Annotated in this window: 70 protein-coding genes (1 of these 70 only partly in view); 58 read left to right on the forward strand and 12 right to left on the reverse strand. The window is 61.9% G+C overall.

The window, feature by feature from the left end; genetic code table 11:
- Positions 1–646: 646 nt before the first annotated feature.
- From D1641_RS04415 to D1641_RS04425, 3 genes are all read right to left on the reverse strand, one after another.
- Entirely contained in the window at positions 647–1,720 is a 1,074-nt protein-coding gene (locus tag D1641_RS04415; RefSeq protein ID WP_160663193.1) for a hypothetical protein, read from the reverse strand.
- Complete coding sequence (locus D1641_RS04420) at positions 1,717–2,178, reverse strand: RNA polymerase sigma factor (protein ID WP_160663194.1); 462 nt, start codon at positions 2,176–2,178, stop codon at positions 1,717–1,719. Before D1641_RS04420 ends, D1641_RS04415 begins: the two co-directional genes overlap by 4 nt.
- A 90-nt stretch (positions 2,179–2,268) precedes the next feature.
- A complete protein-coding gene (locus tag D1641_RS04425; RefSeq protein ID WP_160663195.1) occupies positions 2,269–3,081 on the reverse strand; it encodes a 4Fe-4S binding protein in 813 nt (270 codons plus the stop codon).
- A gap of 167 nt (positions 3,082–3,248) precedes the next feature.
- On the opposite strand from D1641_RS04425, the gene glf reads away from it, so the two are divergent.
- Positions 3,249–4,448 carry a UDP-galactopyranose mutase gene (gene glf / locus D1641_RS04430; RefSeq protein ID WP_160663277.1) on the forward strand — a complete coding sequence of 400 codons (1,200 nt, stop codon included), beginning with the start codon at positions 3,249–3,251 and terminating at the stop codon, positions 4,446–4,448.
- A gap of 132 nt (positions 4,449–4,580) precedes the next feature.
- Complete coding sequence (locus D1641_RS04435; protein ID WP_160663196.1) at positions 4,581–5,609, forward strand: glycosyltransferase; 1,029 nt, start codon at positions 4,581–4,583, stop codon at positions 5,607–5,609.
- Here the strand turns inward: D1641_RS04435 and D1641_RS04440 are convergent.
- Positions 5,606–5,854: a hypothetical protein gene (locus tag D1641_RS04440; RefSeq protein WP_160663197.1), complete on the reverse strand. Its 249-nt coding sequence runs from the start codon at positions 5,852–5,854 to the stop codon at positions 5,606–5,608. The genes D1641_RS04435 and D1641_RS04440 overlap by 4 nt on opposite strands.
- A gap of 90 nt (positions 5,855–5,944) precedes the next feature.
- Here D1641_RS04440 and D1641_RS04445 point away from each other — a divergent pair, with 90 nt between their 5' ends.
- The 39 genes from D1641_RS04445 to rplQ all read left to right on the forward strand — a co-directional run bounded on the left by D1641_RS04445 (position 5,945) and on the right by rplQ (position 28,720).
- Positions 5,945–6,154 carry a helix-turn-helix transcriptional regulator gene (locus tag D1641_RS04445; protein ID WP_160663198.1) on the forward strand — a complete coding sequence of 70 codons (210 nt, stop codon included), beginning with the start codon at positions 5,945–5,947 and terminating at the stop codon, positions 6,152–6,154.
- Positions 6,155–6,405: 251 nt separating this feature from the next.
- Positions 6,406–7,389 carry a hypothetical protein gene (locus D1641_RS04450; protein ID WP_160663199.1) on the forward strand — a complete coding sequence of 328 codons (984 nt, stop codon included), beginning with the start codon at positions 6,406–6,408 and terminating at the stop codon, positions 7,387–7,389.
- 15 nt (positions 7,390–7,404) lie between these two features.
- Positions 7,405–8,655, forward strand: a complete 1,251-nt coding sequence (locus tag D1641_RS04455) for a tetratricopeptide repeat protein (protein ID WP_160663200.1) — start codon at positions 7,405–7,407, stop codon at positions 8,653–8,655.
- Positions 8,656–8,699: 44 nt separating this feature from the next.
- The gene (locus D1641_RS04460; RefSeq protein WP_160663201.1) at positions 8,700–9,176 is read left to right on the forward strand and encodes a hypothetical protein; all 477 of its coding nucleotides are present in this window, start codon (positions 8,700–8,702) and stop codon (positions 9,174–9,176) included.
- Between the two features lie 225 nt (positions 9,177–9,401).
- Positions 9,402–9,746 carry a PadR family transcriptional regulator gene (locus tag D1641_RS04465; RefSeq protein WP_160663202.1) on the forward strand — a complete coding sequence of 115 codons (345 nt, stop codon included), beginning with the start codon at positions 9,402–9,404 and terminating at the stop codon, positions 9,744–9,746.
- Between the two features lie 26 nt (positions 9,747–9,772).
- Entirely contained in the window at positions 9,773–10,642 is an 870-nt protein-coding gene (locus tag D1641_RS04470; RefSeq protein ID WP_160663203.1) for a permease prefix domain 1-containing protein, read from the forward strand.
- Positions 10,635–11,393: a hypothetical protein gene (locus D1641_RS04475; protein WP_160663204.1), complete on the forward strand. Its 759-nt coding sequence runs from the start codon at positions 10,635–10,637 to the stop codon at positions 11,391–11,393. The genes D1641_RS04470 and D1641_RS04475 overlap by 8 nt, the downstream gene beginning before the upstream one ends.
- Before the next feature lie 522 nt (positions 11,394–11,915).
- Complete coding sequence (gene rpsJ, locus D1641_RS04480; protein ID WP_160663205.1) at positions 11,916–12,227, forward strand: 30S ribosomal protein S10; 312 nt, start codon at positions 11,916–11,918, stop codon at positions 12,225–12,227.
- 209 nt (positions 12,228–12,436) lie between these two features.
- Positions 12,437–13,165: a 50S ribosomal protein L3 gene (gene rplC, locus D1641_RS04485; protein ID WP_160663206.1), complete on the forward strand. Its 729-nt coding sequence runs from the start codon at positions 12,437–12,439 to the stop codon at positions 13,163–13,165.
- A gap of 19 nt (positions 13,166–13,184) precedes the next feature.
- Positions 13,185–13,805: a 50S ribosomal protein L4 gene (gene rplD, locus D1641_RS04490; RefSeq protein ID WP_160663207.1), complete on the forward strand. Its 621-nt coding sequence runs from the start codon at positions 13,185–13,187 to the stop codon at positions 13,803–13,805.
- A complete protein-coding gene (gene rplW, locus D1641_RS04495) occupies positions 13,805–14,101 on the forward strand; it encodes a 50S ribosomal protein L23 (RefSeq protein WP_160663208.1) in 297 nt (98 codons plus the stop codon). The genes rplD and rplW overlap by 1 nt, the downstream gene beginning before the upstream one ends.
- Positions 14,102–14,116: 15 nt before the next feature.
- Positions 14,117–14,950: a 50S ribosomal protein L2 gene (rplB, locus tag D1641_RS04500; RefSeq protein ID WP_160663209.1), complete on the forward strand. Its 834-nt coding sequence runs from the start codon at positions 14,117–14,119 to the stop codon at positions 14,948–14,950.
- A 16-nt stretch (positions 14,951–14,966) separates the two neighbouring features.
- A complete protein-coding gene (rpsS, locus tag D1641_RS04505) occupies positions 14,967–15,239 on the forward strand; it encodes a 30S ribosomal protein S19 (protein WP_160663210.1) in 273 nt (90 codons plus the stop codon).
- A gap of 14 nt (positions 15,240–15,253) precedes the next feature.
- The gene (gene rplV, locus D1641_RS04510) at positions 15,254–15,586 is read left to right on the forward strand and encodes a 50S ribosomal protein L22 (RefSeq protein ID WP_160663211.1); all 333 of its coding nucleotides are present in this window, start codon (positions 15,254–15,256) and stop codon (positions 15,584–15,586) included.
- Between the two features lie 15 nt (positions 15,587–15,601).
- Complete coding sequence (gene rpsC, locus D1641_RS04515; protein ID WP_160663212.1) at positions 15,602–16,465, forward strand: 30S ribosomal protein S3; 864 nt, start codon at positions 15,602–15,604, stop codon at positions 16,463–16,465.
- A complete protein-coding gene (gene rplP / locus D1641_RS04520; protein ID WP_160663213.1) occupies positions 16,465–16,908 on the forward strand; it encodes a 50S ribosomal protein L16 in 444 nt (147 codons plus the stop codon). Before rpsC ends, rplP begins: the two co-directional genes overlap by 1 nt.
- Entirely contained in the window at positions 16,908–17,105 is a 198-nt protein-coding gene (gene rpmC, locus D1641_RS04525; RefSeq protein ID WP_160663214.1) for a 50S ribosomal protein L29, read from the forward strand. Before rplP ends, rpmC begins: the two co-directional genes overlap by 1 nt.
- A gap of 16 nt (positions 17,106–17,121) precedes the next feature.
- The gene (rpsQ, locus tag D1641_RS04530; RefSeq protein WP_160663215.1) at positions 17,122–17,382 is read left to right on the forward strand and encodes a 30S ribosomal protein S17; all 261 of its coding nucleotides are present in this window, start codon (positions 17,122–17,124) and stop codon (positions 17,380–17,382) included.
- A 15-nt stretch (positions 17,383–17,397) separates the two neighbouring features.
- On the forward strand, positions 17,398–17,766 hold the full coding sequence (rplN, locus tag D1641_RS04535) for a 50S ribosomal protein L14 (protein ID WP_160637784.1): 369 nt from the start codon (positions 17,398–17,400) through the stop codon (positions 17,764–17,766).
- Between the two features lie 15 nt (positions 17,767–17,781).
- Positions 17,782–18,099, forward strand: coding sequence for a 50S ribosomal protein L24 (rplX, locus tag D1641_RS04540; protein WP_160663216.1), 318 nt, complete (start codon positions 17,782–17,784; stop codon positions 18,097–18,099).
- A gap of 20 nt (positions 18,100–18,119) precedes the next feature.
- On the forward strand, positions 18,120–18,680 hold the full coding sequence (gene rplE, locus D1641_RS04545; RefSeq protein ID WP_160663217.1) for a 50S ribosomal protein L5: 561 nt from the start codon (positions 18,120–18,122) through the stop codon (positions 18,678–18,680).
- Positions 18,681–18,695: 15 nt separating this feature from the next.
- Entirely contained in the window at positions 18,696–18,881 is a 186-nt protein-coding gene (locus D1641_RS04550; RefSeq protein ID WP_160663218.1) for a type Z 30S ribosomal protein S14, read from the forward strand.
- Between the two features lie 521 nt (positions 18,882–19,402).
- On the forward strand, positions 19,403–19,801 hold the full coding sequence (gene rpsH / locus D1641_RS04555) for a 30S ribosomal protein S8 (RefSeq protein ID WP_023346501.1): 399 nt from the start codon (positions 19,403–19,405) through the stop codon (positions 19,799–19,801).
- A gap of 13 nt (positions 19,802–19,814) precedes the next feature.
- Complete coding sequence (gene rplF / locus D1641_RS04560) at positions 19,815–20,360, forward strand: 50S ribosomal protein L6 (protein WP_160663219.1); 546 nt, start codon at positions 19,815–19,817, stop codon at positions 20,358–20,360.
- An 18-nt stretch (positions 20,361–20,378) separates the two neighbouring features.
- On the forward strand, positions 20,379–20,738 hold the full coding sequence (rplR, locus tag D1641_RS04565; RefSeq protein WP_160663220.1) for a 50S ribosomal protein L18: 360 nt from the start codon (positions 20,379–20,381) through the stop codon (positions 20,736–20,738).
- 18 nt (positions 20,739–20,756) lie between these two features.
- Complete coding sequence (gene rpsE / locus D1641_RS04570; protein WP_160663221.1) at positions 20,757–21,257, forward strand: 30S ribosomal protein S5; 501 nt, start codon at positions 20,757–20,759, stop codon at positions 21,255–21,257.
- Positions 21,258–21,269: 12 nt separating this feature from the next.
- On the forward strand, positions 21,270–21,452 hold the full coding sequence (gene rpmD, locus D1641_RS04575) for a 50S ribosomal protein L30 (protein ID WP_160569802.1): 183 nt from the start codon (positions 21,270–21,272) through the stop codon (positions 21,450–21,452).
- A 16-nt stretch (positions 21,453–21,468) separates the two neighbouring features.
- Positions 21,469–21,909 carry a 50S ribosomal protein L15 gene (gene rplO / locus D1641_RS04580; protein ID WP_160663222.1) on the forward strand — a complete coding sequence of 147 codons (441 nt, stop codon included), beginning with the start codon at positions 21,469–21,471 and terminating at the stop codon, positions 21,907–21,909.
- A 2-nt stretch (positions 21,910–21,911) separates the two neighbouring features.
- Positions 21,912–23,303 carry a preprotein translocase subunit SecY gene (gene secY / locus D1641_RS04585; RefSeq protein WP_160663223.1) on the forward strand — a complete coding sequence of 464 codons (1,392 nt, stop codon included), beginning with the start codon at positions 21,912–21,914 and terminating at the stop codon, positions 23,301–23,303.
- Between the two features lie 12 nt (positions 23,304–23,315).
- On the forward strand, positions 23,316–23,948 hold the full coding sequence (locus D1641_RS04590) for an adenylate kinase (protein ID WP_160663224.1): 633 nt from the start codon (positions 23,316–23,318) through the stop codon (positions 23,946–23,948).
- Between the two features lie 11 nt (positions 23,949–23,959).
- On the forward strand, positions 23,960–24,724 hold the full coding sequence (gene map, locus D1641_RS04595) for a type I methionyl aminopeptidase (RefSeq protein WP_160663278.1): 765 nt from the start codon (positions 23,960–23,962) through the stop codon (positions 24,722–24,724).
- Positions 24,717–25,013: a hypothetical protein gene (locus D1641_RS04600; protein ID WP_160663225.1), complete on the forward strand. Its 297-nt coding sequence runs from the start codon at positions 24,717–24,719 to the stop codon at positions 25,011–25,013. Before map ends, D1641_RS04600 begins: the two co-directional genes overlap by 8 nt.
- Positions 25,006–25,224 carry a translation initiation factor IF-1 gene (gene infA / locus D1641_RS04605; protein WP_023346491.1) on the forward strand — a complete coding sequence of 73 codons (219 nt, stop codon included), beginning with the start codon at positions 25,006–25,008 and terminating at the stop codon, positions 25,222–25,224. The genes D1641_RS04600 and infA overlap by 8 nt, the downstream gene beginning before the upstream one ends.
- Positions 25,225–25,389: 165 nt before the next feature.
- Positions 25,390–25,503 carry a 50S ribosomal protein L36 gene (gene rpmJ / locus D1641_RS04610; protein WP_008982609.1) on the forward strand — a complete coding sequence of 38 codons (114 nt, stop codon included), beginning with the start codon at positions 25,390–25,392 and terminating at the stop codon, positions 25,501–25,503.
- Between the two features lie 18 nt (positions 25,504–25,521).
- On the forward strand, positions 25,522–25,887 hold the full coding sequence (gene rpsM, locus D1641_RS04615; protein ID WP_160637773.1) for a 30S ribosomal protein S13: 366 nt from the start codon (positions 25,522–25,524) through the stop codon (positions 25,885–25,887).
- Positions 25,888–25,899: 12 nt separating this feature from the next.
- Positions 25,900–26,298 carry a 30S ribosomal protein S11 gene (rpsK, locus tag D1641_RS04620; protein ID WP_160663226.1) on the forward strand — a complete coding sequence of 133 codons (399 nt, stop codon included), beginning with the start codon at positions 25,900–25,902 and terminating at the stop codon, positions 26,296–26,298.
- A 19-nt stretch (positions 26,299–26,317) separates the two neighbouring features.
- Entirely contained in the window at positions 26,318–26,920 is a 603-nt protein-coding gene (rpsD, locus tag D1641_RS04625; protein ID WP_160663227.1) for a 30S ribosomal protein S4, read from the forward strand.
- 293 nt (positions 26,921–27,213) lie between these two features.
- Positions 27,214–28,164 (forward strand): DNA-directed RNA polymerase subunit alpha, encoded by a 951-nt coding sequence (locus tag D1641_RS04630; RefSeq protein WP_160663228.1) that lies wholly within the window; start codon positions 27,214–27,216, stop codon positions 28,162–28,164.
- 211 nt (positions 28,165–28,375) lie between these two features.
- Positions 28,376–28,720, forward strand: a complete 345-nt coding sequence (gene rplQ / locus D1641_RS04635; protein WP_160569793.1) for a 50S ribosomal protein L17 — start codon at positions 28,376–28,378, stop codon at positions 28,718–28,720.
- A 214-nt stretch (positions 28,721–28,934) separates the two neighbouring features.
- Here rplQ and D1641_RS04640 read toward each other — a convergent pair whose 3' ends face one another.
- Positions 28,935–29,333, reverse strand: coding sequence for a metal-dependent transcriptional regulator (locus tag D1641_RS04640; protein WP_160663229.1), 399 nt, complete (start codon positions 29,331–29,333; stop codon positions 28,935–28,937).
- Between the two features lie 277 nt (positions 29,334–29,610).
- Between D1641_RS04640 and D1641_RS04645 the strand changes: the two genes are divergently transcribed.
- The 3 genes from D1641_RS04645 to D1641_RS04655 all read left to right on the forward strand — a co-directional run bounded on the left by D1641_RS04645 (position 29,611) and on the right by D1641_RS04655 (position 32,208).
- Complete coding sequence (locus tag D1641_RS04645; RefSeq protein WP_160663230.1) at positions 29,611–29,748, forward strand: FeoB-associated Cys-rich membrane protein; 138 nt, start codon at positions 29,611–29,613, stop codon at positions 29,746–29,748.
- Positions 29,749–29,902: 154 nt separating this feature from the next.
- Positions 29,903–31,549: a Na/Pi cotransporter family protein gene (locus tag D1641_RS04650; RefSeq protein ID WP_160663231.1), complete on the forward strand. Its 1,647-nt coding sequence runs from the start codon at positions 29,903–29,905 to the stop codon at positions 31,547–31,549.
- 86 nt (positions 31,550–31,635) lie between these two features.
- Entirely contained in the window at positions 31,636–32,208 is a 573-nt protein-coding gene (locus D1641_RS04655; protein ID WP_160663232.1) for a Uma2 family endonuclease, read from the forward strand.
- A gap of 43 nt (positions 32,209–32,251) precedes the next feature.
- Here D1641_RS04655 and proS read toward each other — a convergent pair whose 3' ends face one another.
- Entirely contained in the window at positions 32,252–33,694 is a 1,443-nt protein-coding gene (gene proS, locus D1641_RS04660) for a proline--tRNA ligase (RefSeq protein WP_160663233.1), read from the reverse strand.
- 127 nt (positions 33,695–33,821) lie between these two features.
- Positions 33,822–34,523 (reverse strand): hypothetical protein, encoded by a 702-nt coding sequence (locus D1641_RS04665; protein ID WP_160663234.1) that lies wholly within the window; start codon positions 34,521–34,523, stop codon positions 33,822–33,824.
- A 146-nt stretch (positions 34,524–34,669) separates the two neighbouring features.
- On the opposite strand from D1641_RS04665, the gene D1641_RS04670 reads away from it, so the two are divergent.
- The 6 genes from D1641_RS04670 to D1641_RS04695 all read left to right on the forward strand — a co-directional run bounded on the left by D1641_RS04670 (position 34,670) and on the right by D1641_RS04695 (position 39,791).
- On the forward strand, positions 34,670–35,179 hold the full coding sequence (locus D1641_RS04670) for a transcription repressor NadR (RefSeq protein WP_201757243.1): 510 nt from the start codon (positions 34,670–34,672) through the stop codon (positions 35,177–35,179).
- Between the two features lie 72 nt (positions 35,180–35,251).
- Positions 35,252–36,265 carry an alpha-hydroxy-acid oxidizing protein gene (locus tag D1641_RS04675; protein WP_160663235.1) on the forward strand — a complete coding sequence of 338 codons (1,014 nt, stop codon included), beginning with the start codon at positions 35,252–35,254 and terminating at the stop codon, positions 36,263–36,265.
- Between the two features lie 194 nt (positions 36,266–36,459).
- Positions 36,460–36,924, forward strand: a complete 465-nt coding sequence (locus tag D1641_RS04680) for an RNA polymerase sigma factor (RefSeq protein ID WP_160663236.1) — start codon at positions 36,460–36,462, stop codon at positions 36,922–36,924.
- A gap of 167 nt (positions 36,925–37,091) precedes the next feature.
- Complete coding sequence (locus D1641_RS04685) at positions 37,092–37,982, forward strand: hypothetical protein (protein WP_160663237.1); 891 nt, start codon at positions 37,092–37,094, stop codon at positions 37,980–37,982.
- A gap of 14 nt (positions 37,983–37,996) precedes the next feature.
- Positions 37,997–38,500: a hypothetical protein gene (locus D1641_RS04690; RefSeq protein ID WP_160663238.1), complete on the forward strand. Its 504-nt coding sequence runs from the start codon at positions 37,997–37,999 to the stop codon at positions 38,498–38,500.
- Positions 38,501–38,597: 97 nt separating this feature from the next.
- Positions 38,598–39,791 (forward strand): LCP family protein, encoded by a 1,194-nt coding sequence (locus D1641_RS04695; RefSeq protein WP_160663239.1) that lies wholly within the window; start codon positions 38,598–38,600, stop codon positions 39,789–39,791.
- A 38-nt stretch (positions 39,792–39,829) separates the two neighbouring features.
- Here the strand turns inward: D1641_RS04695 and D1641_RS04700 are convergent, their stop codons facing one another.
- From D1641_RS04700 to D1641_RS04720, 5 genes are all read right to left on the reverse strand, one after another.
- The gene (locus tag D1641_RS04700) at positions 39,830–40,300 is read right to left on the reverse strand and encodes an 8-oxo-dGTP diphosphatase (protein ID WP_160663240.1); all 471 of its coding nucleotides are present in this window, start codon (positions 40,298–40,300) and stop codon (positions 39,830–39,832) included.
- 101 nt (positions 40,301–40,401) lie between these two features.
- Positions 40,402–41,631 (reverse strand): trypsin-like peptidase domain-containing protein, encoded by a 1,230-nt coding sequence (locus tag D1641_RS04705; protein WP_160663241.1) that lies wholly within the window; start codon positions 41,629–41,631, stop codon positions 40,402–40,404.
- Between the two features lie 99 nt (positions 41,632–41,730).
- The gene (locus D1641_RS04710; RefSeq protein ID WP_160663242.1) at positions 41,731–43,179 is read right to left on the reverse strand and encodes a HAMP domain-containing sensor histidine kinase; all 1,449 of its coding nucleotides are present in this window, start codon (positions 43,177–43,179) and stop codon (positions 41,731–41,733) included.
- A 122-nt stretch (positions 43,180–43,301) separates the two neighbouring features.
- The gene (locus D1641_RS04715; protein ID WP_160663243.1) at positions 43,302–43,994 is read right to left on the reverse strand and encodes a response regulator transcription factor; all 693 of its coding nucleotides are present in this window, start codon (positions 43,992–43,994) and stop codon (positions 43,302–43,304) included.
- Positions 43,995–44,111: 117 nt separating this feature from the next.
- Positions 44,112–45,287: a cation diffusion facilitator family transporter gene (locus D1641_RS04720; protein WP_160663244.1), complete on the reverse strand. Its 1,176-nt coding sequence runs from the start codon at positions 45,285–45,287 to the stop codon at positions 44,112–44,114.
- Positions 45,288–45,359: 72 nt separating this feature from the next.
- Between D1641_RS04720 and D1641_RS04725 the strand changes: the two genes are divergently transcribed.
- The 8 genes from D1641_RS04725 to D1641_RS04760 form a co-directional block, all read left to right on the forward strand.
- A complete protein-coding gene (locus tag D1641_RS04725) occupies positions 45,360–45,701 on the forward strand; it encodes a hypothetical protein (protein WP_160663245.1) in 342 nt (113 codons plus the stop codon).
- Positions 45,702–45,870: 169 nt separating this feature from the next.
- Complete coding sequence (locus D1641_RS04730) at positions 45,871–46,536, forward strand: response regulator transcription factor (RefSeq protein WP_160663246.1); 666 nt, start codon at positions 45,871–45,873, stop codon at positions 46,534–46,536.
- Complete coding sequence (locus D1641_RS04735; RefSeq protein WP_160663247.1) at positions 46,533–47,534, forward strand: sensor histidine kinase; 1,002 nt, start codon at positions 46,533–46,535, stop codon at positions 47,532–47,534. The genes D1641_RS04730 and D1641_RS04735 overlap by 4 nt, the downstream gene beginning before the upstream one ends.
- 186 nt (positions 47,535–47,720) lie before the next feature.
- Positions 47,721–48,479, forward strand: coding sequence for an ABC transporter ATP-binding protein (locus D1641_RS04740; protein WP_160663248.1), 759 nt, complete (start codon positions 47,721–47,723; stop codon positions 48,477–48,479).
- Positions 48,460–50,403, forward strand: coding sequence for an ABC transporter permease (locus D1641_RS04745; RefSeq protein ID WP_243149257.1), 1,944 nt, complete (start codon positions 48,460–48,462; stop codon positions 50,401–50,403). Before D1641_RS04740 ends, D1641_RS04745 begins: the two co-directional genes overlap by 20 nt.
- A gap of 91 nt (positions 50,404–50,494) precedes the next feature.
- The gene (locus D1641_RS04750) at positions 50,495–51,295 is read left to right on the forward strand and encodes a YlmH/Sll1252 family protein (protein ID WP_160663250.1); all 801 of its coding nucleotides are present in this window, start codon (positions 50,495–50,497) and stop codon (positions 51,293–51,295) included.
- 96 nt (positions 51,296–51,391) lie between these two features.
- The gene (locus D1641_RS04755) at positions 51,392–51,601 is read left to right on the forward strand and encodes a DUF896 domain-containing protein (protein ID WP_160663251.1); all 210 of its coding nucleotides are present in this window, start codon (positions 51,392–51,394) and stop codon (positions 51,599–51,601) included.
- 101 nt (positions 51,602–51,702) lie between these two features.
- Positions 51,703–52,443, forward strand: the 5' portion of a protein-coding gene (locus D1641_RS04760; RefSeq protein ID WP_160663252.1) for a DegV family protein. 123 nt of this gene lie beyond the right edge of the window; only the first 741 of its 864 coding nucleotides appear in the window; its start codon is at positions 51,703–51,705; its stop codon lies off the right edge, out of view.

Genomic DNA, 52,443 nt, shown 5'->3' on the forward strand with positions numbered 1-52,443 from the left:
CTTCCACACTCTTTTTTCTCTGAATTTTTCCTTATTTCCCTCTTGACTTCATACCACTGGACTCTTATTTGCTATTTTTTCTTTGAACGCCTGATATCGAGTATCTGTCCAATGACGAGAACTATAACGGACAAATGCAGTATGACGCGAGAAAACTCAGTTCCGTTTGGAGGTATAATCCCAAAATCGGAAAGAATCACACATACCAGCAAAAACAGTGTTCCGACCCGTCCAGTCATTTGAAGAAACTTCATTACCATTACATATCATCCTATCCTATTACTTCCAAAGTATCCTGTCCAAGCTAAATAATTTCAACTTTGGCTAGGGCTTGTTTGAAAAATGTCAATACGCCCAAGGGGTGGGTCTTTTTCCGCCATACTGCCCCAATTTTTCTTGAAATACATCCAGTATTCCTGCGAAAAATTGTGCTTGTCTGACAGAAAAATCCCTCGCCACTGTGCATATTTCCATTTTCAAACAGCGCCTAACTGAACAGCCAGGTTCGTGTTGCTTATTTTAACAAATAATTTTGAGATAAGCAAGAAAAAATGTATAATTTTTCGCTTCTGCTTTTAAAATTTTCATTTATCTCATATATTGCATTTGGGCCGCCCCAGCCGGGGCGGCCCTTGCGCTTACAAATTCAGCTGAGGGGAATCTCATAATCCCCCATGCGGATGGCGGTAAACTTGCTGATATCGGTGATCCCGATGAAGTGGACGGTAGTGCTGACTTCCGTTGCCTCTCTGGAATCAGCAGCAAGAATGCCGCTCCCGCCGCTGGTAAAGCCCATGAGGCTGACGGCCTTCTCCTGGCCGTCCTTCGTGACCAGCCGGGTGTCCTTCACCATATCATCATACCAAGGGTAGTCCATACCCTGGGCCTCCAGAGACAGGGAGAAGGTGGACAGGGTGGCGGTAATCTTCACGTCCCCCTCCTCCAGCACGGCGCTGCGGGCCTGGGGCCCGTCGTAGGCGGGCTGGAAGGTGACGATAGCCGGGTGGTCAGTGACGGCGGTCCGGGTTCCGTCCTCGGTCTGGGTGTAGGGGGGCGTCACCAGGATGGTGAGGGGCTGCTGTGTCAAATCTACCCCCTGGCCGGCGTCCAGACTGAAGCAGAAGGACAGCACGCCGTCCTCCGCCTTGCCGCTGAAGGAGCCGGAGCCCCCCTCCCGCTTCAGCCGGAAGGGCTGGAGCGGGTTGTCCTCGCTCTGGATATACTCCGCATAGGAGGTGAGGGTGGTCCAGTCCAGCCCGCTCCAATCGTCCTGGCACTTGTCCCGCAGCTCCTCCCAGGTGTAGTTCCCGGTGCCGTAGTAGTAGAGGTCGGGGAAGCGGTAGCCCTCCTGGGGGGCGCCCTCGGGCAGGCGGTACTCCAGGATATAGTGGATGGTCTTGTCACTGCACAGGGCCTGGGTCACCGTCAGGGACACGTCGTCGCAGTCGGAGGTGAGATCCACCTCCTGAAACACCGCCCCGCCCAGGGCGGACAGAGCCGCCTGGGGCCCGAAGCGCCGGACAAACAGGGGGTCCCAGATGGTGGTGGCGCTGGTGGCCAGCAGGAGGACCGCCGCCAGCAGGGCCACCGCCGTCTTTTTCCGCCGGGGCCGGAAGGTTCTGGCCCGCTCCGGCCGGGCCGACAGGACTCCTTGCTCCAAGCGCCCCCGCAGGCCCTCGTCCGGGGCGCAGTGGTCCATGGCGTCGTGATACAGATTCATGTCCACTCCTTTCTCAGGGCCTCCCGGCCCCGTTTCAGCCGCATTTTTACTGTGGGGACTGTCACGTCCAGAAGCCGCGCGACCTCCCGGACGGTGTATCCCTCGTAGTAGTAGAGGTGCAGGGCGGTGCGCTGCTTCTCAGGCAGGTTGGCTGCCTGGTCCAGCAGGGACAGCTCCTCCGGGGGCAGAGACACCCCGGCCGCCGCCTCCAGGGGCAGCTCGGACCGGCGGCCCCTCCGCCACTCGTCCCGGCACAGGTTCAGCGCCACCCGGTAGAGCCAGTTGCGCTCGTGCTCCGGGGACTTGAATCTGGGGGCCTGATACAGCCGCTTTATAAAGACGTCCTGCAGTACGTCCTCCGCGTCCGCCGGGTTTTTCATCTGGATCAGACAGAAGCGGTACAGCGCTGGACCGTAGGTCTCATAGACCTGGGCGAACAGCTCCTCGGCCTGGGACATGGGGCTCACCTCCTTGTTCCTCTGTCTTTATTACGTCTGAGCGGGGCAAAAGGTAACAAAAAATCTCCGGCCCGGGCCGGAGATTTGAAATCAGAGCAAAATATGGTTTTCCGCCCGCCGGGTGTAGTTCTGCTCCAGCATAGCCACGTGGGAGAGGAAGTCACCGTCCTCAAAGTACTTGGCGCGGCGGGTGCACTTGCGCACGCAGGCCTGGCACTTGACGCACAGCCCCACCGCCTCCATGGTGCTGGGGTCGATGCTGCCCATGGGACAGGCCCGGGCGCAGGCCCCGCAGCGGGAGCACTTCCCCCAGTCGGTGAGGGGCTTGGCCTTCAGGAATTTGGCGGGGGTTCCATCCTGCTTCAGGGGGGTATAGTAGGGGCCGATCCCGCTGCGGTCCATGTCCAGGAGAGGGAGGTCCTCCCCGGCCAGCTTCTCCGCGATGTTGGCGGCGAAGTCGGCCATTTCGGCCAGGTCCTCCCCGTCGGGCCGGCCCTCCCCCACCTTGTCAGAGAAGGCGTGCCGCCCGGCGAAGGCGGCCCCCCCGGCAATCCGGAAGCCGTTGCCCTCCAGCAGCAGGATCAGCTCCCGCAGGGCCTCGTCAGGGCTGCGGTTGCCAAAGACGCAGAGGGGAACGGCGACAGCCCCCTCCCCGAAAATCTTGGCCTTGTACTCGGGCATCAGCTTGTTGGGCAGCCGGCCGGCGTACACCGGCGAGGCCATCACCAGCAGGTCGCCAGGGCCGAAACGGTGCTCCTGTTCCCGCTCTGCCGGTTTGGTGAAGGATATGTACTCCGGCTCCAGGCCCAGCCTTTTGCCCAGCTCTCCGGCTGTCTGCCGGGCGATTCTCTCGGTGCCCCCGGTGGGGCTGAAATACAGGGCGCAGACACGTTTGATGTTCATAGGCGCTCCTCCTTCCATATTGTTGCCCCTATTGTACCGGAGGCGGCAGGGAAATGCAAGGGGGATTGACTTAATAGAACTTTAATTTGTTTTCCCGGGAAATTGTGTTATACTATACGGGATGAAAAAATTTCCGCCTGTGAGGGCGTCTGGAAAGGATGAATTTGATTTTGGAGCGGTATGACATATGGATCGCGGGAGCGGGCTATGCCGGGGCGGTGTCCGCCCGGGCTCTGGCGGAGAGGGGGAAGAAGGTGCTGGTGCTGGAGCGCCGGGACCACATCGGGGGCAACGCCTACGACTGCCTGGACGACCACGGGGTGCTGATTCACAAATACGGCCCCCACATTTTCCACACCAACAACAGGGCGGTCTTCGACTTTTTGTCCCGATTTACGGAGTGGCGGCGCTACCAGCATCGGGTGATTGCCAACGTCCCCAGGGACAATCCGGAGGTTGTTCCCGCCCATAAGAAGACGGACGGGCGGTTTTTCTTCCCCGTGCCCTTTAACCTGGATTCCCTGAAAAACGCCTTTGGGGAGCGGGAGGGCGGGCGCCTTGGGGAGAAGCTCCTGGCCGCCTACCCCGCCCAGAGCCAGGTGACCATTTTAGAACTGCGGCAGAACCCGGACCCGGAGGTGGCCGCCATTGCGGACTATGTCTACGAGCATGTCTTTGTCCACTACACCATGAAGCAGTGGGGCCAAAAACCGGAGGACATCGACCCCAACACCACCGCCCGGGTGCCGGTGCGCCTGTCCCGGGACGACCGCTACTTCCAGGACGCCTACCAGGGGATGCCGGCAGAGGGCTACACCAAAATGTTTGAGAAGATGCTGGACCACCCCAACATCGAGGTCCTTCTCAATACCGACGTGCGGCAGTATCTCTCCCTGGAGGAGTACGACATCTTTCTCCGGGGGGCGGGAGCGCCTCTGCCCTGCCCCCTGATCTACACCGGACCCCTGGACGAGTTTTTCGGCCTGTGTTATGGCCGCCTGCCCTACCGGACCCTGGACTTCCAGTTCGAGACCCTGCCTCAGGATGCCTTCCAGACCCACGGCACCGTCAACTATACCGTGGACCAGGATTTTACCCGGATCACCGAGTTCAAGCACCTCACCGGCCAGGAGCTGCCCGGGGTGACCACCATCGTGAAGGAGTTCTCCCGCCCCTATACCGGCGACCCCCGGGAGACCCCCTACTACGCCATCATCAACCCGGAGAACAACGCCCTCTACGCCAAATACAAGGCCGAGGCGGACAAAAAGCAACAGCTCCACCTGCTGGGCCGGCTGGCAGAGTATAAATACTACAACATGGACGCCATCGCCGCCCGGGCGCTGGAGCTGGCGGAGCGGCTGTAACGGACGTGCGTAGGGCGCGACGACCCCGGCGCGCCTCCTCACCGAACCGCGTAGTATTTGAAAGAGCGGCGGGCCGGGTCGTCCCGCCCTGCGGGCCACATCAAGAAAAATCGACAAGGAGAAATCAGACCAATGGACAAGCTGATCACCTTCGCCGTCCCCTGCTACAACTCGGCGGCGTATATGGAGCACTGCATCGAGACCATCCTCAAGGGCGGGGACGACATTGAAATCATCCTGGTGGACGACGGCTCCACCAAGGACGACACCCCGGCCATCTGCGACCGCTACGCGGAGGCGTACCCGGACATCATCCGGGTCATCCACCAGCCTAACGGCGGCCACGGCGAGGGGGTGAACCAGGGCATCCGGAATGCCCGGGGCATCTATTATAAGGTAGTGGATTCAGACGACTGGCTGGATGAGGACGCCCTCGGCCAGGTGCTGGACAAGCTGCGCCAGTTCACCCGGGACGAAAAGCCCATCGACCTGATGATCGCCAACTATGTCTATGAGCACGTAGAGGACAACACGCGCCGCACAGTGAACTACCGCAACGTGTTCCCGGTGGGCCGGGTCTTTGGCTGGAAGCACATTGGGCGGTTCAAGCCGGGGCAGTATCTGCTGATGCACTCGGTGATTTACCGCACCCGGATTCTGCGGGACAGCGGAATGGAGCTGCCCAAGCATACCTTTTATGTGGACAACATCTTTGTATATGAGCCCCTGCCCCTGGTGCGCAACATCTACTATATGGATGTGGATTTGTACCGCTACTTCATCGGCCGGGCGGATCAGAGTGTGAACGAGAGCGTGATGATGGGCCGGGTGGACCAGCAGCTGCGGGTGAACTACCATATGATCGACTGCTGGAACCTGCGCTTCGTGGCCAAGCAGAACAAGAAGCTGGCCCGCTATATGTACAACTATCTGGCCATTATGATGACCATCTCCTCCATCTTCCTCACTATGGAGGGCAGTCCGGAGTCTCTGGGCAAGCGGACCCGGCTGTGGGAATACCTGCGTACTGTGGACAGCGGACTCTATGCCCGGATGCGCTATTTCGCCATCCCCGCCGCCACCAACCTGCCCACCGCTCCGGGGCGGAAGCTGTCGGTGGCCCTGTACCGCCTGGCCCGGAAGATTTACAAGTTTAACTAAAGCTGCCCCAGCTTCAGGCCGATAGAGATGCCGGAGAGGAGAAAGGCCTGCTCCCGGCAGGAAGAGACGCGGTCCAGCTCGTTCCTCAGCTGGTCCACCCCCTCCGGGCTGAGGGCTTTCAGCTGTTGGGCCAGCTGCTCGGCTCTGGAGTTTGCCGCCCTGATCTGCGGGGCGTGCTGTTGCAGGATGCGGCTGACAAGATTTTCTTCCGCGTATTGGGCGAGAATTTCTACTAAGGATTCCATTGTGATTCCCCCAGAAATATGCTGTATGACCATTTGAGCATGTATTTATTATATATGCTCGTTTGGTCGTTGTCAAGAGGAGATTTTTAAATGTCCGTATTTTCCGAGCGATTGATTCAACTGAGAGACGGCCGCAATTTATCCCAGAAAGAGGTCGCTAAGGAATTTGGCGTTGTGGTCCGCGCCTATCAGCGGTATGAATATGGGGAGAGAGAGCCCCAGTTGTCCGTTTTAATCCGCATGGCGGATTACTATGGTGTCTCCCTGGACTACCTGGCCGGGCGGTCCGACACGCCCTGACCCCCGTCCCCGCAAGGGGCGGCAATGCGTGTAGGGCGCGACGACCCCGGCGCGCCTCCTCACCGAACCGCGTGGTATTTGAAAGAGCGGCGGGCCGAGTCGTCCCGCCCTACGGGGGGCGGAGGAGGCTTTAGGGTGCGGATCTGAGAGCTGGACCGTCTGAACGAAATTGGAGTTGATTTCGGGAAAAGCTGGTGCTACACTAGGACTGAAAACCGGCCCCGCGCGGGGCTGAAGGGAGCGTGTAAGGGATGGACCAGGGGAACAAGGGCGGGTTCCGTCTGAAATGGCCTTGGAACTGGGTGGCTTGCGGCGTGTTTGTGGTGGGAGCCGGATATTTAATCGGCTATCTGTGGAGCGCGCTGCTGGCCGCCCTGTTTTTGTGGTGGCAGAAGAAGCGCCACCCGGACGAGGCGCCTGAGGGGGGCTACTGCCTGGACCGGACCCGAAAGCGGCTGGCCCGGCTTTTGTGGTCGCTGCTGTATCTGCTGTTGGCCGCCGGCTGCGGGGTGGTGTTCTTCATGGGCTTCGGGGAGGAGAAGGAGGAGCTCATGGACTGGGCCGTCTGGCTGGTCAGCGGCGGCGGCTTCGCGGTCTTTATGGTCTGCTTTGTGATTGAGACCTGGATGGACCTGCGGGACGCCTTTTTCCCGGCGAGAAGCCGGCTGGCAAAGTCTATCCGCTCTCAGCTGCCCTACCCTGACGAGGCCCCTCCTGTGGAGGAGCTGTTCGCCATGGTGGACAGGGACATCCAGGAAAACGGCCAGTGGTTCGACCGGGTAGCCATCGGCAGGGAGTGGGTCCTGGGGGACGACGTGAGTTCCATTGCCCGTGTCCGGGGGGTCTTTGCCCGGGATGAGATCAAATCCCGCTATATCAACGGCCGTTATCAGTCCGCCCGGATCATTGAGCTGTATATTGTGGACGACCGCAGGCAGATCCAGTCCACCGGCCTGCGCAAGCCGGCGGAGCTTCAGGCGGCGGTGAGCTGCCTGCGTCTCCGGGCTCCGGAGGCCCATTTCGACGGCTACGCCCGCATAGCGAGGTTTGTGGACCGTACCGAGGAGGACTGGCAGGCCATGGAGCGGGACTTCCAGCGCCGCCGGAATGAGCGGCTGGCCCGGGAGGAGGAGCGGGAGCACCCCCGGGGCAGCTATACCCCCGCCCCGCCCAAGCCGGGCGTCCCCCGGCAGGATATCGGGAAAATATGGGAAGAAGCCAAGAAAAAAGAGTAAAAGGAGCGGATTATCATGGGCAAATATTTCAGCGACGTGGTGGACAGCGCCATTGAGGCCATCTATTACAGCTATGACCAGGAGCGGGCCGCCGCTGTCCTCCAGCCCCTGGCGGAGGCCGCCAACAACGGCGACGGCGACGCGGCCTACATCCTGTCCCGGTGCACCTCCGGGCCCCAGTACAGCTGGGACTACCACCCCTTCCAGGCGGACAACGACGTCACCGAGCAGCTCATCCGGAAGAGCATCACGCTGGGCAGCGCCATGGGAGTGCTGGGGGCCATGCGGTGCGGGATGCTCACCCCCGAGATGGAGGAGGCCATGAAGGCCCACTACCCCAGCCTTCGGGAGGTCTGGAACGCGGTGTATGAGAAGGCCCAGGCGGGGTGCCTGTTCGCCATGAACATGATCGGCAACACCTATTTCTGGCTGGACATCGTGCGCATTGAGAACAAGAGCCTGGAGGACTTCCCCAGCAAGGCGGCCTTCGGCCAGTGGCTGCGGGAGAATGAGCTGAAGTGCCTGCCCTGGTTTGAACGGGCCTTTGAGGGGGGCATGGGCTTTGCCGGCCGGAACATGTATAACCTCTATTACGACGGGGAGGAGGGGGTTATGGAGCCTGACAAGTCCAAGGCGGAGGCCATCGCCCGCCTGGGCGCCGAGAAGGGCTACCCGGACTGGCAGGAGCGGTATGCCGGCTTCCTGCTGGAACGGGAGGGCCGGGCCCAGGAGGCTCTGGAGCTGTACTTCGCCGCCGCCAAGCAGGGCCAGCTGTCCAGCTGGTACTACATCGGCAAGACCTTCCACGAGGGGAAGCTGGTGCCCAAGGACTGCGCCCAGGCCATGAAATGCTATGAGCTGGGCCTCCAGGACCCCGGGCAGATCGGCTGCGCCAACCGGGCGGGAGAGCTGCTGTTCAACGGCAAGGACGGCATCCCCCAGGACTATGCCAGGGCGGTCCAGCTCTTTGAGCAGGCCCACAGCCAGAAGAATACCTGGGGCAACGATATGCTGGGCACCTGCTATCTCTTTGGCTATGGCTGCGCTAAGGACCCGGCCCGGGCTCTGATGCTCTTCCAGGAGGTGGATTACAGCACGAATTTGCTCAATTACGGACTGGGAACCATCTATACCGAGGGCCTGGGCGTCCCCCAGGACATCAAAAAGGGCGTGGAGTACTTCCAGAAGTGCAAGAACTACACCCCCGCACAGGAGGCTTTGCTGAAGTTTAAAAAGACCCTCTTCGGCAAGTGGGTGAGACGGTAACTGGCTCCGCTTGCGGAGGGGAAAGCATGATAAAGGGGAAGCGTATGATAAAACGGATCTCTAAATATGCCCTGGTGATTTTGGCAGTCCTGCTGGCCGCCCTCTATTTTCGGCCGAGGAGCATCTGGGATGTGCTGGACCCGGACCTGGACCCAAATGGGACCGCATACTGCACCTGCGCCGATATCTCTCAGGGACACAACAGCAGCTGGTCCGGCCCGGAGGAGGAGATGCTGTCCCCCTCCGCTCCGCTTCTCGGCCCCCTGCTCCACCAGGTGTCCGTATCCGGCCCGGTATTCTATAAAAACGGCGCGTTGAACGCGGACCTGGCGAACCTGTATCTTGCTCTGCCCCAAAAGGACGGCTCATACCAGCGGGCTTCCATCGAGCTGATTCTGTCATACGGATCATACGAAAGCGACTCCTATTCCGCTTTTATCAACATCGACAACAAGGGATACTTTGTCACCTCAGGCAAGACGGCTATCTCCGCCTTCCTCCAGAGAGCCAGAGGCGGCTGACTGCACTCCTCCCCGTTTCGGGGAGGAGTTTTTTTGCCCTTGACATACTTAGAGCTTCGAGGTATACTATACCTAGAGAATCTAGGTAATCTGCATACGGAGGGCGTAGGGCATGACGGCCCGGCACGCCGCACGATGGCGCGGGGGATTCAGGAGAACGGCGCGCCTGGTCGTCGTGTCCTGGGAAACACCCCCGGAAGATGTCTGAAAGAAAGGATGGTAAACATGAAATTTGACAAGGGCCTGATGGCGGGCAGCGGCACCATGCTGGTGCTGTCTCTGCTGGAGGGGGGCGACATGTACGGCTATCAGATCATTGAGGAGCTCTCCCGCCGGTCCAGCGACCTGTTCCAGATGAAGGAGGGGACGCTGTACCCCATCCTCCACGGCCTGGAGAAGGACAGATGCCTGTCCTCCTACCAACAGGAGGCCCCTACGGGGCGGGTGCGGAAGTATTACAAGCTCACCCGGAAGGGGAAGAAGCTGCTGGACGACAAGCGGGCGGAGTGGGAGGCCTTCCGGCAGGGGGTGGACGGCGTGCTGTCCGGCGGGGCCAGCGCCCTGGCTTGAGGGACGGACGACAGGAGGCGGAAAGCATGAAAAACAACCTGAGTGTGTTGAAATGGCTGGACATCGCCGTGTCCGGCATCCGGTTCGGCCCGGACCGGGCGGAGGTCCGGCAGGAGCTGCTGGAGCACCTGGAGGACAAGGCCGCCGACCTGGCGCGGGTCTTTCCCGATATCCCGGAGAAGGAGGCTCAGGAGCGGGCCCTGTCCGCCATGGGGGACCCGGAGGAGCTGAAGACCTCCCTGGCGAAGGTCCACAAGCCATGGCTGGGATATCTGTGGACGGCCAGCCAGGTGCTGGCGATTGCGGCGGTCCTTCTGGCTGTGGTCCTGTGCGGGGTGGGGGCGCTGGTGGACCGCTATGGGATCATATCGCCGGAGGGGGCGGTGGTGATCCCCGGCGGCTACATGGAGGACTGCTACCAGTCGGGGGTGGACCCCTGGCGGGCGGACGGCCCCTACCCCAGAGAGGGAGGAGCTCTGCGGAGCTGTGTGGCCGTCCTCCACCCAAGGGACAGCGCCCGGGCGGCGGGCTACCGCTTCCGGGTGGCCCGGGCGGGGCTGTTCCACTTTCAGGACAGCCTGCAAGACCCGGGCAGCTGGACGCTGTTCTGCGACCTGCGGGCGGCTGGCCTGCCCTGGGAGCCGGCGGCTGACGAGGCCCTGCGGTGGGTCCGGGGAGTGGACAGCGCCGGCCGGGAGTACCCCGGCTATTACCCGGAGGAGCAGGACTACCTCGTGACGGTGAACACGGGGCACGGCTGCCTGCTGGAGCGGGATTACGACCTGACTGTGATTCGCATCCCGCCCGGGACGGAGTGGATCAGGCTGGAATATGACCACGAGGGGGTCCAATGGTCGCTGACCATACCTCTGGAGGAGGGGGATCAGGATGGGTAAAAAGAAGAGGAGCCTGCCCCGGGGCTGGCGGATTGTCCGGAACCTGGCGGTGGCGCTGATCTGCCTGTACGCTCTGTGGGCCCGGGCGGACTACCCCCTGCCCACGGCGGAGCTGGAGTTCCGGCGGCTGGAGCGGCAGTACATGCTCCCCCGCGCTGAAATCCAGGGGGTGTTTCAGGATACTGGGATGAAGGGGATCGTCATCGGAACCCGGGGGGACCAGGTGATCCTGCGGGATACCATCGGCCCCGTGCTGGTCTTTTGGCCCAGACAGGAGGCGGGACCCACCCTGGTGCCCCGGCGCTTTACCCACGATGAGAGCTGGGTGGTGGCAGTGGACGTGCCCGAGGGCACAGAGTCCGCCCGGCTGGCCCTGAGGGTGAGCTGCTGGTATACCTATACACAGAGGAGCGGTGGCGATCGCCTTACCTTCCAGGCGGACAGAGGCGGCCCGGAGGACTGGGAGGACGGCATGCCCCAGTACTGGGAGAAGGAGCGCCTCTTCCAGGGGGAGCGGCTGAAAGGAGGCGCCTTCCTGTTCCGGATCTGGTCCCTGGATGAGCTTTGGTCCGGCCCGGATGAGCCGGAGAGGAGCCTGGAGCAGGAGGTTTTGAGGTGTGTGGGGAGCTGGAGCACCTACAGGAAAGACGGGGCCCGCTACGGCGCGAAGGTAGAGATGGAGGCGGTATTTTATGACGCCGCCGGTATGGAGCTGGGCCGTGCGGCGCTGAGGTCGCCGGAGGAGGAATAAGGCCCCCTTCGCAAAGGGGGCTCCCGGCGAAGCCGGGTGGGGGTTTTCTCTTAAAAGAGGCTGGTGTGTTTCAGCAGGTGAAAACCCTCCGTCATTTGCTTCGCAAATGCCACCTCCCTTCGCAAAGGGAGGCTTTGTCCGCCCCTACAGTCCGCGATTCGCAAAACGCACAAAGAAACCGCCCCCTTCCTTTAAAAATCTGCCAAATATTTTTGAAAAACCCCTTGACACACACGGGCCTGTTGTTGTATGATAACGGGGCGTCTGAAAGGGCGCTGTCTGCGATGATGCGGGAGATTGCGGCGAACGCCGGTAACTTCCGCGGAGTATGTCCGACGATCGGGCGGCTGAGCGAGTGCTGTACACGGCGTATATCGCCGGGCATGGCAAAAACCGGCCTGTCACTGTGCCGGTTTTTTCGTGGCCTGGAGTGATACGCACGAAAGCGTGGAACACAGTGCTCCCACCGACGAAGCGAGGGACAAAAGAAACTCAATTCGTATTAAGGAGGAAACACCCACTATGGCTCAGAAAGAAATGATCCGCATCCGCCTCAAGGCCTATGACCACCAGCTGATCGACCAGAGCGCCGAGAAGATCGTGGAGACCGCCAAGCGCACCGGCTCCAACGTCTCCGGCCCCATCCCCCTGCCCACCAAGAAGGAGGTCGTCACCATCCTGCGGGCCGTCCACAAGTATAAGGACAGCCGTGAGCAGTTCGAGCGCCGCATCCACAAGCGCCTCATCGACGTGGTGAAGCCCTCTCCCAAGACGGTGGAGGCCCTGATGGCTCTGGAGCTGCCCGCCGGCGTGGAGATCGAGATCAAGCTGTAAGACCCGTGTAGGGCGCGACCACCGGGCGCGCCGCAATTTACCACCGCATTCCGGAACGGCGCGCCGAGGTCGTCGCGCCCTACGGAGTATAACCCCGTTGTACCCGCAGCCTGTCGCCAATCGAGACAGGCGGGTCAAGTTGGTCGAGCAATGACAGTCCAATGGTCACCTCGCCCAACCAATAACCTTTATTAGGAGGAAGCATCCCAATGGAGAAAGCGATCATCGGCAAAAAGATCGGCATGACCCAGATCTTCGATGAAGTCGGCCGGGTGATACCCGTCACCCTGATCCAGGCCGGCCCCTGCACCGTGGTGCAGAAGAAGACCGCCGAGAAGGATGGCTATGAGGCCATTCAGCTGGGCTACCAGGACGTTCCCGAGCGCAAGCTCACCAAGCCCGAGCTGGGCCACCAGAAGAAGGCCGGCCTCACCGAGTACAAGAAGGTTCTCAAGGAGTTCGCCTTGAAGGACTGCTCCAAGTATGAGGTGGGCGACGTGCTCACCGCCAATGTCTTTGCCGCCGGCGACCACGTGGACGTGACCGGCACCAGCAAGGGCCACGGCTTCCAGGGCGTTGTCAAGCGCCACGGCGCGGCCGTCAAGCGCAACACCCACGGCGGCGGCCCCGTCCACCGCCACCAGGGCTCTCTGGGCCCCGGCACCACCCCCGGCCACATCGCCAAGGGCCGCGACGGCGCCGGCCAGATGGGCAACGTGCAGGTCACCGTCGTCAAGCTGGACGTGGTCCAGGTGGACGAGGAGCTGGGCCTCATCGCCGTTCGGGGCGCCATCCCCGGCCCCAAGGGCGGCATCGTCTATGTGAAGAACACCGTCAAGACCATCGTTGAGAAGCACGCTGCCGAGGGCGGCCGCGTCAACCCGCAGAAGGCTTCCGCCCGTGTCAACCCGCAGAAGGCTTCCGCCCGCAACAAGTAAGGAAAGGAGAGATTGAGTCATGCCTAAAGCGAACCTTTATGATATGGCCGGTAAGCAGATCGGCGAGATCGAGCTCTCCGAGGCCATCTTCGGCATCGAGCCCAACCAGGCTGTGGTCCACGAGGCGGTCAAGAACCACCTGGCCAACTGCCGTCAGGGCACTCAGAGCGCCCTGACCCGTGCCGAGGTCTCCGGCGGCGGCAAGAAGCCCTGGCGCCAGAAGGGCACCGGCCACGCCCGTCAGGGCTCCACCCGGGCCCCCCAGTGGACCCACGGCGGCATCGTCTTTGCCCCCAAGCCCCGCAGCTACCGCGCCAGCCTGAACAAGAAAGCCCGCCGGCTGGCCCTCAAGTCCGCTCTGTCCGCCAAGGCCGCCTCCGGCGCCATCCTGGTGGTGGACGGCGTAAAGCTGGACGAGGTCAAGACCAAGACCATGAAGACCTTCCTGGACGCCATCGGCGCCACCAAGTCCGTGGTGGTCACCCCCGAGACGGACAAGAACGTGGTCCTGTCCGCCCGGAACATCCCCGGCGTGGTCACCACCGCCGCCAGTGTCCTCAATGTCTATGACATCGTCAACGCCAAGCAGCTGGTCATCGACAAGGCCGCGCTGGCTATCATCGAGGAGGTGTATGCGTAATGGCTACTGCTTATGACATCATCAAGCGCCCCATCATCACCGAGCAGTCTATGGAGCAGACCGAGATGAAGCGCTACACCTTTGAGGTCGCCAAGACCGCCAACAAGATCGAGATCGCCAAGGCAGTGGAGGAGATCTTCGGCGTGAAGGTGGCCAAGGTGAACACCCTGAACATGCAGGGCAAGGAGAAGCGCATGGGCAACCGCCCCGCCGGCCGCCGGCCCAGCTGGAAAAAGGCCATGGTCACCCTGACCGCTGACTCCAAATCCATCGAGTTCTTCGAGGGTATGGTGTAAGGAGGAGAATGAAAAATGGCTATTAAAACTTATAAGCCCACAACCCCCTCCCGCCGTCACATGACTGTGTCCGCCTTCGAGGGGATCGACAAGAAGGCCAAGCCCGAGCGCGCCCTCACCGAGGTGCTCAAGAAGCACGCGGGCCGCAACAGCTACGGCCGCATCACCGTCCGCCACCACGGCGGCGGCAACAAGCAGAAGTACCGCGTTATCGACTTCAAGCGGGACAAGGAGGGCAAGGCCACCGTGCTGAACCTCCAGTACGACCCCAACCGCTCGGCCAACATCGCCCTGATCCAGTATGAGGACGGGGAGAAGCGCTATATCCTGGCACCCAACGGCCTGAAGGCCGGCCACGTCATCATGACCGGCGCCGACGCCGACATTCTGCCCGGCAACTGCCTGCCCATCGCCAACATCCCCGTGGGCGAGACCATCCACTGCATTGAGCTCTACCCCGGCAAGGGCGCCCAGCTGGTGCGCGCCGCCGGCGTGGCCGCCCAGCTGATGGCCAAGGAGAACGGCATGGCCCAGATCCGCCTGCCCTCCGGCGAGGTGCGTCTGGTCCGGGAGAACTGCAAGGCCACCATCGGCCAGGTGGGCAACACCGACTGGGCCAACATCCAGATCGGCAAGGCCGGCCGCAAGCGCCACATGGGCTGGCGGCCCACTGTCCGCGGCTCGGTCATGAACCCCAACGACCACCCCCACGGCGGCGGCGAGGGCAAGAGCCCGGTTGGCCGTCCCGGCCCTGTCACCCCCTGGGGCAAGCCGGCCCTGGGCTACAAGACCCGCAAGACCAAGAACCGCACTGACAAGTTTATTGTCAAGCGCCGCGACAGCAAATAAGGAGGGAGTGTAAAAGATGAGCAGAAGCGTTAAGAAAGGCCCCTTTTGCGCCCCCGAGCTGCTGAAGCGGGTTGATGAGCTGAACAAAAAGAACGAGAAGAAGGTTCTGAAGACCTGGAGCCGTGCCTCCACTATCTTCCCCTCCTTCGTGGGACACACCTTTGCTGTGCACGATGGCCGCAAGCACGTGCCCGTCTATGTCACCGAGGACATGGTGGGCCACAAGCTGGGCGAGTTCGTGCCCACCCGCACCTTCCGGGGTCACGCGGGCAGCAAGACCGGTAAGTAAGGAGGAGAGACGAGATGGAAGCAAAAGCTAACCTGAAATATCTGCGGATCTCTCCCCGTAAGGTGAAGATCGTCCTGGACCTGATCCGGGGCAAGGACGTGGCCGTGGCCACCGCGATCCTGATGCAGACCCCCAAGGCCGCCTCTGAGCCTGTGCTCAAGCTGCTGAAGAGCGCCGCCGCTAATGCGGAGAACAACCACCAGATGGACCCTGAGAAGCTGTATGTGTCCGCCTGCGCCGCCAACCCCGGCCCCATCATCAAGCGCATCATGCCCCGGGCCCAGGGCCGCGCCTATCGGATCAACAAGCGCACTTCTCACGTCACCATCACGCTGAGCGAGCGCTAAGGGAGGAGGAACAATATGGGACAGAAAGTTAACCCCCACGGCCTGCGTGTGGGCGTCATCAAGGATTGGGACTCCCGCTGGTATGCCCGCAACGAGAAGGTGGGCGACCTGCTGGTGGAGGACAAGAAGATCCGTGACTACCTGAAGAAGACCCTCTACGGCGCCGGCATCCCCAAGATTGAGATCGAGCGGGACAACGCCAAGGTCCGCATCTACCTGCACTGCGCCCGCCCCGGCGTGGTCATCGGCAAGGGCGGCGAGGATATCAAGAAGATTGAGGCCCAGCTGGTCAAGCTGACCAGCAAGCCCGTGGACCTGAAGATCGTTGAGGTCCGTGACGTGGACACCAACGCTCAGCTGGTGGCCGAGAACATCGCCCAGCAGCTGGAGAAGCGCATCGGCTTCCGCCGGGCCATGAAGAACGCCATGGGCCGGGCAATGCGCTCCGGCGCCAAGGGCATCAAGACCTCCTGCTCCGGCCGTCTGGGCGGGGCTGAGATCGCCCGCACCGAGCACTATCACGACGGCACCATCCCCCTGCAGACCCTCCGGGCCGACATCGACTACGGCTTCGCCGAGGCTGCCACCACCTACGGCCGCATCGGCGTGAAGGTGTGGATCTACAAGGGCGAGGTGCTCACTCAGGCCCTGCGCACCACCCCCCGCACGCTGGACACCAGCAAGCCCTATCAGGAGCGCCGGGACCGGCCCCGCCGGGACCGCAGAGACGGCGACCGCCGGGGCGGCTTTAACCGGGACCGCCAGGGCGGCGGCTTCAACCGCGACCGCGGCCCCCGCCCCGCCGGACAGGGCCAGGGCTTTAACCGGGGCCCCCGTCCCGCCGGGGACAACACGCCGAAGGAAGGAGGCGCTCAGTAATGCTGCTCCCTAAGAGAGTCAAATACCGCCGCGTCCACCGCGGACGCATGAAGGGCAAAGCCAGCCGGGGCAATTTTGTCAGCTATGGTGAGTACGGCCTCCAGGCCACTGAGCCCGCGTGGATCACCAGCAACCAGATCGAGGCGGCCCGTATCGCCATGACCCGCCACACCAAGCGCGGCGGCCAGGTCTGGATCAAGATTTTCCCCGACAAGCCCGTGACCGAGAAGCCCGCCGAGACTCGTATGGGTTCCGGTAAGGGCTCCCCCGAGTACTGGGTGGCCGTGGTGAAGCCCGGACGTGTCATGTTCGAGATCGCCGGCGTCTCCGAGGAGATCGCCAGGGAGGCTCTGCGCCTGGCCAGCCACAAGCTGCCTGTCAAGTGCAAGATCATCAAGCGCGAGGACAGCGCTGTGGAGACTGAGAAGGGTGGTGAGGCGTAATGAAGGCCAACGACGTTCGCAAAATGTCCGCCGCGGAGCTGGAGACCAAGCTGGTCGATCTGAAGAAGGACCTGTTTAACCTGCGCCTCCAGCACGCCACCAATCAGCTGGACAATCCCATCCGGATCGCCCAGGTCAAGAAGGATATCGCCCGGGTTAAGACCATCATCCGCGAGCAGCAGCTCGCAGGCCGCTAAGAGGAGGAGATAGAAGATGGAAAACAGAACTTCTTCCCGCAAGACCAGAGTCGGCCTGGTGGTTTCGGACAAGATGGACAAGACCGTTGTGGTCGCCATCGCCGACCGCGTGGCCCATCCTCTGTATAAGAAGATCGTAAAGAGAACCTATAAGCTGAAGGCTCATGATGAGCTCAACCAGTGCGGCGTGGGTGACCGCGTCCGGGTCATGGAGACCCGCCCCCTGTCCAAGGACAAGCGGTGGCGCGTGGTTGAGATCATCGAGAAGGCGAAATAAGGAGGTGTCGGCAGCATGATTCAGCAGGAAACTTATTTGAAGGTGGCCGACAACACCGGCGCCAAGGAGATCAAGACCATTCTGGTGCTGGGCGGATCCAAGCGGAAGTTCGGCAACATCGGCGATGTGGTCGTGGCTTCCGTCCGCAAGGCCCAGCCCGGCGGCACCGTGAAGAAGGGCGAGGTCGTGAAAGCCGTCATCGTCCGCTCCTCCAAGGGCGTGCGCCGTCCCGACGGCTCCTACGTCCGGTTTGACGACAATGCCGCCGTTCTGATCCGCGACGACAAGAACCCCCGCGGCACCCGTATCTTTGGCCCAGTGGCCCGTGAGCTGCGCGACAAGGACTATATGAAGATCCTGTCCCTGGCTCCCGAAGTGCTGTAAGGGAGGGCGTTTGAGATGAACAAACTGAGTATCAAGAGCGGCGACACCGTCGTCGTCCTGTCCGGCAAGGACAAGGGCAAGCAGGGCAAGGTCCTGAGCGTGATGCCTGAGCAGAGCAAGGTGATTGTGGAGAAGGTCAACATGGTCTCCCGCCACACCAAGCCCCGCAAGCAGGGCGACCAGGGCGGCATCCTCCAGAAGGAGGCCCCCATCTACGCCTGCAAGGTGCAGCGCGTGTGCCCCAAGTGCAGCAAGCCCACCCGGCCCGCCCACAAGCTGCTGGCCGACGGCAAGAAGGTCCGCGTCTGCAAGAAGTGCGGCGCCGAGATTTAAGAGAGGAGGAGTGAATCGAAATGGCAGAGGAAAAGAAAGTGCCTAACCTGAAGAAGCTGTATCAGGACGAGGTCGCTCCTGCTCTGATGCAGAAGTTCGGCTATAAGTCCACCATGCAGATCCCCCGCCTGGAGAAGATCGTGGTCAACGTGGGCTGCAGCGAAGCCCGTGAGAACGCCAAGGTGCTGGACGCCGTGGTCAACGACCTGACCACCATCACCGGTCAGAAGGCCGTTATCACCAAGGCCAAGAAGTCCGTGGCTAACTTTAAGCTGCGCGAGGGTATGCCCATCGGCGCCAAGGTTACCCTCCGGGGCAGCAAGATGTGGGAGTTCCTGGACCGCCTGTTCAACGTGGCCCTGCCCCGCGTCCGCGACTTCCGGGGCATCTCCGCCGACGCCTTCGACGGCCGGGGCAACTACGCCCTGGGCGTGAAGGAGCAGCTGATCTTCCCCGAGATCGAGTACGACAAGATCGACAAGATCCGCGGCATGGATATCGTGGTGGTCACCACCGCCCAGACCGACGAGGAGGCCCGTGAGCTGCTGAAGCTGGTGGGCGCCCCCTTCGCGGGCCGCTAAGGAGGAGGAAGAATTATGGCGAAAAAGTCTATGATCCTGAAGCAGCAGCGCGAGCCCAAGTTCTCCAGCCGCCGCTACAACCGCTGCAAGATCTGCGGCCGTCCCCACGCCTATCTCCGGGACTACGGCATCTGCCGTATCTGCTTCCGGGAGCTGGCCTATAAGGGACAGATCCCCGGAGTCAAGAAAGCCTCTTGGTAAGAAGAGTAACATGTCCGGAACGGAGCAGAATAGCTCCGTTCCGGCATATCTCTGTCCACACGCTCGTGTGTTCCGGCGAAATTTTCCTTGCAAAACTCTTTTTTTAAGAGTATAATCAATCGTTGTGTCCCTGTGGGACAACTTAAATTGCTCCACACGCAGCCGTGCGTTTACACCTGTGTACCATATGAACTCCAGAAACCTCTGGAAAGTGGTATGGCCGCGGGAATTGGCACGGTAGGGGGCGGCCTCTGCGCCGCCCCGAATTTCCAAACCCCGGCGGTGGGGCGGCACAGAGACCGCCCCGCTACAAGAACGGTCAAACCCGCGTATGCGGTTTTGACGGAAGGCCCTGGCCCTACGTGTACAGGCCGGGACGTTCCCATATTAAAAAGCGCCTGCCCCAACCAGGTGCGAGGCGGTCAACAGGTCGCGGGAAGGACCTAACCCGCGATACCTTGCCGCTTGTACCGAGAAGCGCCGAGCCGTTTCCGGTAATCTTTATAGGAGGTAAACACGCAATGCAAATCACCGATCCTATTGCGGATATGCTGACCCGTATCCGCAACGCGAACAATGCCAAGCACGACACTGTGGACGTGCCCGCGTCCAACATGAAGAAGTCCATCGCTCAGATCCTGCTGGATGAGGGCTATATCAAGAACTTCCAGCTGATCGACGACGGCACCCAGGGCGTTATCCGCATCGCGCTGAAGTACAACGCCGGCAAGGAGAAGGTCATCTCCGGTCTGAAGCGGGTGTCCAAGCCCGGCCTGCGGGTGTACGCCGGCGCCGACGAGCTGCCCAAGGTCCTGCGGGGCCTGGGTATCGCCATTGTCTCTACGTCCAAGGGCGTCATGACCGACAAGAAGGCCCGCGAGGCCCATGTCGGCGGCGAAGTCCTGGCATTTATCTGGTAAGGAGGGTATAGGAATGTCTAGAATTGGTAGAGCTCCTATCGCCATTCCCGCCGGAGTGGAGATCAAGGTAGAGGACAACAACGTTGTCACCGTCAAGGGCCCCAAGGGCACCCTGACTCAGCAGTTTAACCCCAATATGGCCATCAGCATGGACGCCGGCGTGCTCCACGTCACCCGTCCCAACGACGCCAAGGAGAACCGGGCCCTTCACGGCCTGACCCGCACCCTGCTCCACAACATGGTGGTGGGCGTGACCGACGGCTTCAAGAAGGAGCTGGACGTGAACGGCGTGGGCTACCGCGTGGCCAAGGAGGGGAACAAGCTGGTGATGAACCTGGGCTTCTCCCACCAGGTAACCATGGAGGAGAAGGACGGCATCACCATCGAGGTCCCCGGCCCCAACAAGATCATCATCCACGGCTGCGACAAGCAGAAGGTGGGCCAGTTTGCCGCCGAAGTGAGAGAGAAGCGTCCCCCCGAGCCTTACAAGGGCAAGGGTATCAAGTATACTGACGAGGTCATCCGCCGCAAGGCTGGTAAGACCGGCGCCAAGAAGTAATAAGGAGGTGTGCCATTTATGATTAACAGACCCGATACCCGCTCCCAGCGCATTAAGCGCCATAAGCGTGTCCGCGCTAAGATTTCCGGCACGCCCGAGCGTCCCCGTCTCAGCGTCTTCCGCAGCGAGACAAATATCTATGCCCAGATCATCGACGATGTAAACGGCGTGACTCTGGCCTCCGCGTCCTCCCTGGAGAAGGACTTCAAGGTGGACGGCACCAAGTCCGACGCCGCCAAGCAGGTGGGCGCCAACGTGGCTGAGCGTGCCAAGGCCAAGGGCATCGAGACCGTGGTGTTTGACCGCGGCGGCTATGTCTACCACGGCCGCGTGAAGGCTCTGGCCGAGGGCGCCCGCGAGGGCGGCCTGCAGTTCTAAGGGAGGAGGAAGTAACAAATGGCTAGATTTGAGAGAGAGCCCAGCGAGTTTGTTGAAAAGCTGGTCTATCTGAACCGCGTATCCAAGACCGTCAAGGGCGGCCGTGTGGCCAAGTTCTCCGCCCTGATGGTAGTAGGCGACGAGAAGGGCCGCGTGGGCTTCGGCCTGGGCAAGGCCGCCGAGGTGCCCGAGGCCATCCGCAAGGGCATCGAGGACGCCAAGAAGAATATGATTACCGTGTCCCTGTCCGGCACCACCATCCCCCACGAGGTGATCGGTGAGTTCGGCGCCGGCCGTGTGCTGATGAAGCCCGCCGCTCCCGGTACCGGCGTTATCGCCGGCGGCCCCGTCCGTGCCGTGATGGAAGCCATCGGCATCAAGGACATCCGCACCAAGTGCCTGCGCTCCAACAATCCGCAGAACGTGGTCTCCGCCGCCTTTGAGGGGCTCAAGTCCCTGCGCACCCCCGAGGAAGTGGCCCGTGTCCGCGGCAAGAGCGTGGAAGAGATCTTGGGTTAAGGAGGGTCAAAAATGGCTAATCTGAACATTAAGCTGGTCAAGAGCCTCAACGGCCGCATCGCCAAGCACAAGGCGACCGCCGAGGCCCTGGGCCTCCGCAAGATCGGCGACACCACCGTGCAGCCCGACAACGAGGCTACCCGCGGCAAGCTCGCCCACATCGGCTACCTGCTCCAGGTGTCCGAGGAAAACTAACGAGGAGGCGCACGACATGAATCTGCATGAACTTTCCCCCGCCCCCGGCTCCAACACCAAGGCCTACCGCAAGGGCCGGGGCGCCGGCTCCGGCAACGGCAAGACCGCCGGCCGGGGTCACAAGGGCCAGTGGGCCCGTTCCGGCGGCGGCGTCCGCGTGGGATTTGAGGGCGGCCAGATGCCTCTGGCCCGCCGCCTGCCCAAGCGGGGCTTCCACAACATCTTTGCCAAGCCCCTGGAGGCCGTCAATGTCTCTGCCCTGGAGAAGTTTGAGGACGGCGAAACCGTTACCGTCCAGGCGCTGCTGGACAAGGGCATCCTGTCCAAATGCCAGTATGGCGTAAAGATCCTGGGCAACGGTGAAATCACCAAAAAGCTGACGGTGGAGGCCTCCGCCTTCTCCGCCTCCGCAAAGGAAAAAATCGTAGCTGCCGGTGGTAAGTGGAAGGTGGTCTGAAGATGATCCAGACAATCCGCAATGCTTGGCGGGTGCCCGAGCTGAAAAAGAAGATGCTGTTCACCATCATGGCGCTGCTCATCTTCCGCCTCGGCTCCGCCATCCCGGTGCCCTATATTGACGGCAACGCCCTCCAGCAGTATCTGGACAGCCAGAGCGGCACCATCCTGGGCCTGATGAACGCCATGAGCGGCTCCGCCTTCTCCATGGCTACCGTCTTTGCCCTGTCTATTCAGCCCTATATCAACAGCTCCATCATCATCCAGCTGCTCACCGTGGCCATCCCCGCTCTGGAGCGGCTGGCCAAGGAGGGCGGCGAGGAGGGCCGGAAGAAGATCGCCTCCATCACCCGGTACACCACCGTTGCCATCGCCCTGCTCCAGGGCTTCGGCTACTACACCCTGGTGAAGAGCTACGGCCTGGTCAACGGCGGCGCGCTGCCCGGCTTTTGGGTGGGCCTGGTGATTGTGATCTCCTTCACCGCCGGCTCCGCCTTCCTCATGTGGCTGGGTGAGCAGATTACCGAGTTTGGCATCGGAAACGGCATCTCCATCATCCTCTTCGCCGGCATCGTGTCCCGGTTCCCCCAGATGGTTATGGATACCATCAGCGGCTTCCAGCGCTGGATGGCCGTGCAGGGCGGCGCCGAGAAGCTGATGGCCGACAACGAGGGCATGACCGAGGAGATTGCCCAGCAGTATATCGAGCTCATGAAGCAGGGCGCCCTGGCCCCTTGGGTTATCGCCCTCATCGTCATCGGTATGCTGGCCCTGGTGGTCTTTATCGTCTATATCAACAACGCCGAGCGCCGCATCCCCGTGCAGTATGCTAAGCGCGTCGTGGGCCGGAAGATGTACGGCGGCCAGTCCACCCACATCCCCATGAAGGTGAGCATGTCCGGCGTTATGCCGATCATCTTCGCCCAGTCCATCGCCTCCCTGCCTGCCACCATCGCGGCCTTTACCGGCCACAGCCAGGACACTACAGGCTTCTGGGGCGGAATGATGAAGGTGTTTGACACCACCATGCCCTTCTACAGCGTGCTGTATTTCCTGCTCATCGTGGGCTTCAGCTATTTCTATTCCACCATGGCCTTCAACCCCGTCGAGGTGGCTAACAACCTGAAGAAGAACGGCGGCTTTATCCCCGGCCTGCGGCCCGGCAAGCCCACCTGTGACTTCCTCATGAAGGTGCTCAGCAAGATTACCATGTTCGGGGCCCTGTACCTGTCCGTGATTGCCATCGCCCCCATCATTACCGGCAATCTGGTGGGCTATCAGTCCCTGGCCATCGGCGGCACCTCGGTCATCATCGTGGTGGGCGTCGCCCTGGAGACCGTGAAGCAGATGGAGGCCCAGATGCTCATGCGGCATTACAAGGGCTTCCTGGAGTAAGGAGAGACGGCTATGAAATTGATCCTTTTGGGCGCCCCCGGCGCCGGGAAAGGCACCCAGGCCGAGATCCTCAGTGCCAAGCTGAACATTCCCACCATTTCCACCGGAAACATCCTTCGCGCGGCTATCAAAGAGGGCACTCCCACCGGCCTGGAGGCCAAGCGCTATATGGACGAGGGCAAGCTGGTGCCCGATTCCGTCATCATCGGGATCGTGGCCGAGCGCCTGGAGCAGCCTGACTGCGCCGGGGGCTTCATCCTGGACGGTGTGCCCCGTACTATCGGCCAGGCTGAGGCCATCGACAAGGCCGGCATCACCTTCGACCATGTGCTGTCCATCGAGATCTCCGACGCTGAGATCGAGGAGCGCATGTCCGGCCGGCGGGTGTGCCAGAGCTGCGGCGCCCCCTTCCATGTGAAGGCCAGGCCCCCCAAGGCGGAGGGCGTGTGCGACGTCTGCGGCGGACAGCTGGTCCAGCGGGCTGACGACCAGGCCGAGACCGTCCGGAAGCGCCTGGAGGTCTATCACGCCGAGACCGAACCTCTGAAGGGCTTCTACGAGGCCAAGGGCATCCTGGCCCCCGTAGCCAATCAAAACACCATCGAGGGAACCAGCAGGGTGATTATGGAGGCGCTGGGGCTCTGATGGCGCTGGAAATGATTTCGCTCAAATCTCCCCGGGAGATCGAGGCCATGCGCCGGGCCGGGCGGCTGACCGCCCAGGCCCGGGCCCTGGCCGGCTCCATGGTTCGCCCGGGCGTTACCACCCACGAGATTGACCGGGCGGTCCGCCGCTTTATCGAGAGTCACGGGGCAAAGCCCTCCTTCCTGGGCTACGGAGGCTATCCCGCCTCCGCCTGTATCTCGGTCAACGAGGTGGTGATCCACGGCATCCCCGGTCCCCGGAAGCTGAAGGAGGGCGACATCGTCAGCGTCGATGTGGGCGCCTTTATCGGCGGCTTTCACGGCGACTGCGCCGCCACCTATCTGTGCGGAGAGGTCAGTCCGGAGGCGAAGCACTTAGTCGAAGTCACCCAGCAGAGCTTCTGGGAGGGCATCCGGTATGCCCGCGGAGGTGGTCGGGTGTCGGACATCGGCCACGCAGTGCAGGAGTATGTGGAGTCCTTCGGCTACTCTGTGGTGCGGGACTTTGTGGGCCACGGCGTGGGCACCAGAATGCACGAGCCCCCCGAGGTGCGCAACTTCGGCCCCGCAGGCCACGGCCCCCGGCTCCAGCCGGGGATGACCATCGCCGTAGAGCCTATGGTGTGCGCCGGAGACTGGCATGTGCAGGTGCTGCCCGACAAGTGGACCACAGTGTCCCAGGACGGCTCCCTTACCGCCCACTATGAGAATACCATCCTCATCACGGAGGACGGCCCTGAGATTCTCACCGTCACGGAGGACGGAACCTATGTTTGATTACACAGGCTGGATCGTCCGGGCCGACGCCGGACGGGATAAGGACGGTATCTTCTGCGTGGTGGGCGTGGATCAGGAGGGGCACAGACTGCTGCTGGCTGATGGGAAGCGCCGGAGGGTGTCCCATCCCAAGCGGAAAAAGCTGGGCCATGTCTCGTGTTTGACTGACGACCAGTCGCGCATGTATGACCATCCCGTGATCCACAGCCTGCAACAGGGAGAGCCGGTCTCCGACCGGGCATTGAGACGGGCGCTGGCCGCCTTCAAGGAGGGATATTCGCTTGGCTAAAGACGATATGATCGAATTGGAGGGCGTCGTCACCGAGGCCCTGCCCAATACCACGTTCCATGTGGACATCGGAAATGGCCATATCATCCTGGCACATATTTCCGGAAAGCTGCGGATGAATTTTATCCGCATTCTGCCCGGTGACAAGGTGACCATCCAGATGTCACCCTACGACCTCACCCGGGGCCGTATCACCTGGCGGTCGAAGTAAACACCCTGGCGTGTAGAGGCGCACATTGTGCGTCCGCGCGTAAAGGGGAGCCCTATCAAAACGGGCGCACAATGTGCGCCCCTACAGAACGTATCAACGACCGGATGGGCCGGGAGCCTTGCCTCCAGTCCACCGGGGCCGTTAGGCATTCAGGAGGTTTTAACAATGAAAGTCAGACCGTCCGTGAAGCCCATGTGCGAGAAGTGCAAAGTCATCAAGCGCAAGGGCAAAGTCATGGTAATTTGCGAAAACCCCAAGCATAAGCAGAGACAAGGTTAATTGGAGGTGCTGTAAAAAATGGCTCGTATTGCCGGTATTGACCTGCCGAGAGAGAAGAGAATCGAGATCGGCCTCACTTATATCTACGGCATTGGGCGCACCAGCGCCAACAAGATCCTGGCCAAGGCCGGGGTAAACCCCGACACCCGCGTGAAGGACCTCACCGAGGAGGACGAGGCCAAGCTGCGGGAGGTCATCCACGACTACACCGTGGAGGGCGACCTGCGCCGCAACGTGGCGATGGACATCAAGCGGCTCACCGAGATTGGCTGCTATCGGGGCATCCGCCACCGCAAGGGGCTGCCCGTCCGGGGCCAGCGGTCCAAGACCAACGCCCGCACCCGCAAGGGTCCCAAGCGTACCGTCGCCAATAAGAAGAAGTAAGGAGGGATACACATGGCTGCGAACAAAGGTAAAAAAGTGGTGCGCAAGCGCCGCGAACGCAAAAACGTAGAGAGGGGCCAGGTGCATATCCGCTCCTCCTTTAACAACACAATGGTCACCGTGACCGACGCGCAGGGCAACGCCCTGTCCTGGGCCTCCTCCGGCGGCCTGGGCTTCCGCGGCTCCCGTAAGTCCACTCCCTACGCCGCCCAGAGCGCCGCTGAGACGGCTGCCAAGGCCGCGATGGAGTATGGCCTGAAGACCGTGGAGGTCTACGTGAAGGGCCCCGGCCAGGGCCGTGAGGCCGCCATCCGGGCGCTGCAGGCCGTGGGCCTGGAGGTCACCCTCATCAAGGACGTGACCCCCGTTCCCCACAACGGCTGCCGGCCCCCGAAGCGCCGCCGTGTCTGATTGAAGGAGGTTTTGACAGATGGCTAGAAATATGCAGCCCATCGCCAAGCGGTGCAAGACGCTGAACCTGTCCCCCGCCGCCATGGGCTATGCCAAGAAGACGACCAACCGCAACCCCAAGGGCCAGATGCGCAAGAAGCAGTCTGAGTACGCCATGCAGCTGACCGAGAAGCAGAAGGTCAAGTTTGTCTATGGCATCATGGAGAAGCAGTTCCATATGTACTATGAGAAGGCCTCCCGGATGCAGGGCAAGACAGGCGAGAACCTGCTCACCCTCATCGAGCGCCGGCTGGACAACGTGGTGTATCGCCTGGGCTTCGCCATGACCCGCCGTGAGGCCCGTCAGCTCACCACCCACGGTCACTTCACGGTCAACGGCCAGCGGGTGGATATCCCCTCCTTCCTGGTCAAGGTGGGCGACGTGATCGAGGTCCGGGAGAAGAGCCGCTCCTCCGTCAAGTTTAAGCGCCTGACCGGCGAGGACGCCCCTGTGGTCAACGTGCCCAAGTGGCTGGACCGCAACAAGAATACCCTCCAGGGCACCGTCACTGCCATGCCTACCCGGGATGACATTGACTTCCCCGTGGAAGAGCACCTCATCGTCGAGCTGTATTCTAAGTAATTTCTGGTTTTGGGTATTGCCTGTAGGGGCGCACACCGCGCAGCCGTTGGCGGTCTTGCCGCCATACGGATATGGGCGGGCATGTCCGCCCCTACAGAGTGCGTAGGGCGCGACGACCCCGGCGCGCCGCTTTAGGGGTCCTATGAATCCGAGGAGGACGGCGGGCCGAGTCGTCCCGCCCTACAGACAGATATCCAAAAGATTCCAACACAGACTTAGACAACCCTCAGATATTGGTGAGCTGAATGAAGCGGCGCGAGCGCGCCGCCGAGAAAAGGAGGGTATCCCAGCATATGATAGAAATTGAAAAGCCCCGCATCGAATGTGTGGAAAATCCCAGCGACGCCTCCTACGGCAAGTACGTGGTGGAACCGCTGGAGCGGGGTTATGGCACCACCTTGGGCAACTCCCTGCGGCGGATTCTGCTGTCCTCCCTGCCCGGCACTGCGGTGACCTCCATCAAGATCTCCGGAGTCCAGCACGAGTTCACTACCATCCCCGGCGTCAAGGAGGACGTCACCGAGATCGTCCTCAACGTGAAGAGCATCATCGCCAAGCTGTACAGCGAGGGCACCAAGACCGTCCATATTGAGGCCGCCGGGGAGTGCGAGGTTACCGCCGGCGACATCAAGGCGGACGCCGATGTGGAGGTCCTCAACCCCGAGCTGCACATCGCGACCCTGGGGCCCGAGGCCAGCCTGTCCATGGAGCTGACTATGTCCCACGGCCGGGGCTACGTCCCCGCGGACAAGAACAAGCCCGCCCAGTCCATCATCGGGGTCATTCCTGTGGACTCCATCTATACCCCTGTGCGCAAGGTCAACTACACAGTGGAGAACACCCGCGTGGGCGACGCCACCGACTATGACAAGCTGACCCTGGAGGTGTGGACCAACGGCACCATCGACGCCCGGGACGCCGTCTCCCTGGGAGCCCGCATCCTGTGTGACCACTTCACCCTGTTCACCGACCTGTCGGAGACCATGGGCAGCCGCTCCACCGTGGTGGAGAAGGCCGAGACCCAGCGGGACAAGGTCATGGAGATGACCATCGACGACATGGACCTGTCCGTCCGCTCCTATAACTGCCTGAAGCGGGCCAACATCAACACGGTGGAGGACCTGATCTCCAAGACAGAGGAGGAGATGATGAAGGTCCGGAACCTGGGCCGCAAGTCCCTGGAGGAGGTCATCAACAAGCTGTCCATGATGGGCCTGTCCCTGGCCAGCGAGGAGAATAACTGATAGTAGGGGGCGGTCTCCGTGCCGCCCCTCCGGTAAAATAGAACGGGGCGGCGCAGAGGCCGCCCCCTACCTGGGGCAATCCGGCAGTAAGTAACGTTCCTTGCCGGATACAGATAAAAATCTGTCCTGTTTTGGTGTCCTGGACCGTCTCCCGGTCCGAATGAACGAATTTAAACGGATCTCGCCACGCGAGGTCGAAGGAGTGTTTACCATGTCTCAGAAGAACCGCAAGCTGGGCCGTACCAGTGACCAGCGCCGGGCTATGCTCCGCGCCATGGTCACCTATCTGCTGGAGAACGGCCAGATCAAGACCACCGTCACCCGCGCCAAGGAAGTGGCTCCCGTGGCCGAGAAGATGATTACCTTGGCCAAGACCAACACCCTGGCCTCCTACCGTCAGGCCCTGTCCTACATCACCAAGGAGGATGTGGCCAACAAGCTGTTCAAGGAGATCGGGCCCAAGTACGCCGACCGCAACGGCGGCTACACCCGTGTGGTCCGCATCGGCCCCCGCCGGGGCGACGCCGCTGAGATGGCGATCATCCAGCTGGTGTGATAAATCGCAAAAAACCCGCCGAGAGGCGGGTTTTTCTTTGTTATAGGGCGTAAGGCGGGCCGGGCGGGATTTTATAGTCGACGCACTTGAGAAGAGGTAAAAAGGAGGGGAGGAAAAATGGCGCGGGGCAAGGCGGAGGATGCAGGCTGGCTGACGCCCGCCAAAGACGACAACGCCGCCCTGTGCCATTTTGGCCGCCGAACTTTACCGATTTTCAAGTGTGTTGACTATATGCCATGGCCTGACCTTCATGCCTCTGAGCGTGGGCCTTGATCTTCTCAAAGGTCTCGTCGCTCAGGTCGTGCTCCATTTTGCAGGCGTCGGCGGCAGCGGTCTCCTCGCTGACCCCCAGCGCCACCAGAAATTTGGTCAGCAGCTTGTGGCGGTTGTAGATGCGCTGGGCGATCTCCTCCCCAGGGGGCAGGAGGGTGATAAAGCCGTCGGCGTCCATCTCAATGTAGCCGTTCTCCCGAAAGCGCTTCATGGCTACGCTGACGCTGGGCTTGGTCAGCTCCAACTGACGCACCACGTCGATGGAGCGTACCGCCCCCTGGCGCTCCCGCAAAATCAGAATCGCCTCCAGGTAATCTTCCGCTGATTCGTAAATGTTCATCAAATACACTTCCCTTAATTCCATAGAGTATCACAGCCTGAACAAAAAATCAAGATAGTTAAAATAGGGGTTGACAAAAATGGTTAGCTATATTAAACTGAGCAATAGAAGATGGTTAGTAAAAACTAACTAACAAAGCGGAAGGGGGAGGTAACATGCCACGAGGGTATTGTCTCCGGTGTGGGCGCGGTGTTGGGCTTTGTGCCCAATCTGTAGGCCGGAGATCAGGGAGAGAGGCAGACCCGCGGCCTGACCGCTGTGAGACGAGGAGGAGCATATGACGTTTGGAGAAATTGTAGTTGTGCTGGTCCTGATTGCTATCTCGGGGCTGGCGGTCCGCTCGATGTGGAGAAGCCACAAGACGGGCGGACACTGTAACGGTGATTGCGGCCATTGCGGCGGCTGTCATAAATAGGCCATGGAGAGACCGGCCCCATCCAGGGGCCGGTCTCCCTTCTATTTGGAAAGCGCAAAAAAAGCCAAGTGCCGATTGACACAGGCGGATAGATATGGTAAAAGTAAAATGGGAAGATTTCGGGAAAAGTATAAAAAAGGAGAAATAGACGAGTATGAAAATTTTAGAAATGCTGGGCGTCTTTGGCGGCCTGGCGCTGTTCCTGCACGGGATGCAGATGATGAGCTCCGGCCTGGAGGCCGCCGCCGGCGGCCAGATGAAGAGCATTATGGAGCGGCTCACTGCCAACCGCTTTCTGGGGGTGCTCACCGGCGCCTTGATTACCGCCGCTGTCCAGTCCTCCTCGGCCACCACGGTGATGGTGGTAGGCTTTGTCAACGCCGGCATGATGACACTGAATCAGGCGGTGTGGATTATCATGGGGGCCAACGTGGGCACCACGGTAACCGGCCTTCTCATTGCCCTGGACGTGGGGGCGCTGGCTCCGGTCATCGCCTTTGCCGGCGTGTTCTTGATGGTCTTTGTAAAAAAGATCAAATTACAGCACATCGGCCAGATTTTGGCCGGACTGGGCATCCTGTTCATCGGAATGGACACCATGAGCGCCGCCATGGCCCCCCTGCGGGAGCTGCCTGCCTTCCTGCACCTGATGTCCACCCTGTCCAACCCCCTGCTGGGCATCCTCTTCGGCGCGATGTTCACCGCACTGATTCAGTCCTCCTCCGCCTCGGTGGGCATTCTCCAGAGCCTGGCCGCCGCGGGAGCCATCCCCTTCTCCGGGGCGGTCTTTGTCCTGTTTGGTCAGAACATCGGCACCTGCATCACCGCCGTTATCGCGGCCCTGGGCACCAGCCGGAGCGCCAAGCGGGCCACCTGCATCCACCTGCTGTTTAACGTCATCGGCACGGCCATCTTTACCGCCGCTGTGCTGGTGCTCCCCATCACCTCGATGATTGAGGGGGCGGTAGCCAGCCCCAAGGGGGAGATTGCCGTGATGCATGTGGTCTTTAACCTGGTGACCACCCTGCTGCTTCTCCCCTTCGGCAATCAGCTGGCCCGGCTGGCAAACCTCCTTCTGCCCGACCGGGATACCGCCCAGGAGGGCGGCGAGACCATGCGCCTGGCCTATCTCACCCCCCTGGTGGGCGGCGGCAAGGACGGCGGCCTGGGCGTGTCCGCCATTGTGGAGGACCAGCTGCGCAGCGAGCTGCGCCGGATGCTGGAGATGGCCCGGCAGAATGTGGATACCAGCTTTCAGGCCGTGCTGGCCCGGGACACCGCCCCTCTGGACCGGGTGGAGAAGCGGGAGGAGTATATCGACTTTTTGAACCGGGAGATCTCCCGGTATGTCTCCCGCCTGATCGCCATCGAGACCAACGAGCGGGGGTCCAAGGTGGTGAGCAGCTTCTTCACCATCTCGGGCAACATCGAGCGTATCGGCGACCACGCTGACAACCTGGCCGGATATACCCGGATGTTGGCGGAGCATGAGATTGTCTTTTCCGACAGGGCCCGGGAGGAGATCGGGGAGATGCGGGATATCTCCCTGCGGGCGGTGTCCGCTCTGTTTTCCGGGGAGGCGGGCACCCCTCCGTGGCTGGCCCAGGTGGCCAAGCTGGAGCAGAGGATTGACGACATGACCGACGGCTTCCGCCGGGAGCAGCTGGCCCGGATGCGGGGCGGAAGCTGCTCTGAGGAGGCCTGCATCCTCTTTTCCGAGCTGCTCACCGACTTCGAGCGTCTTGGTGACCACGTCCTCAACATCGCCCAGGAGCTGACCAAGGCCCAGACCACCCTGTAAGCGCCAAAATCTCCTTGCGGTTTTCTGCCCCGTCCTGTATAATAAGAGCAGAAGCAGCGGAAAATCAGAGGAAAGGGAGTGTCACCATGAACAGCAATCTGGCATATCAGGAGGACCTTTGGGACGAGATGATCGGCGGGAAATTTGTTGCCATGTCCCCGAGGCCGTCGGTCAATCACAGCCATGTAGCATTTAATATTGCCCGCATTTTTGCTGACTACCTGAAAGGAAAGCGCTGCACCCCCTTCGCGGACGGGGTGGACCTTTATTTGACAGAGAAGGACCGCTTTGTCCCGGATGTGATGGTAGTCTGTGATCCGGATAAGATTAAGGCGGACGGAGTCCACGGCGCGCCCGACCTGGTGGTGGAGGTGCTGTCCCCCAGTACAGTGAAGTATGACCGGGGGCACAAAAAGGAGGTCTACGCCCGGTGCGGGGTCCGGGAATACTGGATCGTCAGCCCCGGTGACCGGACGGTTGAGCGGTATGTTCAGGAGAATGGGCAGCTGGTCCTCTGCGACGGCTATGGCCTGGAGCTGGAGGCCATTCTGAACAAGATGACCCAGGAGGAGCGGGACGCTATCCCTACCGAGTTCAAATGCAGCCTGTTTGACGATCTGACCATCCAGGTGGCAGATATTTTCGAGCGCGTGATATAACAGAAAACCGGCTCCCTGATGGGAGCCGGTTTGTCATTGCCTTTTAGTAGGCCACACCCCAGAGGATGGAGTGCTTGGCGGGCTTTCCGCAGCACACGCAGGTATCGGCCACGTGCTCCTGCTCCAGGGGCATGCAGCGGGAGGTGACCCCGGCCTGCTCCTTCATTTTCAGCTCGCAGTCCAGCTCGCCGCACCACATGGTTTTGGCGAAGCCGCCCTCGGCCTGGATAAACTCCCTGACCTCCTCCAGGGTGAGGCAGACCTTGGTGTGATCCTCCAGATTCCTCCTGGCCCGGGCGTAGAGGCTCTTGTGGATCTCGTCCAGCAGCCACTTCACGTCCTCCTCCAGCTGGTCCAGAGGGACGAAGGTCTTCTCCCCGGTGTCCCGGCGGCAGATGCAGCACTGGTTCCTCTCCATGTCCTTGGGCCCGATCTCTACCCGCAGGGGCACCCCCTTCATCTCATACTGGGCGGCCTTCCAGCCCATGGACTGGTCGGAGTCGTCCATCCGCGCCCGGATGCCCGCCTTCTTCAGCCGCTCCAGCAGGGCGGAGGCGGCCTCCAGGACGCCCTCCTTGTGCTGTGCCACAGGGATGACCATGGCCTGGATGGGGGCGATGCGGGGGGGCAGGACCAGGCCGTTGTTGTCGCCATGGGTCATGATGATGCCGCCGATCACCCGGGTGGACAGTCCCCAGGAGGTCTGGTGGGGGTGGTGGAGCTGGTTGTCCTTGCCGGTGTAGGTGATGTCAAAGGCTTTGGCAAAGCCGTCGCCGAAATAGTGACTGGTGCCCGACTGGAGGGCCTTCCGGTCATGCATCATGCACTCCACCGTGTAGGTCTCCTCAGCGCCGTTGAACTTCTCCTTGTCTGTCTTCCGGCCCTTGACCACCGGCATAGCCAGCACGTTCTCCAGGAAGTCGGCGTAGATGTTCAGCATCTGCTCGGTTTCCCGGCGGGCGTCCTCCTCGTCCAGGTGCATGGTGTGGCCCTCCTGCCACAGAAACTCTCGATGGCGCAGGAAGGGACGGGAGGTCTTTTCCCAGCGCAGCACGGCGTTCCACTGGTTATACAGCTTGGGCAGGTCCCGGTGGGAGTGGATGATGTTTTTATAGTGCTCGCAGAACAGGGTCTCGGAGGTAGGGCGGATGCAGTACCGCTCCTCCAGCTTCTCGCTGCCTCCCATGGTCACCCAGGCGCACTCGGGGGCGAAGCCCTCCACATGGTCCTTCTCCTTCTGGAGCAGGCTCTCGGGGATGAGAACGGGCAGATACACGTTCTCGTGTCCCGTCTCCTTGAACCTCCGGTCCAGCTCCTTCTGGATGTTTTCCCAGATGGCGTAGCCGTAGGGGCGGTAGATAAACATGCCTTTGATGGAGGAGTAGTCAATAAGCTCAGCCTTGGTGCACACGTCGGTATACCACTGGGCGAAATCTACCTCCATATCGGTGATCTGTTCCACCTGCTTTTTGTTTTCAATGGCCATATCGTCTCAGTCCTTTGTTATAAAATGGATTGGAAGCATCTTAAATAACTATTCTATAGACATGGAGGGAGAAAGTCAAGAGAAAGAGGCAAAAAACCGCCTCCCCGGGAGGGGAGGCGGCCGGGTTTTATTTGGCGTAGGTGCCGGAGTAGTCGATCATGACCTCATCCAGCTTCTGCCAGCCAGTTTCCACCAGGGAGTAGTAGCCGTCGCTGTCCTTCTTCAGCTGGAGCATGATGACCTGGTCCTCGCCATAGGTCAGGTCGTCGATGAGGTCCTCCAGCTCATCCAGCAGGGCCAGGGCGTACTTCTCGTCCAGGGCCTGATACTCCTCGTCGGAGAGGGCGTCCAGCTGCTCCTGGGTTGTGACGCCGTTGGCCTCCAGAAGGTCATACCAGCTCTGTTCCATAAAGTCCTCGGTGAGCAAGGGGATGACCTCGATAGGGGAGACGGTGACCTCCACGGCCAGATCGCCGCTTTTCAGCTTCTCCGCGTCGGCCACGGTGTATTTGGCGTGGGAGTAAATCTTGGCGACGACCTCCTCCGCCCGGTCGTAGACCGCGTCGGTGGGCATATCGACGGGCAGCCAGCTTTCCACCAGGATCTCGGCCTCCCACTCTACGTTGTTCTCATACTGCTTCTTGGCGTCGGCCTCGGTCATGTCGTGGACCACGTCGATGTAGGCCTGGTCGAAGGTGCCCAGGTAGGTGGCGTCCAGCTCGCCCTTTACATAGACGGTGGCGTCCTTTGTCGTGCTCTGGCAGCCGGCCAGAGCCGCCAGAAGGGCGGCGGCAGCTGCCGCCGCAAGCATGCGTTTCCATTTACCCATAGATGAAAGTCTCCTTTTCTGTTCTTGATCTGGAGGGATTGCTCCAGCCGATACTCCTTATTTTAAGACGGTCTTGGGGGAAAGTCAATCTTGCCGGGGAAATTTTATTGTGATATACTGAGCGGAGACAGAAGGGAGGAATCGCTATGGATGCCCAGCAGCGCAGACAGGCCATCGCCCGCCGGCTGGCGGACAGCAGCGGCCCGCTGAGCGCAGCCGCCCTGGCCAGGGAGCTGTCGGTGAGCCGGCAGATCATTGTGGGCGATGTGGCCCTTCTCCGGGCGGGAGGGCTGGACATCACCGCCACCCCCCGGGGTTACCTTCTGCCCCATCCGCCCGCCGGGATGATATGCACCTTCGCCTGCCGCCACCGGGCGGACCAGATGAGCGAGGAGCTCAACGCGATGGTGGACCAGGGGTGTACTGTGCTGGACGTCATTGTGGAGCACCCGATCTATGGCCAGCTCACCGGCCCGCTGCGGCTGTCCAGCCGATATGAGGTGGAGCAGTTCGTGGCCCGCTGCCGCCAGGAGGCCGCCGCCCCCCTGTCTCAGCTCACCGAGGGGGTCCACCTGCACACGGTGCTCTGCCCCGACCAGGGTGCTGCCGGCCGGGTGCGGGAGGCGCTGGAGAAGCTGGATTTTCTTTATCGGTGAAATACCCCTTTTTCTTGACGGAGGGGCGGGAAGACGGTATGATTGGAAAAGAGAAATAAGGAGGAGTCATCTATGACATATCAGGAAGTTTTGGAAGCTGCCCGGACGTGCAGCGGGCCGTTCTGCAAGGCCTGCCCGGTGTGCAACGGGCGGGCCTGTAAAAATACCATGCCCGGCCCGGGGGCCAAGGGCTCAGGTACGGTGGCCGCGCGCAACTACGACGCCTGGCAGGATATTTGTCTGAACATGGACACCATCTGTGCCAACGGCCCGGTGGACACCCGGTTTACAATATTCGGCCAGACCTATGAGCTGCCCGTCTTTGCCGGCCCGGTGGGGGCGGTGAAGCTGCACTACGGCGACAAGTTTACCGACCTGGAGTACAACGACATTCTGGTGCCCGCCTGCGTCCAGGCCGGCATCGCCGCCTTCACCGGCGACGGCACCAACCCCGACGTCTTTGCCGCCGCCGCCAGGGCCATCGGCGCCAACGGGGGCAAGGGCATCCCCACGGTGAAGCCCTGGGACCGGGATACCCTCTTCGCCAAGCTGGACGCCGCCAAGGAGTCCGGAGCCCAGATGTTCGCCATGGACATCGACGCCGCCGGCCTGCCCTTCCTGAAGGGCCTCCAGCCCCCCGCCGGGTCCAAGACGGTGGATGAGCTGCGGGAAATCATCGAGTACGCCAGGGTGCCCTTTATCATCAAGGGGATCATGACCGTCAAAGGAGCCCGGAAGGCTTTGGAGGCCGGGGCCGCCGGAATTGTTGTCTCCAACCACGGCGGCCGGGTCCAGGACGGCGTCCCCGCCACCGCCGAGGTCCTCCCCGCCATCGCCGAGGCTGTCAAGGGGCAGATGACCATCCTGGTGGACGGAGGTATCCGCTCCGGCGTGGACGTGTGCAAGGCCCTGGCCCTGGGGGCAGACGCCTGCATCCTGGCCCGGCCCTATGTCACCGCCGTCTACGGCGGCGGAGCCGAGGGCGTGAAGGTCCTGACCGATAAAATCAGAACCGAGCTGGCCGATACCATGGCCATGTGCGGTGTCCACTCTCTGGGGGAGATTTCCAGGGAAATGATTTTCTAACACCGGCGGCCCCCTTCGCAAAGGGGGCTCCCGGCGAAACCGGGTGGGGGTTTTCTTCAACGACGCTAAAGGAGAAAACCCTCCACCACCGCCTTCGGCGGCGGTTCCCCTCCCTTGTAAAAGGGAGGCTTTTTCTTTTTCCTGCAACATTTTGTTCTCCTCAAACGTCTATATCATTGAAAGGAGGTGGCCTCATGTCCCAGAGATCCAACCGGCCGGTGGATTGGGAAAGCCTTGTCACTGAAAACGAAAACCGCCTGTACCGGGCGGCCCTGGCCATTTTGGGCCACCCCCAGGAGGCGGAGGACGCCGTCCAGGACGCATTTGTCCGGTATCTGGAAAGGGCTCCGGAAAATCTGGAGCACCCCTCCGCCTGGCTGATGCGGGTGCTGGTCAACGGCTGCAAGAGCCGGCTGCGGCTGGCCTGGCGGCGGGTGGGCCCCCTCCCGGACACTCTGCCCGCTCCCGGCCCGGAGGAACAGGAGGAGCTGGAGGAGCTGTTTTCCCTCCCGCCGGAGGACCGGGCGGTCATTCACCTGCACTACTACGAGGGCTACTCCACAGCGGAGATCGCCAAAATGCTGGGCTGTCAGCCGGGGACAGTGCGCTCTCGGCTGTTCCGGGCCCGGGAGCGGCTGAAGAAATTGATGGATCTGTAGGGCGCGACGACCCGGCGCGCCGTTTTAGGCCGATCATGTAGGGCGGCGAGCCGGGGTCATCCCGTCCTGTAGATGGAGGATGACGCGGGCGGATGATATCCGCCCCTACAGGCGGCGGGCCGAGGTCGTCCCGCCCTACAGAATTTGCGACAATAAGGAGAATGCTGATGAATAATTACAGTTCGTATATGAAACGGCAGGAAATTTCTACTGAGACTCACGAGAGACTGCTGAATCTTGGGCCTACCGGGCGGCGGCGGAGCCCTGTCTGGGCCAGGTACGGCGCTCTGGCCGCCTGCGCCGCCCTCATCATCGGGGTGGGGGTGTGGCGGCTGGCCCCCGGGCGGGCCCCGGCGAACGACCTGAAAAGCGCCGCCCAGTTTGCCCCCGGCTATGAGCCCAAACCGGGGGAGAAGGATGTGGTGGGGCCGGAGGACCTGGCCCCAGGTTCCTCCGCTGCGCTTGATGGCCTGCCCGCGCTGGACTCTGACTACAAATCCGATGGGCTCCCCAGAATTAACTACGGCCTCAGCGCGGAAGAGAGCAGAGAGTCAGCAAAGATCTCCATGGACTATGCCGCTCCGGAGGACTCCACCAGCCGGGAACTGACCCGGGATGATGTGATTGCCCTGGCGGGTGGAGCGGAAGCCTTGGAACAGTTGGGCTGGGGCGGATTTGAGTTTACCGGGAGGATCATTTTCGACGGAGACGGCAAGGTGTGGCAGATGTTTCTTGCTGGAAAGCAGGATGATTTCTTTTTCGAGCTGGAGCTGGCCCCGGACGCCATCCCCCTCACCTGTGTGATCACTGAGCCCCACGCTGTGACCGAGGTCTGGGGGGTGGAGGTGACTGCCCGCCGCTCCGGTATCCACGGCGAGGGCCCCGACCGGGAGGTGTGGATGCCTGAGAGCCGCGAGGTGGAGTTCATCGCCAACGGTGTGGGATGCCGGTTTACCCTCTATGGCCTTGAAGGCCAGGGCGGTGAGGTGGAGGAGATGGTGTCCCGGTTTGTCCAGCAGTCTGTTTTGGAGGGACTCTATCTACAAAATGTAATATGAGGAGGAATTATCACATGAAACGGTATCTTGCGGCTGTATTGGCCCTGATTTTGGCTCTGGCTCTGGTGTCCTGCGGGGCTCAGGCCGTCGGCGGCGCTTCGGAGCCGGGGAGCGTCCCGGAGCCCCTTCCCAAGGCGGACGTCTCCCAGCCTGAGGAGCCCGACCACAGCCACCAGCCGGCGGAGGGTGACAACATCCTTCCCCACGAGCCGATGATCTACTGCGGCAACACCATCACCGAGGTGACCGAGAACGGCCGGCTGGTGGACGACCCTAAGGCGGCCTCCTTCTGGGGCGGCGACTCCGTTGCCCTCACCGACCTGCTGATCCATCTGGACTACAGCGAGGGGATCTGCCGGTGCCTGCCCGAGTATTTGGTGGAGACGGAGTTCAGCGAGGAGCCCTACGGCGTCAACCTGTCCGAGAGCTACGCCCGCTGTGGGGACAGCCAGGCGGAGCTGACCCAGGAGCAGGTGGAGCAGATTCAGGGCATCCTGGACCGGAACCTTCCCGATTGACATAATTCTTAACTTTTTATGAATTGCGGATTTTTCTCTTGCCGAAGGGGGTCGAAGTGAGTATACTTGAGAGGAATAAAATCGGGGAGGGACCCCTTTGGAAGAGAAATATCTGAATATGTCCCGCCGTTCCCCGGGCCGGCGGGAGGCCCCCGCTCAGCGGCGCTCCGGACATCGGGAGGAGCCTCCCAGACGGAGCGCGTCCGTCCGGGAGCGGGACAGCGATTGGGACGACTGGGGCGGCGAGCCGCCCAGACGGAAGAAGAGCGGCGGGGACTGGGCAGTGTCGGCCCTGATGAGCTTTTACAAGGTGCTGGTGGTGCTGTCCATCATCATTGTGGCGATATATGTGGGCAGCAAGGTGCTGATCCGGGCCCCCGGACAGGAGGACCTGACGCCTCCTCCGCAGACCAATACCCCCTCCAAGGGGCAGGACGTGAGCGGCGGCAGCGCCAGCGCGGCGCCTCCTGCCGCCCCCAGCCTGGAGCAGCGGGAGCTGGTGTATAACATCTTCCTGGCCGCCACAGACAAGGGCGGGAGCCTGAGCGACACCATGATGGTCATGAGCTATGACATCAAAAACCAGACCGTGGGGGTGATCTCCATCCCCCGGGATACTCTGGTGGCCCGGAAGAGCGGCAACCCCCGGCTGGTCTATGGCAAGGGGGGGCTGGAGCAGCGGATGGCCGACGTGTCTGACATGCTGGGCATCCCCATCCACTACTACATCAAGGTGAATCTCAAGGGCTTTATCTCGCTGGTAGATTATCTGGAGGGGGTTGACATCAATATCCCCTGTAATATGGACTACGACGACCCCTATCAGGACCTGCATATCCACTATAAAAAGGGACCGGCCCACCTGAACGGCAAGCAGGCCATGGAGGTGGTCCGGTTCCGGAAAAACAACGACGGCAGCGGCTACTCCGACGTGGGCCGCACCGAGACCCAGCAGCTGGTGCTGGTGGCCCTGGCCAAGAAGGTGCTGTCCTGGAACAGCATTACCCGGGTCAACGGCTTTGTGGAAATCTTTAATGAGAGCGTGGATACCAATCTCACCCTGAACGACATGCTCTACTTCGCCAAGGAGGGCATCAATCTGGACCCCTCTACCGCTGTGGAGACGGCCACCCTGCCTGGACGGGGAGACGGCGTCTACCGGGGCTATAACTACTGCTATGAGCTGGACCCGGAGGGGACGCTGGACCTGGTCAACCGCTTGGTCAACCCCTACACCAGGCCCCTCACCCTGGAGGACCTGAACCTGGCCAAGGCAGAGAAATACCATTGAGCACAAAAAATCCCGCGGTCGAAGGACCGCGGGATTTTTTAACCCTTCATGGCCGTTCCGTTGAGGACGGCCTCGGCCAGCCGGTCCCCCTCGTACCGCACCTTCAGGGAGAAGAAGGGCGCGTCCTGCCGGATCAGGTCCAAAAAGATGGCGTCCCCCTCCCAGTGGGGAAGCTCCAGCAGACGCTCCTGGGGCAGCCACTCCAGCACCCCCTCGTCGCACTCCCGCAGCTCGCCGGTGAAGCCGTCTGCGGTGAACAGGTGCATATACTCGGTGGGCCAGCGGTCGGAGACGAAGGTGACAATCCCCCGATAGCGCCAGCTGGTGAGCTTTAGCCCGGTCTCCTCGAAAACCTCCCGGAGCAGGCAGTCCTCAGGGCTCTCCTTGTCCAAAAATTTCCCGCCGACGCCAATCCACTTGTCCTTGTTCAGATCGTTCTCCTTCTTCACCCGGTGGAGCATCAGGTAGTCGTTCCCCCGCTGAATATAACAGAGCGTCGTGTTAATCATACCACTTCTTCTTTCCCAGGGAGCAAAACGCAGTTTTGCACCAAAGTTTTCTTTCTTTTGCTTCTTTTCTTTCTTTTTTAAAAGAAAGAAAAGAAAAACGCTCACGCCTCAATCAGCTCCACATCCACCGTAAACTCCTCCCCGTCCCGCAGACAGGTGAGGGTGACGGCGTCCCCGGCGCCCAGGCCCAGCTTCAGCCGGGTCAGGTCCTGGAGGCCGGTGACGGGCTGGCCGTTGGCGGCGATGATGATATCTCCCGCACGCAGGCCCTTGGTCCAGGCGTCGCTGGATTTCTCCACGCTTTGAAGCTGCACGCCGCCCTCAGGCACGGGCTTGGTGTAGACCATGAAGCCGAATACGCCAGCCTTGATCTCCTCACCGGCGATCAGGTGGTCGGCCACGTACTTCACCCGCCGGGAGGGGATGGCGAAGCCTAAGCCCTCAGCGGAGCCGTCGTCTGAGACGATCTTCACCGTGTTGATGCCCACCACCTGGCCGTACTGGTTCATCAGCGGGCCGCCGGAGTTGCCAAAGTTGATGGCGGCGCTGGTCTGGATCAGAATCATGGTGGTGTCGTCCACCTGTACCTCCCGGTCAAGGGCGGAGACGATGCCGTCGGTAAAGGTGCTCCGGTAGCCCAGAGAATCCCCCAGGGCGGCTACCGGCTCGCCGATGCGCAGGAGATTGGAGTCGCCGAATTGGGCGGGGATCAGGCCATCGGCCTCCACCTTGAGAACGGCCAAGTCCTCCACCGGGTCGAAGCCTACCAGGCTGGCCTTCAAAATCCGGTTATCGTAGAGGGTCACCTGCACGGACCGGGCTCCGGCCACCACGTGGGCGTTGGTGATGAGATAGCCGTCTTGGGTGAGGACCACGCCGGTGCCCGAGCTGTAGCCCCGGTCGAGGGCGGACTCAATGGATACGGTGGAGGGGGCCGCCTGCTGGTAGATCTGAATATAGTCCAGCTTCTCACCCTGGCTGGGCAGGAGGGAGAGGGTCACGCCCGTGCCGGTGTCGGCCTGGGCGATGGAGGGCGGAGTGCGGTCGTACTCCTCGTCCTGGCGGACCTCCTCCCCGATGGAGGGGAAGCGGTCCTGGACGAACAGCTTCTGGTTAAAATACCGATCCAGCAGGACGACGGAAAGGCAGACCACCAGAACCAGCGACGCGACGCCCACAAAGGCGGGCCATCGGCGCCGTTTCCGCCGGGCCCGCAGCACAGGGCGGCGGGAGACACTGGCCACCGGAATGCGGACGGCGGGCGGGTCAGGGAAGTCGGGGGAGGGCTGCTCCCAGGGTCCGCCCTGCCACAGGCCGTTTTGGTTGTCCATTATGACACCCCCATTGGAATAGGCGTAGGGGCGGACATTGTCCGCCCGCAAGAAACAGGCGCGGTACAAGCGGGCGGACAATGTCCGCCCCTGCAAATGTCACGCCAGGGTCAGCGTGAAGTGGAACTGGGTCACCCCATCCTCGCTGGTGACGGTGATATTCTCCTTCAGACCGCCCAGAATGGTCTTGACGATATACAGCCCCAGACCAACCCCCTCCCGGTCCATAGAGCGGGAGTAGTCCGCCTTGTGGAACCGTTCGAAGAGCAGGGGCAGCTCCTCCGGAGGGATGGTGGCACCCAGGTTGCGGATGGTGGTGTGAGCCTTGCCGTCCTTCTTCGCAATCTGGATGGAGATAGTGGTGCCAGGGGCGGCGAACTTGGCCGCGTTGTCCAGCAAATTGTAGCACACCTGGGTGATGGAGTCCGGGTCTCCCCAGACCATCAGCTTGCCCTCGGGCATCTGAACGTCCACATCCAGCTGACGGCTGGTGATTTTTGCCTCCAGACTGATGAGCACCCGGGACATGACCTCGGTGAGGTCAAAGGTCTCCTGGGCGGTGACGGTGCTCTCGGCCAGGGCGTTGAGCCGGCTGAGGTCCAGCATCCGCCGCACCAGGCGGCTCAGGCGCCGGGTCTCGGACACCACGATCTCCAGGGACTCCCGCTCCCGCTCCGGGGGGACGGTGCCGTCCAGAATGCCCTCAGCAAAACCGGCGATGGTGGTCATGGGGGTTTTCAGCTCGTGGGAGACGTTGGCGATGAACTCCGAGCGCTGGCTCTCCACCTTCTCCAGGGAGTTTGCCATGGAGTTGAAGGCCTCGGCCAGGGCGCTGACCTCATCCCCCCGGTCCTCATAGCCCTCCACCCGCACGTCGAACTCCCCCTGGCCGAATTTCCGGGCAGCCTCGGCCATCTCGTTCAAAGGCCGGGTCTGGTAGGCGGAGGTGAGGGTGCTGGCAATGACGGAGATCAAAAACACAACCACAGCGGAGAAGAAAAAGATGGTGGCGGTGGAGGACCACATCTCGCTGAGGTTGGAGGCGTCGGCCGCAACCAGCACCATCCCCTGGACCATGGGCTGCCCAACAATCTGATTGGTAACCAGCAGGGCGGACACATACCGGCGCTCCGGGTAGATGCCGCCCAGATTGGTCATGCCGTTGAAGGAGCCCCTGCTCCGCACCTCGGAGACAATGCCCTCGGGCAGCACGCTGTTTTCAAAGCTGTAGCCATACCCGTCGTCCGGGGCGGCGGCGTAGAGGATGCCGCCAGCCGGGTCGGCTACGATGATGTGGGAGTTGGAAATCATGGCGATAGTGGCCACATAGCTGCTATAGAACTCGTCCTGGACGTCCAGGGTGAGGTAGCGCCGGTAGTAGGTGGAGGTGAAGCTGGAGATGTACCCCGCGTTGCGCTCCACCGAGTCCCGGGTCTCGCCGATGATATAGCGGTAGGACAGGAGCATGAAGGCCCCGGCCAGCAGAGTGAAGGATACCAGCATGATGCTCACCATCATGGTCAGCTGGCGGCGGTAGAGAGAACGCATGGAAGATCACCTCTCAGATGAACGATGTGTAGGGGCCGACGACCTCGGCGGCCCGCACGTCAAGGGAACGGTATCGGGTCAGGCGGCGCGCCGGGGTCGTCGCGCCCTACAAAGGGAGCATGCTACCCCGCCGTTCCCAGCTCGAATTTGTACCCCACGCCCCAGACGGTCTTGAGCCGCCACTGGTCGCTGACCCCCTCCAGCTTCTCCCGCAGTCGCTTGATGTGGACGTCCACCGTGCGGCTGTCGCCGAAGTAGTCGAAGCCCCACACCTCGTCCAGCAGCTGGTTCCGGGTGAACACCCGGTTGGGGGAGGAGGCCAGATGGAACAGCAGCTCCAGCTCCTTGGGAGGGGTGTCCACCCGCTGGCCGTCTACCAGCAGCTCGTAGGAGTCCAGGTTGATGACCAGCTTGTCGAAGGACAGCTTTTTCTCCCCGGTCTCCTCCTCGCCGCCGCTGCGGCGCAGCACCGCCCGGATGCGGGCCAGCACCTCCTTCATCTCGAAGGGCTTGACGATGTAGTCGTCCGCCCCCTGCTCCAGGCCGGAGACCTTGTCCTCCGTCTCCCCCTTGGCAGTGAGCATGATGACGGGAGTCTTGTCCCCCTCGCGAATCTTTTTCAGTACAGACCAGCCGTCCATAATGGGCAGCATGATGTCCAGCAGCACCAGGTCGGGCTGGAAGGAGCGAAAGAGCTCCACCCCCTTGCCCCCATCCTTGGCAACCTGGGTCTCAAAGCCCTCTTTTTCCAGGTAGAGGTGGAGCAGCTCGGCTATGTTGGCGTCGTCCTCGACGATCAGAACCTTTTTGGACATGACGGGACACCTCGCTCTTTTCATCAAACCTTGCACGGTCGGACATTGTCCGTCCCTGCAGGATATACCTCTATTATTATAACGCAAATGGAGACACTTGGGTGAATAATTTGTGAATTACGGTGCTTTCTGCTCCTCCACATAGGAGTGGTCCACCTGAATCACCGGAAAATATCGGTCGGAGAGCCCCTTGATTCCCTCGGCCAGGGCGGCGCGCACCTCCCCGTCGGACAGGCGGAAGCCGTAGGGCACCACCACGTCGAAGAGGAGGTTGGTGTGGATGGGGCCCGCGGTGATCCGGAAGTCGTGGATGGTGAGGACAGGGTCGATCCCCCGGGCGATGCCGGCCACCTGGGTCCGGATGGCCTCCGTCCGCCCGTCCTGAACCACCGGGTCCATGTGAATGCAGGTCTCAATCTGGTGCTTCGCCTTCAGCTCACGCTCCACGTGGTCGATGACGTCGTGGACCTCCAGCAGGTCGGCGTTGGCCGGAACCTCAGCATGAAAGGACATCATGGCCCGGCCGGGGCCGTAGTCGTGATAGACCAGGTCGTGGATGCCCAGGATATAGGGGTGGCCCAGGACGATGCGGTCGATGTCCTCCGCCAGAGCCCGGTTCATGGGCCGGCCCAGCAGGGGGTCTGCGGTGTCCTTGGCGGCGGCCCAGCCGGTGCGCAGAATAAACAGCGCCACCCCCAGACCCAGCCAGCCGTCCAGCGGGAGGCTGAGAAAATGCCCGGCCAGCAGGCCCAGCAGCAGGATGCCGGTGGCGGCCGCGTCGGACAGGGAGTCGGCGGCGGTGGCCGACAGGGCGGCGGACTGAATCCGTTTGGACAGCCCCCGGTTGAACCAGAACATCCACAGCTTCACCGCCACCGAGACCGCCAGGATGACCGCCGACAGGACGGAGAGAGACACCGGCTCCGGGTGAAGAATCTTCTCAAAGGAGGACTGGGCCAGCTCCACCCCCACAAGCAGGATGAGCATGGCCACCACCAGCCCGGCCAGATACTCCATCCGGCCGTGGCCGAAGGGGTGCTCCTCGTCCGCCTTCTGGCCGGCCAGCCGGAAGCCCACCAGGGTGACCACGGAGGAGGCCGCGTCGGACAGGTTGTTAAAGGCGTCGGCGGTGACGGCGATGGAGGCGGTGACCATGCCCGCAGTGAGCTTGCCCAGAAAGAGCAGCAGGTTCAGGGCGATGCCGATTCCCCCGGACAGCACGCCGCACCGCTGCCGGGTCTCCGGGGCTCGGGGGTCTCCCGTTCCAATACAAAAACGCAGAAAAGCATCCATAAGCAGTACCTCTCGGCTCAGCGGCGCCGGCCGCGCCCGCGTTGGCCTGCCGGAGCCTCCGGCGGCCTGATAATGAGCCATTTTACCATGAAGCCGCCCCTGAATCAAGATAAAATCCAGATGCCGGCTGAATTGGGGCCGGGGCGGGAGAATATCCGGGATTGTTCACAAAAAGTTCACCCCGGAGTCATGATTTTGCCTTATTCCTATTCTATGATAAGACCGTGCCAAGTGAATGAAATGTATCTCCTTTCTCTCTCCTTTACAACACACAAGGCAGGCGGCCCCGGCGATTGCCGGGGCCGCCTGCCGCCTGTTGAAAGCTGCCGCGTTTTCCGCCGGGAGGGGAGTTTACAAAAAGTTCACGTGGAGGTCATGAAATCGCCGTATTTATCTTTTAAGATGACGTTGTAGCTGAGCTACATCATGTATCTCCCATTTCTCCCTCTCCTTTTACAACACACAGGCAAAGAGCCCCGGTGAAAACCGGGGCTCTTTGCTCGTCCTTCTATGCCCGCCTGCGGTGGACAGATTGGCCCGGCTGTGCTAAGATAGGGCAGACAAGAGGAGGCGGTTTGCCATTATGCCCAAGATCATCATTGTGGAGGACGACCCCGCCATCCGGGAGGAGCTGGCCCTGCTCCTGGAGAACGAGGGCTATGAGACGGCGGCTGTCACCGGGTTTGACCATGTGCCCGACCAGGTCCGGGCGGCGGCCCCCGACCTGATTCTGCTGGACCTGGGACTGCCCGGCCGGGACGGCATGTCCCTGTGCGCCGACATCCGGAAAAACAGCCGGACCCCCATTATCTTCGTCACCAGCCGGGACTCCGCCTCTGACGAGCTGCGGGCCCTGAGCCTGGGGGGCGACGACTACATCACCAAGCCCTACAACATCCCGGTGCTGCTGGCCAGAATCCGGGCTGTCCTCCGCCGGGCCGGCGGCCCGGCGGAGCCCGACACCCTGGAGGCGGGGGGACTCACCCTCCACCTCACCCGGGGGACGGTGTCGGCAGGGGGCAGGTCGGCGGAGCTGACCCGGAACGAGCTGAAGATTCTGGCCCACCTTATGGCCCGTGCCGGCCAGATTGTCTCCCGGGCCGACCTGATCGACGCGCTGTGGGACAGTCAGATTTATATCGACGACAACACCCTCAGCGTGAACATGACCCGGCTTCGGGCCAGGCTGGAAGAGATCGGCCTGCCAGGCTTCATCAAAACCCGCCGGGGAATGGGGTATCAGCTATGAGACTGCGGGAATTTATCTCCGACCGCCTGAACCGGCTCCTGATTCAGGTGATCTGCGTCGCCGTGGCCGCCTTTTTCCTCCGGGCCACCGGCACCCAGCCCGGAGTGCTGGCCGTCCTGCTCCTGGCCCTGCTGCTGGTTTTCTGCGGGGTGCAGCTGTCCGACTTTTTCCGCCAGCGGGCCCGGCTTCGGGAGCTGGAGGCTGTTCTGGACGGGTTGGACCAGAAATACCTCTTTGCGGAGTGTGCCCCGGCCCCCAAAAATCTCTATGAGCGGCGGCTGTTTGAGCTGACCCGCCGGGCGGGCCGGGCCATGACCGGGGCGGTGTCCGACGCCCGGGCGGCCCAGCGGGAGTATCGGGATTATGTGGAGGGCTGGGTTCACGAGATCAAGACCCCCATCACCGCCGCCCGGCTCATCTGCCGGGAGCTGGACAGCGGCGTCCGCCGCAGGCTTACCGGGGAGCTGGCCCGGATTGAGGAGCACGTGGAGCGGGCCCTGTTCTACGCCCGGGCGGAGAGCCCGGAGCGGGACTGCGTAATCCGCCAGACCCAGCTGTCCCAGCTTGTGGCCCAGGCGGTGGGGGAGCACCGCGCCCTTCTGATTCAGAGCGGCGTCCGGGTGGAGACGGACGGCCTGGACCGCTCCGTTTACACCGACGGGAAGTGGGCGGCCTTCATTTTGGGCCAGCTCCTGCAAAACGCCGCCCGCTACCGGGGGCCGGAGCCGGTAGTCACCATCTCCGCCCGCCCTCTGGGCCGGCAGGTGCAGCTCACGGTGGCGGACAACGGCCTGGGCATCCCGGCCCAGGAGCTGCCCCGGGTCTTCGACCGGGGCTTCACCGGCAGCAACGGCCGGGCCCGGGGCGGCTCCACCGGCATCGGGCTGTATCTGTGCAAAAAGCTGGCCGTCTTTCTGGAGCTGGGGCTGGAAATTTCCTCGGAGGAGGGGGCCGGGACCGTCGTGACCCTGACCTTCCCGGCCAGAGAGGCCCTGTAGGGGCTGACGACCCCGGCAGCCCGCCTTCCCAAGGATGCATCCCAAATGAAAACACGGCGCGCCGAGGTCGTCGCGCCCTACACAGGGGAGAACCTTACAAAACTGTAAGGAACTTCAATATTAATTCGATACAACAGCCTTCGCTTTTGGTGTACCATAGGGCCACAAGCAAAGGAGGCAACCGCTATGCTGCAAGTACAAAACATTGAAAAATATTACGGGAGCAAGAACAATGTCACCAAGGCCCTGGACCGGGTGAGCTTCGACGTGGAGGCCGGGGAGTTCCTGGCTATCATGGGGGCCTCCGGCTCGGGCAAGACCACTCTGCTCAACTGTATTTCCACCATCGACACCATCAGCGCGGGAAAAATCCTGCTGGACGGGGTGAGCGTGGCCGACCTGTCGGAGAGCGAGCTGGCAAAATTCCGCCGGGAGCGGCTGGGGTTCGTGTTCCAGGACTTCAACCTGCTGGACACCCTGACCATCGAGGAGAACATCGGCCTGGCCCTCTCCCTGAACCGCCAGGACCCGGGAGCGGTGCAGAGCCGGGTGCGGGAGGTGGCCGGCAAGCTGGGCATCACCGACATTCTGGAAAAATTCCCCTACCAGGTGTCCGGCGGCCAGAAGCAGCGCACGGCGGTGGCCCGGGCCATGGTAGCCGGGCAGTCCCTCCTCCTGGCCGATGAGCCCACCGGGGCCCTGGACTCCAAGGCCTCCAAGAACCTGCTGGAGATCATGTCCGTCATGAACCGGGACCTGGGGGCCACCATCCTCATGGTCACCCACGACGCCTACAGCGCCAGCTACGCCAAGCGGGTGCTCTTCCTGAAGGATGGCCGGGTGTTCAACGAGCTGCTCCGGGGCGGTCGGGGCAGGCCGGTATTCTACCACGAGATTCTGGACGTACTGGCCGCGCTGGGGGGTGATGTCAGTGACGTTATCTGAGCTCTCCCTGCGCAACGCCAAGCGCCAGGCAAAGGACTATCTGGTCTACTTCGTCACGGTGGTCATGGCCGCCGCCCTGCTCTACTCCTTCAACGCCCTCACCTTCTCTCAGGAGGTCAAGATCCTGTCCGAGGGGATGAAGATGCTGTCGTTTATGATTGCTCTGGCCACGGTGGTGGTAGTGTGCGTCTTCGGCTGGCTGGTGGCCTACGCCACCCGGTTTATGCTCCTGCGCCGGGGCCGGGAGCTGGGCACCTACCTGCTCATCGGCCTGGAGAACAGACAGGTGGCCCGGCTGTTTTTCCTGGAAAATCTGGCCGTGGGGGGCTGCGCCCTGGCGCTGGGCACCGTTCTGGGCGGGCTGCTCTACCAGGCATTCCGGGCCATGGCTCTGGCCCTGTTCAAGCTGCCCTACACCTTCTCCTTCGGCTTCTCCCTCCCCGCCCTGGGGCTGACGTTGGTCTGCTTTGGCCTGATCTACCTCTTCGCCCTGCGTCGCAGCCGGAAATATATCCGAAAAGCAAAGATTCACGACCTGATCTACGCCGACCGGCAGAACGAGGGCGTGGTCATCCAGACGGGCAAAAAGCGCCGCTGGATTTTCGGGGTCTCCATCCTGCTGGGCGTCGCGGGGACATTTTTGATTATGGTGCGGAACCTTACCATCGCCACCGCCGGGGCGGGATGTCTGATTTTATTTTTGTTCGGCTTCTTCCTCAGCTTCGCCTCCGGGGTGCCCGCCTGGTTTGACAGACGGCCCGCCCGGAAGTATCGGGGCGTGACCCTGCTGGTCTTCCGCACCCTCACTGCCAAGCTTGCCACCATGGGGGTGCTGATGGCTACCATCTCCATGGTCCTCACCGCCACCCTCATCTCCGAGGGGACGGGGCTGGTATTCCGGGGTCTGTTCGAGGGCCGGGCAGCGGAGAACGCCTGTTTTGACCTGTATCTCGGCGTGGGGGACGGCCGGGACCCCTCCGTCTATCTGGATTACATCCATGAAAATATCCCGGTGGAGCAGTCCCTGGAGTATCAGGTCTACCTCTCCGGCGGCCACACAGTGCGGGACTATATCGAATCCCGGACCGTCTACTACTATTTCAATTTTGTACAAGAGCCCGTCCTGCGCTGGAGCGACTACGCCGCCCTGCGGGCCATTGCGGGCTATCGGACGGTGGAGCTGAAAGAGGGGCAGTACCTGTTCCACTGCATGACCTATCTGGAAGAGGTTTTGAAAAATTATCGAGAACCCCTTACCCTGGGGGACGTCACCCTCCAGCCCGGGGGCGTGTACACCGAGCACCTGTCCCAGAGCGGCGGCACTGTCAACGGGCGGGGCTACATCCTGGTGGTGCCGGACGAGGCGGTGGAAGGTCTGCCGGTTCACCACTGGGCCTACGCCGCCAAGACGGTCCAGCCGGTGACAAGGGCGCAGTTTTATGACCTTTGGGACATCAACGAGCGCACCAGCTCCGGGATTTCCAGCAATGACATCACCACCAGAGCCCAGGAGGAGGCGGATGTGGCCTCCCAGACCGCCCTGTGTGTCTTCCCCCTGTACTACCTGGCCCTGTCCCTCACCATGACCGCCGCAACCATCCTCACCATCCAGCAGCTCAGCGAGAGCGAGCGGTATAAGCGGCAGTTTACCCTGCTGCAAAAGCTGGGTATGAACCGCCGGGAGATGGCAAGAGCCCTGCGCACCCAGTTTACCATCTACTACGCCCTGCCCGCCGTCCCCCCGGTGCTCATCGGCGTGCCCTTTATCCTCCATCTGGCCGGCCTCCCGGAGCCGGGGGTGATGGTGGGGGCCTCCAGCCCCGGCGTGATCGTCCTGTCCGCCCTGTCCGTCTTCTTCATGGTCTACGCCGTCTATATCGTCCTGGCCTACACCAGCCTGAAGCGGAACGTGCTGCCGGCGTGAGCCCGGAGAAGCTTTTGGCATTGCCTTCGGGCCCGGCCTGTTGTATAATGGGGCAACCAGCTGAATCATAAGGACACAGGAGGGGACGGCCATGACGAAAAAGGAGCTGCTGGACCGCTGTGCCCGGGACGGGGAGGAGAGAATCCTGCTGGCCCGGGTGCTGGACAAGCTGGAGCTGTCTCAGAACAGGGGCGTCCCCGCCCACACGCCCTTTCTCTCCCCTGGCCAGCGGGCCTCGGCGGCCGATCTGCTGGCCGCCTGGGGGAAGCCCCGGCACCTGTTCTGGGGCGGGTATCCCGACAGCGAGCGGCAGGTCTGCCTCTTCCCCGCCGGCTGGCAGGAGGAGGACGACGTCCTGTCCGATTCGGAGGGGCCCCTCACCGCCATTGAGGCCGGCTTCCACGCCGGGGCCTCCCTCACCCACCGGGACATCCTGGGCTCCCTCATGGGGCTGGGCATCGGCCGGGAGCTGGTTGGAGACATCCTCCTGCCCCGGGCCGGGCTGTGTCAGGTGGTGGTTCTGCGGGAGACGGCCCCCATCCTCCTGTCCCAGTGGGAGGGGGCCGGGCGGTATCAGGTCAGCCTGACCGAGATCCCTCTGGACCGCCTCACCCCCAGGCCGCCCCAGGTGAAAACCATTCGGGACACAGTGGCTGCCCCCAGGCTGGACGCGGTGACCGCCGCCGGCTTCTCCCTGTCCCGGAGCAAGGCCGCCGCCCTCATCGCCGCGGGAAAGGTCTCCCTCAACCACCGGGAGTGCCTCAAGGCCGACCGCCCCGTGGCCGAGGGGGATACCCTCACCTGCCGGGGACTGGGTAAGTGCGTTGTCAAGGAGGTCCCCGGCCAGTCCAAGAAGGGCCGGACTATGCTGGTGCTGGAGCGGTATCTGTAGGGCGCGACGACCCCGGTGTGCCGTCCGGAACGGTTGAAATCCTTTGAAAGCGGGCCGCCGAGGTCGTCGGCCCCTACAACAAGAGAGGTATATCACATGGAACAGAGCAAGATCAACCGCATCAACGAGCTGGCCCGGAGGTCCAGGGGGGCGGAGGGCCTCACCCCGGAGGAAAAGGCGGAGCAGGCCGCCCTGCGCCAGGAGTATCTGGCCGCCGTTCGGTCCAGCCTCACCGCCCAGCTGGACAGCACCGTGATCCAGTATCCCGACGGCGCCCGGAAAAAGCTCAAAAAGAAAAAACCTTAATGGGATTTTAATTTGACAAGCCAGGGATTTTCTGACATAATAGCGGTGCTTTCCAGAATATTTCCGGGCGCGCCGCCCTGTCAAAAAAGGAGGTCCCCCCTATGGCCCGCATCAAATTTACCACCGACTCCGCCGCCGACGTCCCGCCCGCCCTGCGGGAGGAACTGGACATTCAGGTGCTCCCCTTCCCTATCGCCATGGGGGATCGGGAGCTGGCCGACGGCTTCGACTTTACTCCCGAGGAGTTTTACGACATGCTCCTGGCGGCCCCCCAGATTCCCACCCACGCTGCCCTCAATCCCTATATATTTACCGAGGCCTTCGAGGCGGCCTATGAGGCGGGGTATACCGACCTGATCCACACCTCCATCAACTCCAAGGGCTCCGCCACCTGCTCCAACGCCTTCCAGGCCCGGGGAGACTTCTACCGGGACCACCCGGAGGCGGAGGGTGCCTTTCACATCCACATCATCGACGCCCTGAACTATACCATGGGCTACGGCTGGGCGGTGGTCCAGGGGGCCGGAATGGCCCGGGAGGGCGCGGAGCCCCGGGAGATTGTGGACTGCATTCAGGACTGGGTTGACCATGTGCGGGTGATCTTCGCCCCTCTGGACCTGCGCTTTGCCAAAAAGTCGGGCCGGGTGTCCGCTGCGGCCGCCTTTATGGGGGAGGCCCTGGGACTGAAGCCTGTGATGACCTTTACCGACGGCGAGTCCAAAATTCTGGCCAAGGTGCGGGGAGAGAGGGCCGTCATCGCCAAGCTGACCGAGCTGTGCAGGACAGAGCGCAGGCCGGGCACCCCCTACCTGATGATCCAGGGCAATAACGCCGGGCAGAGC

The sequence above is a fragment of the Colidextribacter sp. OB.20 genome (assembly GCF_009911595.1).
In the GTDB taxonomy this organism is placed as follows: domain Bacteria; phylum Bacillota; class Clostridia; order Oscillospirales; family Oscillospiraceae; genus Lawsonibacter.

What these genes read in the sequence shown, in the direction of transcription:
- D1641_RS04415 (WP_160663193.1), bottom strand. Translation starts at nt 1,720, where the DNA reads ATGAATCTGTATCACGACGCCATGGACCACTGCGCCCCGGACGAGGGC.
- D1641_RS04420 (WP_160663194.1), bottom strand. Translation starts at nt 2,178, where the DNA reads ATGTCCCAGGCCGAGGAGCTGTTCGCCCAGGTCTATGAGACCTACGGT.
- D1641_RS04425 (WP_160663195.1), bottom strand. Translation starts at nt 3,081, where the DNA reads ATGAACATCAAACGTGTCTGCGCCCTGTATTTCAGCCCCACCGGGGGC.
- D1641_RS04435 (WP_160663196.1), top strand. Translation starts at nt 4,581, where the DNA reads ATGGACAAGCTGATCACCTTCGCCGTCCCCTGCTACAACTCGGCGGCG.
- D1641_RS04440 (WP_160663197.1), bottom strand. Translation starts at nt 5,854, where the DNA reads ATGGAATCCTTAGTAGAAATTCTCGCCCAATACGCGGAAGAAAATCTT.
- D1641_RS04445 (WP_160663198.1), top strand. Translation starts at nt 5,945, where the DNA reads ATGTCCGTATTTTCCGAGCGATTGATTCAACTGAGAGACGGCCGCAAT.
- D1641_RS04450 (WP_160663199.1), top strand. Translation starts at nt 6,406, where the DNA reads ATGGACCAGGGGAACAAGGGCGGGTTCCGTCTGAAATGGCCTTGGAAC.
- D1641_RS04455 (WP_160663200.1), top strand. Translation starts at nt 7,405, where the DNA reads ATGGGCAAATATTTCAGCGACGTGGTGGACAGCGCCATTGAGGCCATC.
- D1641_RS04460 (WP_160663201.1), top strand. Translation starts at nt 8,700, where the DNA reads ATGATAAAACGGATCTCTAAATATGCCCTGGTGATTTTGGCAGTCCTG.
- D1641_RS04465 (WP_160663202.1), top strand. Translation starts at nt 9,402, where the DNA reads ATGAAATTTGACAAGGGCCTGATGGCGGGCAGCGGCACCATGCTGGTG.
- D1641_RS04470 (WP_160663203.1), top strand. Translation starts at nt 9,773, where the DNA reads ATGAAAAACAACCTGAGTGTGTTGAAATGGCTGGACATCGCCGTGTCC.
- D1641_RS04475 (WP_160663204.1), top strand. Translation starts at nt 10,635, where the DNA reads ATGGGTAAAAAGAAGAGGAGCCTGCCCCGGGGCTGGCGGATTGTCCGG.
- rpsJ (WP_160663205.1), top strand. Translation starts at nt 11,916, where the DNA reads ATGGCTCAGAAAGAAATGATCCGCATCCGCCTCAAGGCCTATGACCAC.
- rplC (WP_160663206.1), top strand. Translation starts at nt 12,437, where the DNA reads ATGGAGAAAGCGATCATCGGCAAAAAGATCGGCATGACCCAGATCTTC.
- rplD (WP_160663207.1), top strand. Translation starts at nt 13,185, where the DNA reads ATGCCTAAAGCGAACCTTTATGATATGGCCGGTAAGCAGATCGGCGAG.
- rplW (WP_160663208.1), top strand. Translation starts at nt 13,805, where the DNA reads ATGGCTACTGCTTATGACATCATCAAGCGCCCCATCATCACCGAGCAG.
- rplB (WP_160663209.1), top strand. Translation starts at nt 14,117, where the DNA reads ATGGCTATTAAAACTTATAAGCCCACAACCCCCTCCCGCCGTCACATG.
- rpsS (WP_160663210.1), top strand. Translation starts at nt 14,967, where the DNA reads ATGAGCAGAAGCGTTAAGAAAGGCCCCTTTTGCGCCCCCGAGCTGCTG.
- rplV (WP_160663211.1), top strand. Translation starts at nt 15,254, where the DNA reads ATGGAAGCAAAAGCTAACCTGAAATATCTGCGGATCTCTCCCCGTAAG.
- rpsC (WP_160663212.1), top strand. Translation starts at nt 15,602, where the DNA reads ATGGGACAGAAAGTTAACCCCCACGGCCTGCGTGTGGGCGTCATCAAG.
- rplP (WP_160663213.1), top strand. Translation starts at nt 16,465, where the DNA reads ATGCTGCTCCCTAAGAGAGTCAAATACCGCCGCGTCCACCGCGGACGC.
- rpmC (WP_160663214.1), top strand. Translation starts at nt 16,908, where the DNA reads ATGAAGGCCAACGACGTTCGCAAAATGTCCGCCGCGGAGCTGGAGACC.
- rpsQ (WP_160663215.1), top strand. Translation starts at nt 17,122, where the DNA reads ATGGAAAACAGAACTTCTTCCCGCAAGACCAGAGTCGGCCTGGTGGTT.
- rplN (WP_160637784.1), top strand. Translation starts at nt 17,398, where the DNA reads ATGATTCAGCAGGAAACTTATTTGAAGGTGGCCGACAACACCGGCGCC.
- rplX (WP_160663216.1), top strand. Translation starts at nt 17,782, where the DNA reads ATGAACAAACTGAGTATCAAGAGCGGCGACACCGTCGTCGTCCTGTCC.
- rplE (WP_160663217.1), top strand. Translation starts at nt 18,120, where the DNA reads ATGGCAGAGGAAAAGAAAGTGCCTAACCTGAAGAAGCTGTATCAGGAC.
- D1641_RS04550 (WP_160663218.1), top strand. Translation starts at nt 18,696, where the DNA reads ATGGCGAAAAAGTCTATGATCCTGAAGCAGCAGCGCGAGCCCAAGTTC.
- rpsH (WP_023346501.1), top strand. Translation starts at nt 19,403, where the DNA reads ATGCAAATCACCGATCCTATTGCGGATATGCTGACCCGTATCCGCAAC.
- rplF (WP_160663219.1), top strand. Translation starts at nt 19,815, where the DNA reads ATGTCTAGAATTGGTAGAGCTCCTATCGCCATTCCCGCCGGAGTGGAG.
- rplR (WP_160663220.1), top strand. Translation starts at nt 20,379, where the DNA reads ATGATTAACAGACCCGATACCCGCTCCCAGCGCATTAAGCGCCATAAG.
- rpsE (WP_160663221.1), top strand. Translation starts at nt 20,757, where the DNA reads ATGGCTAGATTTGAGAGAGAGCCCAGCGAGTTTGTTGAAAAGCTGGTC.
- rpmD (WP_160569802.1), top strand. Translation starts at nt 21,270, where the DNA reads ATGGCTAATCTGAACATTAAGCTGGTCAAGAGCCTCAACGGCCGCATC.
- rplO (WP_160663222.1), top strand. Translation starts at nt 21,469, where the DNA reads ATGAATCTGCATGAACTTTCCCCCGCCCCCGGCTCCAACACCAAGGCC.
- secY (WP_160663223.1), top strand. Translation starts at nt 21,912, where the DNA reads ATGATCCAGACAATCCGCAATGCTTGGCGGGTGCCCGAGCTGAAAAAG.
- D1641_RS04590 (WP_160663224.1), top strand. Translation starts at nt 23,316, where the DNA reads ATGAAATTGATCCTTTTGGGCGCCCCCGGCGCCGGGAAAGGCACCCAG.
- map (WP_160663278.1), top strand. Translation starts at nt 23,960, where the DNA reads ATGATTTCGCTCAAATCTCCCCGGGAGATCGAGGCCATGCGCCGGGCC.
- D1641_RS04600 (WP_160663225.1), top strand. Translation starts at nt 24,717, where the DNA reads ATGTTTGATTACACAGGCTGGATCGTCCGGGCCGACGCCGGACGGGAT.
- rpmJ (WP_008982609.1), top strand. Translation starts at nt 25,390, where the DNA reads ATGAAAGTCAGACCGTCCGTGAAGCCCATGTGCGAGAAGTGCAAAGTC.
- rpsM (WP_160637773.1), top strand. Translation starts at nt 25,522, where the DNA reads ATGGCTCGTATTGCCGGTATTGACCTGCCGAGAGAGAAGAGAATCGAG.
- rpsK (WP_160663226.1), top strand. Translation starts at nt 25,900, where the DNA reads ATGGCTGCGAACAAAGGTAAAAAAGTGGTGCGCAAGCGCCGCGAACGC.
- rpsD (WP_160663227.1), top strand. Translation starts at nt 26,318, where the DNA reads ATGGCTAGAAATATGCAGCCCATCGCCAAGCGGTGCAAGACGCTGAAC.
- D1641_RS04630 (WP_160663228.1), top strand. Translation starts at nt 27,214, where the DNA reads ATGATAGAAATTGAAAAGCCCCGCATCGAATGTGTGGAAAATCCCAGC.
- rplQ (WP_160569793.1), top strand. Translation starts at nt 28,376, where the DNA reads ATGTCTCAGAAGAACCGCAAGCTGGGCCGTACCAGTGACCAGCGCCGG.
- D1641_RS04640 (WP_160663229.1), bottom strand. Translation starts at nt 29,333, where the DNA reads ATGAACATTTACGAATCAGCGGAAGATTACCTGGAGGCGATTCTGATT.
- D1641_RS04645 (WP_160663230.1), top strand. Translation starts at nt 29,611, where the DNA reads ATGACGTTTGGAGAAATTGTAGTTGTGCTGGTCCTGATTGCTATCTCG.
- D1641_RS04650 (WP_160663231.1), top strand. Translation starts at nt 29,903, where the DNA reads ATGAAAATTTTAGAAATGCTGGGCGTCTTTGGCGGCCTGGCGCTGTTC.
- D1641_RS04655 (WP_160663232.1), top strand. Translation starts at nt 31,636, where the DNA reads ATGAACAGCAATCTGGCATATCAGGAGGACCTTTGGGACGAGATGATC.
- proS (WP_160663233.1), bottom strand. Translation starts at nt 33,694, where the DNA reads ATGGCCATTGAAAACAAAAAGCAGGTGGAACAGATCACCGATATGGAG.
- D1641_RS04665 (WP_160663234.1), bottom strand. Translation starts at nt 34,523, where the DNA reads ATGGGTAAATGGAAACGCATGCTTGCGGCGGCAGCTGCCGCCGCCCTT.
- D1641_RS04670 (WP_201757243.1), top strand. Translation starts at nt 34,670, where the DNA reads ATGGATGCCCAGCAGCGCAGACAGGCCATCGCCCGCCGGCTGGCGGAC.
- D1641_RS04675 (WP_160663235.1), top strand. Translation starts at nt 35,252, where the DNA reads ATGACATATCAGGAAGTTTTGGAAGCTGCCCGGACGTGCAGCGGGCCG.
- D1641_RS04680 (WP_160663236.1), top strand. Translation starts at nt 36,460, where the DNA reads ATGTCCCAGAGATCCAACCGGCCGGTGGATTGGGAAAGCCTTGTCACT.
- D1641_RS04685 (WP_160663237.1), top strand. Translation starts at nt 37,092, where the DNA reads ATGAATAATTACAGTTCGTATATGAAACGGCAGGAAATTTCTACTGAG.
- D1641_RS04690 (WP_160663238.1), top strand. Translation starts at nt 37,997, where the DNA reads ATGAAACGGTATCTTGCGGCTGTATTGGCCCTGATTTTGGCTCTGGCT.
- D1641_RS04700 (WP_160663240.1), bottom strand. Translation starts at nt 40,300, where the DNA reads ATGATTAACACGACGCTCTGTTATATTCAGCGGGGGAACGACTACCTG.
- D1641_RS04705 (WP_160663241.1), bottom strand. Translation starts at nt 41,631, where the DNA reads ATGGACAACCAAAACGGCCTGTGGCAGGGCGGACCCTGGGAGCAGCCC.
- D1641_RS04710 (WP_160663242.1), bottom strand. Translation starts at nt 43,179, where the DNA reads ATGCGTTCTCTCTACCGCCGCCAGCTGACCATGATGGTGAGCATCATG.
- D1641_RS04715 (WP_160663243.1), bottom strand. Translation starts at nt 43,994, where the DNA reads ATGTCCAAAAAGGTTCTGATCGTCGAGGACGACGCCAACATAGCCGAG.
- D1641_RS04720 (WP_160663244.1), bottom strand. Translation starts at nt 45,287, where the DNA reads ATGGATGCTTTTCTGCGTTTTTGTATTGGAACGGGAGACCCCCGAGCC.
- D1641_RS04725 (WP_160663245.1), top strand. Translation starts at nt 45,360, where the DNA reads ATGAGCCATTTTACCATGAAGCCGCCCCTGAATCAAGATAAAATCCAG.
- D1641_RS04730 (WP_160663246.1), top strand. Translation starts at nt 45,871, where the DNA reads ATGCCCAAGATCATCATTGTGGAGGACGACCCCGCCATCCGGGAGGAG.
- D1641_RS04735 (WP_160663247.1), top strand. Translation starts at nt 46,533, where the DNA reads ATGAGACTGCGGGAATTTATCTCCGACCGCCTGAACCGGCTCCTGATT.
- D1641_RS04740 (WP_160663248.1), top strand. Translation starts at nt 47,721, where the DNA reads ATGCTGCAAGTACAAAACATTGAAAAATATTACGGGAGCAAGAACAAT.
- D1641_RS04745 (WP_243149257.1), top strand. Translation starts at nt 48,460, where the DNA reads ATGTCAGTGACGTTATCTGAGCTCTCCCTGCGCAACGCCAAGCGCCAG.
- D1641_RS04750 (WP_160663250.1), top strand. Translation starts at nt 50,495, where the DNA reads ATGACGAAAAAGGAGCTGCTGGACCGCTGTGCCCGGGACGGGGAGGAG.
- D1641_RS04755 (WP_160663251.1), top strand. Translation starts at nt 51,392, where the DNA reads ATGGAACAGAGCAAGATCAACCGCATCAACGAGCTGGCCCGGAGGTCC.